The 56,079-nt window shown below is 63.9% G+C and carries 49 protein-coding genes and 2 pseudogenes (2 of these 51 cut by a window edge); 34 read left to right on the top strand and 17 right to left on the bottom strand.

The genetic code is table 11. The features are described 5' to 3' along the window. The 3 genes from ACIGKL_RS03320 to ACIGKL_RS03310 all read right to left on the bottom strand — a co-directional run. Positions 1 to 1,356: the 5' portion of a TIGR04141 family sporadically distributed protein gene (locus ACIGKL_RS03320; RefSeq protein WP_397485282.1), read on the bottom strand. It extends 195 nt beyond the left edge of the window; only the first 1,356 of its 1,551 coding nucleotides appear in the window; the start codon lies at positions 1,354 to 1,356; the stop codon falls past the left edge of the window. 451 nt (positions 1,357 to 1,807) lie between these two features. Further along, entirely contained in the window at positions 1,808 to 2,965 is a 1,158-nt protein-coding gene (locus tag ACIGKL_RS03315; protein ID WP_397485281.1) for a hypothetical protein, read from the bottom strand. A gap of 204 nt (positions 2,966 to 3,169) precedes the next feature. Continuing rightward, on the bottom strand, positions 3,170 to 4,084 hold the full coding sequence (locus ACIGKL_RS03310) for a nucleoid-associated protein (RefSeq protein WP_397485280.1): 915 nt from the start codon (positions 4,082 to 4,084) through the stop codon (positions 3,170 to 3,172). Positions 4,085 to 4,219: 135 nt separating this feature from the next. On the opposite strand from ACIGKL_RS03310, the pseudogene ACIGKL_RS03305 reads away from it, so the two are divergent. The 5 genes and pseudogenes from ACIGKL_RS03305 to ACIGKL_RS03285 all read left to right on the top strand — a co-directional run. Then, a pseudogene (locus tag ACIGKL_RS03305) lies at positions 4,220 to 4,591 on the top strand (VOC family protein); the annotation flags it as partial. Positions 4,592 to 5,022: 431 nt separating this feature from the next. After that, a complete protein-coding gene (ttcA, locus tag ACIGKL_RS03300) occupies positions 5,023 to 5,910 on the top strand; it encodes a tRNA 2-thiocytidine(32) synthetase TtcA (RefSeq protein ID WP_161611938.1) in 888 nt (295 codons plus the stop codon). A 167-nt stretch (positions 5,911 to 6,077) separates the two neighbouring features. Then, positions 6,078 to 6,779 (top strand): annotated as a pseudogene (gene ttcA, locus ACIGKL_RS03295) (tRNA 2-thiocytidine(32) synthetase TtcA); the annotation flags it as partial. Between the two features lie 576 nt (positions 6,780 to 7,355). Continuing rightward, complete coding sequence (locus tag ACIGKL_RS03290) at positions 7,356 to 8,432, top strand: 3-deoxy-7-phosphoheptulonate synthase (protein WP_397485279.1); 1,077 nt, start codon at positions 7,356 to 7,358, stop codon at positions 8,430 to 8,432. Between the two features lie 166 nt (positions 8,433 to 8,598). Continuing rightward, positions 8,599 to 9,270 carry a DNA-3-methyladenine glycosylase I gene (locus ACIGKL_RS03285; RefSeq protein ID WP_397485278.1) on the top strand — a complete coding sequence of 224 codons (672 nt, stop codon included), beginning with the start codon at positions 8,599 to 8,601 and terminating at the stop codon, positions 9,268 to 9,270. 71 nt (positions 9,271 to 9,341) lie between these two features. Here the strand turns inward: ACIGKL_RS03285 and ACIGKL_RS03280 are convergent, their stop codons facing one another. Then, positions 9,342 to 10,376: an AraC family transcriptional regulator gene (locus ACIGKL_RS03280; protein WP_397485277.1), complete on the bottom strand. Its 1,035-nt coding sequence runs from the start codon at positions 10,374 to 10,376 to the stop codon at positions 9,342 to 9,344. 125 nt (positions 10,377 to 10,501) lie between these two features. Between ACIGKL_RS03280 and ACIGKL_RS03275 the strand changes: the two genes are divergently transcribed. From ACIGKL_RS03275 to ACIGKL_RS03265, 3 genes are all read left to right on the top strand, one after another. Further along, complete coding sequence (locus ACIGKL_RS03275; protein ID WP_397485276.1) at positions 10,502 to 12,097, top strand: FAD-binding oxidoreductase; 1,596 nt, start codon at positions 10,502 to 10,504, stop codon at positions 12,095 to 12,097. 2 nt (positions 12,098 to 12,099) lie between these two features. Continuing rightward, the gene (locus tag ACIGKL_RS03270) at positions 12,100 to 13,680 is read left to right on the top strand and encodes a glycerol-3-phosphate dehydrogenase/oxidase (protein WP_397485275.1); all 1,581 of its coding nucleotides are present in this window, start codon (positions 12,100 to 12,102) and stop codon (positions 13,678 to 13,680) included. A 128-nt stretch (positions 13,681 to 13,808) separates the two neighbouring features. Next, a complete protein-coding gene (locus ACIGKL_RS03265) occupies positions 13,809 to 15,368 on the top strand; it encodes an FGGY-family carbohydrate kinase (protein WP_397485274.1) in 1,560 nt (519 codons plus the stop codon). A gap of 246 nt (positions 15,369 to 15,614) precedes the next feature. Here the strand turns inward: ACIGKL_RS03265 and ACIGKL_RS03260 are convergent, their stop codons facing one another. Next, positions 15,615 to 16,313: a pirin family protein gene (locus ACIGKL_RS03260; protein WP_397485273.1), complete on the bottom strand. Its 699-nt coding sequence runs from the start codon at positions 16,311 to 16,313 to the stop codon at positions 15,615 to 15,617. A 177-nt stretch (positions 16,314 to 16,490) separates the two neighbouring features. On the opposite strand from ACIGKL_RS03260, the gene yegS reads away from it, so the two are divergent. Together yegS and ACIGKL_RS03250 are read left to right on the top strand one after the other, a co-directional pair. Further along, a complete protein-coding gene (gene yegS, locus ACIGKL_RS03255; RefSeq protein ID WP_397485272.1) occupies positions 16,491 to 17,387 on the top strand; it encodes a lipid kinase YegS in 897 nt (298 codons plus the stop codon). 103 nt (positions 17,388 to 17,490) lie between these two features. Next, positions 17,491 to 18,423 (top strand): chemotaxis protein CheV, encoded by a 933-nt coding sequence (locus ACIGKL_RS03250; RefSeq protein WP_397485271.1) that lies wholly within the window; start codon positions 17,491 to 17,493, stop codon positions 18,421 to 18,423. Between the two features lie 146 nt (positions 18,424 to 18,569). Here ACIGKL_RS03250 and ACIGKL_RS03245 read toward each other — a convergent pair whose 3' ends face one another. After that, entirely contained in the window at positions 18,570 to 19,055 is a 486-nt protein-coding gene (locus ACIGKL_RS03245) for a DUF1499 domain-containing protein (RefSeq protein WP_397485270.1), read from the bottom strand. On the opposite strand from ACIGKL_RS03245, the gene ACIGKL_RS03240 reads away from it, so the two are divergent. Beyond that, positions 19,054 to 19,860, top strand: a complete 807-nt coding sequence (locus tag ACIGKL_RS03240) for an MOSC domain-containing protein (RefSeq protein ID WP_397485269.1) — start codon at positions 19,054 to 19,056, stop codon at positions 19,858 to 19,860. The two genes, ACIGKL_RS03245 and ACIGKL_RS03240, sit on opposite strands and share 2 nt — an antisense overlap. A gap of 136 nt (positions 19,861 to 19,996) precedes the next feature. Here ACIGKL_RS03240 and ACIGKL_RS03235 read toward each other — a convergent pair whose 3' ends face one another. Further along, entirely contained in the window at positions 19,997 to 21,925 is a 1,929-nt protein-coding gene (locus tag ACIGKL_RS03235; RefSeq protein ID WP_397485268.1) for a transglycosylase SLT domain-containing protein, read from the bottom strand. Positions 21,926 to 22,094: 169 nt separating this feature from the next. On the opposite strand from ACIGKL_RS03235, the gene ACIGKL_RS03230 reads away from it, so the two are divergent. Next, positions 22,095 to 24,020: an ATP-binding cassette domain-containing protein gene (locus tag ACIGKL_RS03230; protein WP_397485267.1), complete on the top strand. Its 1,926-nt coding sequence runs from the start codon at positions 22,095 to 22,097 to the stop codon at positions 24,018 to 24,020. Positions 24,021 to 24,038: 18 nt separating this feature from the next. Continuing rightward, positions 24,039 to 24,725, top strand: a complete 687-nt coding sequence (locus ACIGKL_RS03225) for a DUF6901 family protein (RefSeq protein ID WP_021444482.1) — start codon at positions 24,039 to 24,041, stop codon at positions 24,723 to 24,725. 116 nt (positions 24,726 to 24,841) lie between these two features. Here ACIGKL_RS03225 and ACIGKL_RS03220 read toward each other — a convergent pair whose 3' ends face one another. Both ACIGKL_RS03220 and ACIGKL_RS03215 read right to left on the bottom strand, forming a co-directional pair. Beyond that, entirely contained in the window at positions 24,842 to 25,291 is a 450-nt protein-coding gene (locus ACIGKL_RS03220; protein ID WP_397485266.1) for a universal stress protein, read from the bottom strand. Positions 25,292 to 25,476: 185 nt separating this feature from the next. After that, positions 25,477 to 26,295: a hypothetical protein gene (locus tag ACIGKL_RS03215; RefSeq protein WP_397485265.1), complete on the bottom strand. Its 819-nt coding sequence runs from the start codon at positions 26,293 to 26,295 to the stop codon at positions 25,477 to 25,479. 468 nt (positions 26,296 to 26,763) lie between these two features. Here ACIGKL_RS03215 and fadB point away from each other — a divergent pair, with 468 nt between their 5' ends. From fadB to ACIGKL_RS03185, 6 genes are all read left to right on the top strand, one after another. Next, positions 26,764 to 28,911, top strand: coding sequence for a fatty acid oxidation complex subunit alpha FadB (fadB, locus tag ACIGKL_RS03210; RefSeq protein ID WP_397485264.1), 2,148 nt, complete (start codon positions 26,764 to 26,766; stop codon positions 28,909 to 28,911). 173 nt (positions 28,912 to 29,084) lie between these two features. Next, positions 29,085 to 30,260 (top strand): acetyl-CoA C-acyltransferase FadA, encoded by a 1,176-nt coding sequence (gene fadA / locus ACIGKL_RS03205; protein ID WP_397485263.1) that lies wholly within the window; start codon positions 29,085 to 29,087, stop codon positions 30,258 to 30,260. A gap of 74 nt (positions 30,261 to 30,334) precedes the next feature. Next, positions 30,335 to 30,577, top strand: coding sequence for a DUF1653 domain-containing protein (locus ACIGKL_RS03200; RefSeq protein WP_397485262.1), 243 nt, complete (start codon positions 30,335 to 30,337; stop codon positions 30,575 to 30,577). A gap of 104 nt (positions 30,578 to 30,681) precedes the next feature. Next, positions 30,682 to 33,288, top strand: coding sequence for a type I DNA topoisomerase (topA, locus tag ACIGKL_RS03195; RefSeq protein WP_397485261.1), 2,607 nt, complete (start codon positions 30,682 to 30,684; stop codon positions 33,286 to 33,288). Positions 33,289 to 33,364: 76 nt separating this feature from the next. Further along, a complete protein-coding gene (locus ACIGKL_RS03190; protein ID WP_397486240.1) occupies positions 33,365 to 33,883 on the top strand; it encodes a DUF6586 family protein in 519 nt (172 codons plus the stop codon). A gap of 107 nt (positions 33,884 to 33,990) precedes the next feature. Further along, complete coding sequence (locus ACIGKL_RS03185; protein ID WP_021444491.1) at positions 33,991 to 34,227, top strand: hypothetical protein; 237 nt, start codon at positions 33,991 to 33,993, stop codon at positions 34,225 to 34,227. 180 nt (positions 34,228 to 34,407) lie between these two features. On the opposite strand, the gene sulA is transcribed toward ACIGKL_RS03185, so the two are convergent. Together sulA and lexA are read right to left on the bottom strand one after the other, a co-directional pair. Beyond that, a complete protein-coding gene (gene sulA / locus ACIGKL_RS03180; RefSeq protein WP_397485260.1) occupies positions 34,408 to 34,881 on the bottom strand; it encodes an SOS-induced cell division inhibitor SulA in 474 nt (157 codons plus the stop codon). Between the two features lie 10 nt (positions 34,882 to 34,891). Continuing rightward, positions 34,892 to 35,500: a transcriptional repressor LexA gene (lexA, locus tag ACIGKL_RS03175; protein ID WP_122107259.1), complete on the bottom strand. Its 609-nt coding sequence runs from the start codon at positions 35,498 to 35,500 to the stop codon at positions 34,892 to 34,894. A gap of 227 nt (positions 35,501 to 35,727) precedes the next feature. Here lexA and ACIGKL_RS03170 point away from each other — a divergent pair, with 227 nt between their 5' ends. The 4 genes from ACIGKL_RS03170 to ACIGKL_RS03155 are packed head-to-tail and all read left to right on the top strand — an operon-like array spanning position 35,728 to position 38,769. Continuing rightward, the gene (locus ACIGKL_RS03170) at positions 35,728 to 36,429 is read left to right on the top strand and encodes a TetR family transcriptional regulator (protein WP_397485259.1); all 702 of its coding nucleotides are present in this window, start codon (positions 35,728 to 35,730) and stop codon (positions 36,427 to 36,429) included. Between the two features lie 47 nt (positions 36,430 to 36,476). Then, positions 36,477 to 37,001: a L,D-transpeptidase family protein gene (locus tag ACIGKL_RS03165; RefSeq protein WP_397485258.1), complete on the top strand. Its 525-nt coding sequence runs from the start codon at positions 36,477 to 36,479 to the stop codon at positions 36,999 to 37,001. A gap of 21 nt (positions 37,002 to 37,022) precedes the next feature. Then, positions 37,023 to 38,021: a beta-N-acetylhexosaminidase gene (gene nagZ / locus ACIGKL_RS03160; RefSeq protein ID WP_397485257.1), complete on the top strand. Its 999-nt coding sequence runs from the start codon at positions 37,023 to 37,025 to the stop codon at positions 38,019 to 38,021. 10 nt (positions 38,022 to 38,031) lie between these two features. After that, the gene (locus tag ACIGKL_RS03155; RefSeq protein WP_397485256.1) at positions 38,032 to 38,769 is read left to right on the top strand and encodes an S-methyl-5'-thioinosine phosphorylase; all 738 of its coding nucleotides are present in this window, start codon (positions 38,032 to 38,034) and stop codon (positions 38,767 to 38,769) included. A 60-nt stretch (positions 38,770 to 38,829) separates the two neighbouring features. On the opposite strand, the gene ACIGKL_RS03150 is transcribed toward ACIGKL_RS03155, so the two are convergent. Together ACIGKL_RS03150 and mfd are read right to left on the bottom strand one after the other, a co-directional pair. Continuing rightward, positions 38,830 to 39,351 (bottom strand): CsiV family protein, encoded by a 522-nt coding sequence (locus tag ACIGKL_RS03150; RefSeq protein WP_021444012.1) that lies wholly within the window; start codon positions 39,349 to 39,351, stop codon positions 38,830 to 38,832. A 14-nt stretch (positions 39,352 to 39,365) separates the two neighbouring features. Beyond that, a complete protein-coding gene (gene mfd / locus ACIGKL_RS03145) occupies positions 39,366 to 42,827 on the bottom strand; it encodes a transcription-repair coupling factor (RefSeq protein ID WP_397485255.1) in 3,462 nt (1,153 codons plus the stop codon). A gap of 132 nt (positions 42,828 to 42,959) precedes the next feature. Between mfd and ACIGKL_RS03140 the strand changes: the two genes are divergently transcribed. Beyond that, positions 42,960 to 44,426: a glyceraldehyde-3-phosphate dehydrogenase gene (locus tag ACIGKL_RS03140; RefSeq protein ID WP_397485254.1), complete on the top strand. Its 1,467-nt coding sequence runs from the start codon at positions 42,960 to 42,962 to the stop codon at positions 44,424 to 44,426. Positions 44,427 to 44,467: 41 nt separating this feature from the next. Here the strand turns inward: ACIGKL_RS03140 and ACIGKL_RS03135 are convergent, their stop codons facing one another. Beyond that, positions 44,468 to 45,019, bottom strand: a complete 552-nt coding sequence (locus tag ACIGKL_RS03135) for a chalcone isomerase family protein (protein WP_397485253.1) — start codon at positions 45,017 to 45,019, stop codon at positions 44,468 to 44,470. Positions 45,020 to 45,296: 277 nt separating this feature from the next. Between ACIGKL_RS03135 and ACIGKL_RS03130 the strand changes: the two genes are divergently transcribed. From ACIGKL_RS03130 to sthA, 9 genes are all read left to right on the top strand, one after another. After that, on the top strand, positions 45,297 to 46,634 hold the full coding sequence (locus ACIGKL_RS03130; RefSeq protein WP_397485252.1) for a Na(+)-translocating NADH-quinone reductase subunit A: 1,338 nt from the start codon (positions 45,297 to 45,299) through the stop codon (positions 46,632 to 46,634). Positions 46,635 to 46,637: 3 nt separating this feature from the next. Continuing rightward, a complete protein-coding gene (locus ACIGKL_RS03125; protein ID WP_397485251.1) occupies positions 46,638 to 47,849 on the top strand; it encodes an NADH:ubiquinone reductase (Na(+)-transporting) subunit B in 1,212 nt (403 codons plus the stop codon). Continuing rightward, a complete protein-coding gene (locus ACIGKL_RS03120) occupies positions 47,842 to 48,630 on the top strand; it encodes a Na(+)-translocating NADH-quinone reductase subunit C (protein WP_397485250.1) in 789 nt (262 codons plus the stop codon). The genes ACIGKL_RS03125 and ACIGKL_RS03120 overlap by 8 nt, the downstream gene beginning before the upstream one ends. Continuing rightward, complete coding sequence (locus tag ACIGKL_RS03115) at positions 48,627 to 49,301, top strand: NADH:ubiquinone reductase (Na(+)-transporting) subunit D (protein ID WP_397486239.1); 675 nt, start codon at positions 48,627 to 48,629, stop codon at positions 49,299 to 49,301. Before ACIGKL_RS03120 ends, ACIGKL_RS03115 begins: the two co-directional genes overlap by 4 nt. Further along, positions 49,301 to 49,909 (top strand): NADH:ubiquinone reductase (Na(+)-transporting) subunit E, encoded by a 609-nt coding sequence (nqrE, locus tag ACIGKL_RS03110; RefSeq protein ID WP_021445499.1) that lies wholly within the window; start codon positions 49,301 to 49,303, stop codon positions 49,907 to 49,909. Before ACIGKL_RS03115 ends, nqrE begins: the two co-directional genes overlap by 1 nt. Before the next feature lie 15 nt (positions 49,910 to 49,924). Further along, positions 49,925 to 51,148, top strand: coding sequence for an NADH:ubiquinone reductase (Na(+)-transporting) subunit F (gene nqrF / locus ACIGKL_RS03105; RefSeq protein ID WP_397485249.1), 1,224 nt, complete (start codon positions 49,925 to 49,927; stop codon positions 51,146 to 51,148). 2 nt (positions 51,149 to 51,150) lie between these two features. After that, positions 51,151 to 52,176, top strand: coding sequence for an FAD:protein FMN transferase (locus tag ACIGKL_RS03100; RefSeq protein WP_397485248.1), 1,026 nt, complete (start codon positions 51,151 to 51,153; stop codon positions 52,174 to 52,176). Beyond that, a complete protein-coding gene (gene nqrM / locus ACIGKL_RS03095) occupies positions 52,173 to 52,400 on the top strand; it encodes a (Na+)-NQR maturation NqrM (RefSeq protein WP_397485247.1) in 228 nt (75 codons plus the stop codon). The genes ACIGKL_RS03100 and nqrM overlap by 4 nt, the downstream gene beginning before the upstream one ends. A gap of 97 nt (positions 52,401 to 52,497) precedes the next feature. Continuing rightward, positions 52,498 to 53,892, top strand: coding sequence for a Si-specific NAD(P)(+) transhydrogenase (sthA, locus tag ACIGKL_RS03090; RefSeq protein ID WP_397485246.1), 1,395 nt, complete (start codon positions 52,498 to 52,500; stop codon positions 53,890 to 53,892). Between the two features lie 287 nt (positions 53,893 to 54,179). Here sthA and ACIGKL_RS03085 read toward each other — a convergent pair whose 3' ends face one another. The 3 genes from ACIGKL_RS03085 to ACIGKL_RS03075 are packed head-to-tail and all read right to left on the bottom strand — an operon-like array spanning position 54,180 to position 55,790. Next, on the bottom strand, positions 54,180 to 54,899 hold the full coding sequence (locus ACIGKL_RS03085) for a glycerophosphodiester phosphodiesterase (protein ID WP_397485245.1): 720 nt from the start codon (positions 54,897 to 54,899) through the stop codon (positions 54,180 to 54,182). Beyond that, positions 54,896 to 55,204, bottom strand: a complete 309-nt coding sequence (locus tag ACIGKL_RS03080; RefSeq protein ID WP_397485244.1) for a phosphodiesterase — start codon at positions 55,202 to 55,204, stop codon at positions 54,896 to 54,898. The genes ACIGKL_RS03085 and ACIGKL_RS03080 overlap by 4 nt, the downstream gene beginning before the upstream one ends. 19 nt (positions 55,205 to 55,223) lie before the next feature. Continuing rightward, on the bottom strand, positions 55,224 to 55,790 hold the full coding sequence (locus ACIGKL_RS03075) for a PilZ domain-containing protein (protein WP_397485243.1): 567 nt from the start codon (positions 55,788 to 55,790) through the stop codon (positions 55,224 to 55,226). Positions 55,791 to 56,026: 236 nt separating this feature from the next. Between ACIGKL_RS03075 and ACIGKL_RS03070 the strand changes: the two genes are divergently transcribed. Next, positions 56,027 to 56,079: the beginning of a lipoprotein-releasing ABC transporter permease subunit gene (locus tag ACIGKL_RS03070; RefSeq protein ID WP_397485242.1), read on the top strand. The gene runs 1,195 nt beyond the window's last position; only the first 53 of its 1,248 coding nucleotides appear in the window; the start codon lies at positions 56,027 to 56,029; its stop codon lies off the right edge, out of view.

Below are 56,079 nucleotides of genomic sequence, written 5' to 3'. Positions count from 1 at the left end.
TTCGTTAACCTGAACGACTACCTCAGGTGCATTGATAAGTGCTTCGGCGGATACGTATGCCTGTGAGAACAAGTGGCTCAGCACACTGGATGAAGAATATTTTTTTACGTGGATGATGCGGTGATCTGGCGTAAGAAGGTCGCAGAACTCGAATGAACTCGAAGCACCACTCAAGCGAACAAGCTTTTGATCAAGAAGATAAAAATTTGTATTGTCGGCGATCCGTCTTAAGTACGGCCCTTCGTGATCGGTGCCGTACCGAGGAAACTCAAGATCGGATATCGTAGTCGCATCGAAATATCGGTTGACCTGATCGGTGTAGTCACGATCAATCTGATACCAATCCCCTTCACTAAGTAGGTAGATCTTTTCTTCGAACTCGATCTCTGCTTCAAGACAATCGTAGAGAGGCCATTTTGCGCATTGCTGCTCGTCAGCACCGTACAGATAAATATTCTCGGCGGTTAATGATTGTAGCGAAACTGTTCCGAGAATTTGCTTTGCCAGAAGGGCTTGCCGGAGATCCAAATCGAAGGAAATTACAGGGCCGTTCAGTGTTCGAGCACGATGCCTCACATACCCAAAACCACTGATATCGTCTGGCAGCAACATCGGAGCTGCCGCGCGGACTTGATCAAACTCTTGTGCATTGATCGTAACTACAAGCAAGTCATCAAGCTGTCCCACAAGCGCGGAATCTCGAACCGGAACGATGAAATCCATCCACGGATACTTTTCCTTGCAACGCTCATCCTCATAGGCAACCAATAATCGTGCTGCGATCTCTGGAAACTCTTCCAACTGGACATCGGAGTGCAAAGCCAGTGAGTCCGAACCACTAACATACTCGCCCTCATCTTGGTCGCTCTCTACTACACCGGTAAGCGACTTGAGTATCTCCGAATCAAACTTGAAATCGAATTCTGAAATAGATAAATGCTTGGCGGACTGCGCCTTAGAGCGCAGTGGGGTTCGATCAATGTTCGACTTCTCAACTGATTTGATGAGCAGTGGATCAGTCAGGCTAAGTGCGGTTCTCAGCCCAAAATAGCGCTCGATTCCTAGCCCGTCGATCAGATGCCGAGCATGGCCGAAAGTAAAGCAGAACACGCGATCCTGAATCGCCATGACGAGTAGAGCTTTGAGTGAGCGCCCTGTCAGATCAAGCTGTGCAACCTCTGGGACATCCTTAAACAGTTGAGTCCATTTAGGATGGGATGGGTTTGTTTGATGATAAAAAAGACAATCCACGTCCCGCAGTGAAAACTGAATAGGCTGCAGCCTGATCTCATCAGAAAGAGCATCGAAGATAGAACGTCCTTTTTTGAGCAAGAACACGTTGATAGTGATCTTCACACGCCCTCCATGACTAGCTGAAATGATGTCAAGCTGACACTCACTCGTGCGCGCGTCAAGGCGATACGACGTAAGGCCTGCCGCACACAGGTTTCCTCGTATAGCGTGAGTCAGACAGGAGCAGCCAAGAGGTAGATGACTGCCATCACTCGATAGTCCGCTCCTGGTCGGGAGTCGTCGGTTGCTAAAGGCCGGAGTCGGCCGAAGCTGTGTAAAAAAAGTTTTGAGCGCCAAGCGCTGATCATTTTATAATCAATTTCGGCGTTTTCTAACGAATTCTGAGCATCCCAACCCGGCCAAATTCCAAAAATTTTCGCGTAGCGACGCCAACCGCGAACTTCAGCGGGAGTTTTTACACAGCCTCGGCCAGGAGCGGCTGTTCAGAACTAAGTCTGCTTTGGCCGCAAACAGAATGTTCGGTTCAGCATGTAAATTGACCAAAAGTGTGACACTAAGATTCCAAAAAGCGTTTGAGCAAAATCAGGCTTATAAGTATGAGTATTAGCCAGCATGCGCGGGTTAGCGCATTAAGCCTGGACTCAGCGAACCTAGAGGAGGTTGAAAGCTTGTTTCGTGATTCTTCAATTTTTTCTTGAATCTCTTCTACGCCTACGACGATGTCGTCGTACTTTTTAGTGGAGCGCTCGAATTCGTCCGCAAGCAGTTTGATATGGGCGACTACGTTGTTGTTTAATGAAGTTATCATCCAAGTCGAAATGATTAGCCCCACGAGTATGACGAGATAGTCCCATGCGGTGGTAGCCGGTTTCAAGATGGCACCAGCCGCTACGATACCACCTGGAATAGCGAACGCCTTTGTTTGCTGGGCCATGATTGCGTCTTGGACCTTACCCAGAAAACTAACGCAATCACTTTCAATTTCAGTGAGAATTTTGTTCACCGAAAATTTGCTTACATAAACTTTATAGCGCTCATTGTATTTCTTGTATAAATTCGAAATGGACGCCATTATCACGCGGATGCTGCAGTCTTTCTCATCCTTCAAGAAATCCGTCAGCGTTTCTCGCATAACGTGACGTCTTTCTTCGCAATGAACGTCTTCGTCTGCCATCACTGCTGCATGCATTGTTTGAGCGTGCTTAATTCCGGCTGCATCGACATTGATGGTCATTAGCTCGTCACATGCTATCAGGTACGAGACTTCTAATTTTGTAAGAAGCGATTCTTTCGAGCTATAGAACACGTATTTGAGAGTCTGGCTTTCTTCGCCGTTGTTATGGCAAAGCGTTTTGAGCGTTTCTCTAAGCAAAAAATACAGGTCACTGAGTCGTGAAATTGAAGCATGCTGATCCTCATTCATCCCGATGATGTGCATGTGTTCAGGCTTTTTGCTGCGCGTCCTTAACGTATGCCACATTGACTCAGTATTGGCAAAGAAGGGCACGTAGCCTTCATCCCACGCCAAGGGCTCCAGCAGAAAAAGATCATGCCCAATCAGGTCCAGTTTTTCGGGGCTGTGGCAGCCATAAGCTCTGAGAAACTCATGGACGTCCTTCATATCCATCGACTGCGTGTCAAATATGAGCTGGTCATCATCCAGCGAGATTCGATCAAGCATCTTGGGATCCTGACGATGGATCGTCAGCATTTATACCCTTCAGCCTGTTTGATACGTCGCTTGGGAGCTTCACCTTCAAGTACACGAAGTCCTTATCAACGCTAAGATCAGCGTTGCTGTCGCCAACGGCCACGGCGTCTAGTTTCAGACGTCCCGCGAATTCTCCGGAGGGTAGCTTAAGATCCACATACCCCATGTTTTTAGCGGTGACACCAGAAGGCTGGAACTCTTCACTCACTTTAAAACGCTCAGAGTTTTCCGAGATAAACTTGATGAGCCCGTCAGATGGGGCGAATCTTCTTTCAGGCATTTATTAATCACGTGCTGAATTTCTGAAAGATGTATCCGCTCGCCTGCCTTACCTTCAATATAGCTAACTACACGTTTATGAATAGTGCGTCGCTCTGACGAGGAAAGTGTACTTGCCTCCTCTGTAAAATATGCGCCCAGCGCGTCTTTCAAGTTGTCAACGCAGACTTTTCCTGGTATTGAGTCGGAGCAGCCCAGTGCGACGTTGAAGAACTCGCTTTTGGAATTCCCTTTAATAAAGTAAAGGTAGGAATCACCTGTGTTTTGCGGGAAGCCTTTTTTGAATTCCGTCAAGTCCATACAGGCGGCCTGACGGAAATCTTGGAGGTTTAGGCTTTCCGTCCCTTTTGGGTTTAGGTTGTTGTCATCGTCAAAATCATATCCACCTCTTTTGCCTAGCATGACAATCAAGAGATGGTCTACCTGCCGGTAATCTTGGTAGTGTGAAAATACAACATAGCCCTCAGTGAGAGAGCGGCGGGCCGGGTCGTTCGCCTCATGGCACAGTCGTTCCATAACGCCGGTGACAAAGGCATTAAAGTCGCGATTGGTAGAGTATTTGGAAAAATTATCGGCAGCAGCGAGCATATTCGGGTCTACGTATCCGTAGATCCTCCCGCTCCTGGAAAACTTCTTGCCAATGAGATTTACAAAGTCAACGCATACCGGGGATTCGAGATCCCAGTCGTTGCCTCTGTTGCTATCGTAGAAAGTCAGGCCACCAAGCGTTTTTTTGAAAAATTTCGCGGCACATGCGTTCAACACAACCAGCGACTTTACCTCAGAGTTTTTAACCTCTGTATCAGTATTAGGTTGAGGAGTTTGTGTTTGATCATCCATGCCATGTTCGTCCGTAGTGACTATGAATGCCGAACGTTCTTGACGTCAGCTGCAAGTCATGAATGGTAGCACAATGATGGCTGCGAGCCCTGCATCACCGCAAACCAGTTGGGTTCGAATGGGTGGACGACCCCCGCTCCGGACGACTATCCAGCCGGCAAGCAGGGCGATGTGTTCGCGGTCGAGTTCAGGGTAGCGCGCATGTCCTGCCTTGGCCTGAACGACGACCCGGTGTTCCAGTACAAAGAGCCTTTTTCGTTCCAGGTCGCGACCGATGATCAGGCTGAGATGGACCACTTGTGGAGTGCGATCATCGACAATGGGGGCCAGGTCAGCTCGTATGGCTGGTGCAGGAACGAGTGGGGCGTTTCGTGGTAGATCACCCTGCATATCCTGACGGCTGTCATACCCAGCCCTCGATCGAGCGGCAGCAACGCGTGCGTTCGAGGCCGTGATGGCATGACGAAGATCGACATTGCCGCGATCGAGGCTTCGCTGAAGGCTTGATCTCCACCGCCTGAATCCAGCCCAAATGACTGATGCCTGCCTGTAGCCATATGCGTTTCTGGGGCTGCGGCGGCCTCTCCGCGTGACTTGTAGAGTTCCGTGCTGTCATGCTCCTCTGTTGCGACTCGGTCAAGCTGAATGGATCGTTGGTCAGGAGCTTCTATAAAACACAGGCATAATCTTGTTATGATATAGCCTGGATCAAGCTCGGTAGATGATACTGTCGTATAGATTTACTTAAGAATTTGTGTTGTATATTAAAAGCGTAGCCTCAATGTAGTGCTTTGCTTCGGATTGTTCCTGTGTCCGATTTTGGTAGTGTCTAACTATCTCAATCCTTCGCAAGTGGTGCGGGATGTTGCAAGGTGGGCGATATTTTTATAGTAAATTGGGTTTGTAAATATTTTAATTGGAAGCTAGTGTTTATGATGATGGGCGAACAAGCATCTCAGATTAATAAAGCTGCGGAACTTCGTCGTAAAAAGCTGCGCGGCAATGTGGGCAAGGCTGTTGTAGATTATGCAATGATCGAAGATGGCGACAAAATTATGGCCTGCGTAAGTGGTGGCAAAGATTCATTCGTTATGCTTGACGCTTTGCTGCACTTGCAGAGAGTTGCGCAAATAAAATTCAGTGTTGTGGCGGTTAATCTTGATCAGAAGCAACCTGGCTTTCCGGAGCATATCTTGCCTGAGTTTTTCGAGGCTAAAGGGATTGATTACTATATAATTGACAAGGATACTTATTCCGTTGTCAAGAGTAAGATCCCGGAGGGTAAGACTACTTGTTCTCTTTGCTCTAGACTCAGAAGGGGCACGCTTTATAGTTTTGCTGAGGAAATTGGGGCTACTAAATTGGCACTCGGTCATCATATGGATGACATGGTTGAAACTTTGTTTCTGAACATGTTCTTCCAGGCGCAAATGAAAGGGATGCCTCCTAAGCTTCTTAGCGATGACAAGAGAAATATAGTTATCCGGCCGCTCGCCTACTGTCGCGAGAAAGATATAGCAAAGGTCGCTGCCGATAGCGCATATCCAATCATTCCGTGCAATCTCTGCGGCTCGCAAGAGAATTTGCAGAGGAAAAAAATCAAGTCGATGATTGCGGAGTGGGATTCGGTAAATCCTGGCTGCGTAGAAAACATCTTTCACAGCTTACAAAACGTAAGTCCATCCCAGTTAGCTGATCGTAGTCTCTTCAATTTTATAGATCTATCCATTGATAGGTCGGATGCCCGACCGCCCTACGAATTCGAAGCAGCCGAGGTTTCATCATCCAGCGTTGAAGGCCGGATTGATGTCGTTCGGATTTTGTAAAGGTTCAAGGTGATTTTTCGGGGGGGGAGAGGGTGTTTAGAGGCCAAGAAGACGCAAAATTTACTTTTTCGCATTTTTCTGTAAAGCCAGCTTTCTATTTAATTCATTTAAAATCAACAGGTTGCGATTATTCTGATGCTGTCCAGTTATGTTTTCTTAAGCTATAAGGAAAAGACAGCTACACCATGCTCGATGTGCTGCTGTACCTGCAGAAGGTGGCGCCGATCAAGTTTGAGATAGTCGCGGTGAACATGGATCAGAAGCAGCCGGGCTTCCCCGAGCACGTGCTGCCGGCTTACCTCGAATCCATCGGCGTGCAGTACCACATCATCGAGAAGGACACCTACTCGGTGGTGAAAGAGAAGATCCCCGAGGGCAAGACCACCTGCTCGCTGTGCTCGCGCCTGCGCCGCGGCACCCTGTACACCTACGCCGACGAGATCGGCGCGACCAAGATGGCGCTGGGGCACCACCGCGACGACATCCTGGAAACCTTCTTCCTCAACATGTTCTACGGCGGCACGCTCAAGGCCATGCCGCCCAAGCTGCTGTCCGACGACGGCCGCAACGTGGTGATCCGCCCGCTGGCCTATTGCGCCGAGGCCGATATCGAGGCCTACAGCCAGCTCAAGCAGTTCCCGATCATCCCCTGCAACCTGTGCGGCTCGCAGGAGAACCTGCAGCGCCAGGTGGTCAAGGAAATGCTGCAGGAGTGGGAGCGCAAGAGTCCGGGCCGCGTGGAGATCATGTTCCGCGCGCTGCAGAACGTGCACCCCTCGCAACTGGCCGACCGCAATCTGTTCGACTTCCAGAGCCTGAAGATCGACGACAGCGCTACGCCGCGCTTCCTCGACGTGATGAGTCTGTAAGGCGCCGCCGTAGGGTGGATCACGCTTCACCGATCCACAGTGCAGCGGGTTGGTGGATGTAAAAAGCGACATCCACCCTACGCCCCTCCCACGGTTCGCATTGTTTGTGGGAGGAGCTTTAGCCGCGACGCTTGCCAGGCCGCAAAGGCCTGGAGTAAGGTTCGGCCATCGCTTCGGAGAACATCATGTCGTCCAGCCACAACCTCCTGTCCTCGCTCCACGCCGGTGCCGCTCGCGCCGCGCTGGCTCGTGCGCAGGCGGTGGTCGCTGGCGCGTATTACTTTGGGTATTGGTTTAGCCACAGGCGCGCCTGATACCCCACAGGCGGCCTGAGACAACAGGGTCGCCACCAGAGACGTTTTCCAGAAAACCCCCGGTCGGCAACCCGACCGGGGGTTTTGTTTTTTCCGGCCGAAAACGGCCACAGATCGAGGATGTACAGATGAACCGTTATTACCGCAACTACCGCTACGACTGGCGATTTAGCAGCGTCACCGCCGCCCTGACACCCCTGCAACGAACAATCAGCTAGCGCCGCCGCGGCATCGACCGCGCCGGCCAAGGAACCGCCAGATCATGAACGCATCCGTCTCCGCTCAACTCGCCTCCAGCGTCAGCTCCATCGCCCGCCGCAGCGCCCAGCCGCTGCCCAGCCCCGCCGTGCTGCGCCAGCGCCTGCCGCTGGCCAATGCCCTTGCCGAACGTATCGCCGTCGACCGCTCCGCCATCCGCGCCGTGCTCGATGGCCGCGATGCGCGCCTGCTGGTGGTGGTCGGCCCCTGTTCCCTGCATGACCGCACTAGCGCCCTCGAATACGCCGAGCGCCTGGCCGAGCTGGCGCCGCAGGTGGACGACCAACTGCTGCTGGTGATGCGTGCCTACGTGGAGAAACCGCGCACCACCGTGGGCTGGAAGGGCCTGCTGTACGACCCGCAGTTGGACGGCAGTGGCGACATGGCCGAGGGCCTGCGCCTGTCGCGCCAGCTGATGCTGGATATCCTCGCCCGCGGCCTGCCGCTGGCGACCGAGCTGCTGCAGCCGCTGGCGGCCGGTTACTTCGACGACCTGCTCGGCTGGGCGGCCATCGGCGCGCGCACCAGCGAATCGCAGGTGCATCGCGAGATGGTCAGCGGCCTGGATCTGCCGGTGGGCTTCAAGAACGGCACCGACGGCAGCTTGGGTATCGCCTGCGACGCCATGCGCTCGGCGGCGCACCCGCACCGGCATTTCGGCATCGACGAGCTCGGTCACCCGGCGCTGCTGCACACCGCCGGCAACCCGGATACCCACCTGGTGTTGCGCGGCGGCCACGGCGCGCCCAACTACGACGCCGCCAGCGTGGCGGCCGCACGCGAGGCGCTGCAGCGCCAGGGCATCGCGCCGCGGATCCTGGTCGACTGCAGCCACGCCAACAGCGGCAAGGACCCGCTGCGCCAGCCAGCGGTGCTGGACAGCGTGATCGAGCAGCGCCTGGCCGGCGACGCCAGCCTGCGCGGGGTGATGCTGGAGAGCCACCTGGAAGACGGCTGCCAGGCGCTGAGCGGCGAGCTGCGCTACGGCGTGTCGATCACCGACGGCTGCCTGGGCTGGAGCGGCACCGAAAACGCCTTGCGCCAGGCGGCCGAGCGGCTGCGGGGGAGCGCGCGGGTGTAGGAGTCGCGCCTCGCGGCGAATGCTGGTTACCCCGTCGGTCTGGCTGGATGACCGCAGCCGCTTCGCCCCGAGGCGGGGCTTCTATGGAATAGGTGTTCGACGGGCTTGCGAGGATGCTGCCTCTGCGTGCAGGCTTCGGCGTTCGATTTGTTGACGGTGTGATCCGATGCGTGATTACAAATGGCTGCACGAGTACTGCCTCAACCGTTTCGGCTCGGCCCGCGCGCTGGAAGCGCTGCTGCCGCAGCCGCGCAGCGACGCCGAGCTGCGCGCGCTCTCCGATGACCGCTACCTGTCCTCGATCAGCCTGCGCATCTTCCGCGCCGGCCTCAAGCACAGCCTGGTGGACGCCAAATGGCCGGCGTTCGAGGAGGTGTTCTTCGGCTTCGATCCGGAGAAGGTGGTGCTGATGGGCGGCGAACGCCTGGAGAACCTGATGCAGGACGCGCGGCTGATCCGTCATCTGGGCAAGCTGAAAAGCGTGCCGCGCAATGCCCAGTTCATTCTCGACGTGCGCCGCGAGAAAGGCAGTTTTGGAAGCTTGATCGCCGACTGGCCGGTGACCGATATCGTCGGCCTGTGGAAGTACCTGGCCAAGCACGGCAGTCAGCTCGGCGGCATGTCGGCGCCGCGCCTGCTGCGCATGGTCGGCAAGGATACCTTCATCCCCAGCGACGATATGGTCGCGGCGCTCAAGGCCCAGGGCATAGTCGACAAGGCGCCGACCAGCCAGAAGGAGTTGGCCGCGGTGCAGGCCGCCTTCAACCAGTGGCACGCCGAGAGCGGCCGGCCGCTATGCCAGCTGTCGGTGATGCTGGCGCATACGGTCAATCATTGATGAGCCTGTGGGAGGCGCTTTAGCGGCGACACTATCTGTCGCGGCTAAAGCCCCTCCCACGGGATTTGCGCTCAGGGCAGGCCGTCGTTTCTGCGCCTGGCCTCGCGAAATTCCCCCGGCGTCTGCCCGGTCCAGCCCTTGAAACTGCGGTGGAACGAGCGCGATTCGGTGAAGCCCAGGTAGCAGGCGATATCCTGGATCGCCAGGTCGCTGCGCAGCAGGTAGTGCTCGGCCAGCTCCTGGCGCAGCTCGTCGAGGATCTGCTGGTAGCTGGTGCCGGCCTGCTGCAGGTGGCGCTGCAGGGTGCGCACGGTCATGTCGAACTTCTCCGCCACCCGCTCCTTGCGCGGCAGGCCGTCCTTGAGCAGCAGGCGCAGGGCGTTCTTCACCCGCCGCGGCAGCGGCTCGTCGTCGTCCAGCCCGGCCATCAGCGCCAGCGCGTGTTCCTCCAGGGTGCGCAGCAGGTTGGCATCGGCCTGGCGCAGCGGCACGGCCAGGTAGTCCAGCGGCACCAGCAGGGCGTTGCAGGGCTGCTCGAACAGCACCGGGCAGCCGAACAACTGCTGGTATTCCTCGAGCTGGGTGGCGGCCGGCTGCGCGTGTTCGAACCACACCTCGCGCGGCGAATGCTCGGAGTCGGCGATCCAGCGCGCGTACAGCAGCCAGGAGGCGAGCACGTTCTCCACCATATGCCGGCGCACCTGCGGCGCCTGGTGGCGGCAGCTCCAGATCAGCCGCACATGGTCGTCGGCCATTTCCAGGCGGCTGGTGCCCATGTCGCCGACCAGTTTCTCGTAGGGCACGATGCGGCCCATGGCCTCGCCGAGGGTGGCGCAGTTCATGGCGATATAGCCGAGCACGCTCCAGGAACCGGGCTGCACGAAACGCGCCGAATGCAGGCCGAACAGCGGGTCGCCGGAGACTTCCAGCAGATGCGCCAGCAGGCGCTCGTGCACTTCGCTGGGGATGCGCTTGCCGTTGTCGGCCAGCTCCTGCGCCTCGATGCCGGCGGCCTGCAGGGCGCGGTCGATATCCAGGCCGAGTTGTTCGGCCTGGCGCAGGTATTTGAGCAGGGCGGGAACCGAGGTGTAGCCGAGGTTTTCCATGGATTCTTCTTGTTCTGGGGTGCCTGTCTTGATTGGCGATATGGTCTGTCCCGATTCGACAGTGACGGAAATCGGCGGCTGGCTAGTATAGGCAGCCATAACTACCGATCGGAATGGGGGATGCGATGCGACGCTGGAACGGATGGGGTGATGAAGCCACCGAGGTGGAGCTGCCGGCCCATGGCGAGGCCTTTCTCGCCGAGCTGATCGGCCCCGGCCAGCGCCTGGCCGACGCCAGCCTGCAGGAGGTGTTGGCGCGCGTGCCGGCCTCGCGCCTGGCCCCGCACCCGCTGATCAGCCAGGATGCCGAGGTGCGCGTGCGCCATGCCCGCGGGCAGAGCCTGGCGGACTGGCTGGCCATGCGCTCCGGCGAGTTCGGTCTGTTCCCCGACGGCGTCGCCTGCCCGGAAAGCGCCGCGCAGATCCGTGAGCTGCTGGTCTGGGCGCAGCAGCATGATGTGACCCTGATTCCCTACGGCGGCGGCACTTCGGTGGCCGGGCATATCAACCCGCAGGCGGGTGGGCGGCCGGTGCTGACCCTGTCGCTGGAGCGCATGACGCGCCTGCTGGAGATCGACGAGGACAGCCTGATCGCCACCTTCGGCCCCGGCGCCAACGGCCCGCAGGTGGAAAGCCAGCTGCGCGCGCGTGGCTACACCCTGGGCCACTTTCCGCAGTCCTGGGAGTTGTCGACCCTCGGCGGCTGGGTCGCCAGCCGCTCCAGCGGCCAGCAGTCGCTGCGCTACGGGCGTATCGAGCAGCTATTCGCCGGCGGCAAGCTGGAGACCTTCGCCGGCACATTGGAGATTCCCACCTTCCCGGCCTCGGCGGCGGGCCCCGACCTGCGCGAACTGGTGCTGGGCTCGGAGGGGCGCTTCGGGGTGATCTCCGAGGTGCGCGTGCGCATCAGTCGCCTGGCCGAGCAGGAGCGCTTCTACGCCGTGTTCCTGCCCAGCTGGCAGCAGGCGCTGAGCGCCATCCGCAGCCTGGCCCAGGGGCGCGTGCCGCTGTCCATGCTGCGCCTGTCCAACGTCATCGAAACCCGCACTCAGCTGGCCCTGGCCGGTCACCCGCAGCAGATCGCCTGGCTGGAGAAATACCTGGCCCTGCGCGGCGCGCGCGACGGCAAGTGCATGCTGACCTTCGGCCTCACCGGCAACCGCGTGCAGAACGCCGCCTCGCTGAAGCAGGCGCGGCGTCTGCTGAAAGGCTTCGGCGGGGTATTCACCGGCACCCTGCTGGGCAAGAAGTGGGAACACAACCGCTTCCGCTTCCCCTATCTGCGCCACGGCCTGTGGGAGCGCGGCTACCTGGTGGACACCCTGGAGACCGCCACCGACTGGTCGAACGTCGACAAGCTGCTGAACCAGGTGGAAGCCAGCCTGCGCGACGAACTGGCCGGCGAGGGCGAGCGGGTGCACGTCTTCACCCACCTGTCGCACGTCTACGGCGAGGGTTCGAGCATCTACACCAGCTACGTGTTCCGCCCCGGCAGCGACTACGCCGAGGCCATGGCGCGCTGGCAGCGCCTGAAGGCGGCGGCCAGCCGAACCATCGCCGCGAACCGCGGCACCATCAGCCACCAGCACGGCGTCGGCCGCGACCACGCGCCGTACCTGGCGGCAGAGAAGGGCGAGCTGGGCATGGCCACGCTGCGCAGCCTGGCCGCGCATTTCGACCCGGAGCAGCGCCTGGCTCCCGGCGTGCTGCTGCAGGATTGAACATGCAGCAGTGGAACGCCGCCTGGCGCACGCGCGCGCTGCCCGAGCTGGCCGCGCGCGACTGGGACTTGCTGGTGATCGGCGGCGGCATCTGCGGCGCCGGCATCCTCCGTGAGGCTGCGCGGCGCGGTTGGCGCTGTCTGTTGCTGGAACAACGCGACTTCGCCTGGGGCACCTCCAGCCGCTCGTCGAAGATGGTCCATGGCGGGCTGCGCTACGTCGCCAAGGGGCAGATCGGGCTGACCCGCGACTCGGTGCGCGAACGCCAGCGCCTGCTCGGCGAAGCGCCGGGACTGGTGGAGCCGCTGAGTTTCCTGATGCCGCACTACCGCGGCGGCTTTCCCGGGCCGAAGGTCTTCGGCGGCCTGCTCAGCCTGTACGACGCCCTGGCCGGCAAGCGCAACCACCTGTTCTACCCGCTGCAGCAGCTGCGCTACCTGGCGCCGGGCATCCGCGAAGACGGCCTGCTCGGCGGCACGCGCTTCTTCGATGCGCTGACCGATGATGCGCGCCTGGTCCAGCGCGTGCTGGGCGAGGCGCGCGCCGAGGGCGGCGAGGCGCTCAACGGCATGCGCGTGGTCGAGTTGCTGCATGAGGCGGGGCGGGTGGTCGGCGTACTGGCCGAAGATGTCGAGACGGGCGTCCAGTACCGCCTGCGCAGCCGCGTCGTGGCCCAGGCCACCGGCGCCTGGGCCGACCGTCTGCGCCAGCCTGGCAATGGTCGCATCCGTCCGCTGCGCGGCAGCCACCTGCTGCTGCCGGGCTGGCGCCTGCCGGTGGCGCATGCCTTCAGTTTTATGCACGTCGCAGATGGAAGACCGGTATTCGTCTTTCCCTGGGAAGGCGCGACGGTGATCGGCACCACCGACCTGGATCATGCCGGCGATCTGGATGCCGAGGCCGCCATCAGCATGGAGGAGGTCGATTACCTGCTGGCCGCCTGCGCCCAGCAATTTCCGACCGCCCAGGTGACGCGCGGCGATGTGCTGTCGACCTGGGCCGGCGTGCGCCCGGTGGTGGGCGACGGCAGCGCCGGGCTCAAGCCCTCGGACGAGAAGCGCGAACATGCGCTGTGGGTCGAGCCGGGCAGCGTGACCCTGGCCGGCGGCAAGCTGACCACCTTCCGCCTGCTGGCGCTGGAGGTATTGCGCGCCTGCGCGGCCTTCGTCGGCAAGCCGGTGGAGGATCGCGGCACGGCGGTGTTTCGTCCGTTGTCGATCCCGCCCATGCCCGGCCTGAGCCCGGCGCAGCAGCGCCGTCTGGCCGGTCGCCATGGCCGCCAGCTGGGCGAGGTGCTGCGTCTGCTCGACGAGGTCGGCGGCGACCGCGTCGGCGCCACCGACACCCTCTGGGCCGAGCTGGCCTGGGCCGCCGAAGGCGAGCTGGTGCTGCATCTGGACGACCTGCTGCTGCGCCGCACCCGCCTGGGCCTGCTGCTGGCGGGCGGCGGGCGCGCCGAACTGCCGCGTATCCGCGCGCTGTGCCAGCCGCGCCTGGGCTGGAGCGATGCGCGCTGGCAGCGGGAAGAAACCCATTACCTGTCGCTGTGGCGACGCTGTTACAGCCTGCCGTATGAACCGTAGGGTGTGCGCACCAGCAATCCGCCGATGGCCAGGCCTACCGGTTGTAGCCCGGATGCAATCCGGGGATGAACGAGGAAGCAGCCCCGGATTTCATCCGGGCTACGTACACCTATAAGAAGGACCACACCTTGAGCGAACCAAGCTACCTGCTGAGCATCGACAACGGCACCCAGAGCGTGCGCGCGCTGCTGTTCGATACCGGGGGCAACCTGCTGGCCAAGGGCAAGGTGGAGCTCGACCCCTACTTCTCCAGCCACCCCGGCTGGGCCGAGCAGGACCCGGAATACTACTGGGCCAGCCTCGGCGAGGCCTGCCGGCTGCTGTGGCAGCAGGTGGATATCGACCGCCGCCTGATCAAGGGCGTGGCCGTGACCACTCAGCGCGGCAGCATCATCCATGTCGACGAGCAGGGCGCAGCGCTGCGCCCGGCGATGCTCTGGCTCGACCAGCGTCGCGCCGAGGTACAGGGACGTATCAAGGGCCCCTGGGGCTGGCTGTTCAAGCTGGCGCGGGCCGAGGAGGCGGTGGATCACTTTCGCGCCCAGGCCGAGGTCAACTGGGTCGCCCAGCACCAGCCGGATGTCGCCGCGCGCACGCACAAGGTGCTGCTGCTGTCGGGCTTTCTCACCCAGCGCCTATGTGGTCGCTTCGTCGATTCCACCAGCAGCTGCGTGGCCTACTTGCCGTTCGACTACAAGCGCCTGCGCTGGGCCGCGCCGGGCGACTGGAAATGGCAGGCGCTGGCCGTGCGCCGCGAGCAACTGCCGGAGCTGGTCAAGCCGGGCGAGCGCCTGGGCAGTATCAGCGCCTCCGCCAGCCTGCATACCGGCATTCCCGAGGGCCTGCCGCTGATCGCCGCCGGCGCCGACAAGGCTTGTGAAGTCCTCGGCTCCGGCGCGCTGGAGGCGACTACAGCCTGTCTGTCCTACGGCACCACGGCGACCATCAACACCACGCGCCGCCGTTACCTGGAAACCATCCCGCTGATTCCGCCGTACCCGGCGGCGCTGCCGGATCACTTCAATACCGAGGTGATGATCTACCGCGGCTTCTGGATGGTCAGCTGGTTCAAGCGCGAGTTCGGCCTGCGCGAGATGCAACGCGCCGAGGCCCTCGGCGTGCCGCCCGAGGCGCTGTTCGACGAACTGGTCAACGCCGTGCCGCCCGGCTCCATGGGCCTGATGCTGCAGCCGTACTGGACGCCGGGCATTCGCGAGCCGGGCCTGGAAGCCAAGGGTTCGATCATCGGTTTCGGCGACGTGCACACCCGCGCGCACCTGTACCGGGCGATTCTGGAGGGCTTGGCCTACGCCCTGCGTCAGGGCAAGGAGCGCATCGAGAAACGCTCGGGCACCCGTATCGAGCGCCTGCGCGTATCCGGCGGCGGTTCGCAGAGCGATGCGGCGATGCAGCTGACCGCCGATATCTTCGGCCTGCCGGCCGAACGCCCGCACCTGTACGAGACCAGCGGCCTGGGCGCGGCGATCAATTGCGCGGTGGGCCTGGGCCTGCACCCGGATTACCCGAGCGCCATCGCCGCCATGACTCGCGTCGGCCAGGTGTTCCAGCCCAACCCGGCCGCGCAGCACACCTACGACCAGCTCTACGGGCAGGTCTACCAGCGCATGTACCGCCAGCTCAAACCGCTGTACCAGCGCATCCGCAAGATCACCGGTTATCCGGCTTGATCGGATCCTCGAGCACTGTGTGGGAGGGGCTTTAGCCGCGACCGGGGCGGCGCACGGTCGCGGCTAAAGCCCCTCCCACAGAAAAAACCGCCCTCCGGAGTGGAAGGGCGGCTGGGCATGCGTCAGGCGGCGACATCTACCCGTATCGGCCTCCCCGGATTTCATCCGGGCTACTTGCTCGGTCGCGGCTAAAGCCCCTCCCACAGAAACAAGTCGCCCTCCACAGCGGAGGGCGGTTGGTTTGTGTCAGGCGACATCCACCAGCACGATCTCGCTGTCTTCCTGGGCCTCGACGCGGATCAGCGTCTCGTCGGCGATGGCCACGCCGTCACGTGCCTGGGCCGCCACGCCGTTGACCCTGAAGGCACCGCTGGCGCCCACCAGATAGGCCTTGCGACCCGGCTGCAGGCTGTACTCGGCGTTTTCTCCGGCCTTGATCGTGGCCGCCACCAGGCGCGCGTCGGTGCGGATGCGCAGGGCGTCGGCGTCTTCCTCGTAGCCGCTGGCCAGAGTGACGAAGGCTCCCGAGCGGTCGCCCTTGGGGAACGGCTTGGCGCCCCAGGATGGCGGCAGCCCGGCCTGGTTCGGCTGGATCCAGATCTGGAAGATCTTGGTGGTCTCGTCCTCCAGGTTGTATTCGCTGTGGGCGATGCCGGTGCCGGCGCTCATCACCTGCACGTCGCCGGCCTCGGTACGGCCCTGGTTGCCCAGGTTGTCCTGATGGGTGATCGCACCCTGGCGCACGTAGGTGATGATCTCCATGTCGCGGTGCGGGTGCGGCGGGAAGCCCGACTGCGGGGCGATCTCGTCGTCGTTCCACACCCGCAGGCGGCCCCAGTTCATCCGTGCGGGGTCGTGGTACTCGGCGAAGGAGAAGTGGTGACGGGCATTCAGCCAGTCGTGCTGGGCGGCGCCGAGCTGCGCAAAGGGGCGTACTTCGATCATGGCAAATCCTCCGGTAGTGCCCGGGCCTAGTCCCGTGCAACGTCGATGGCGGCATGATCTATTTGAACTGATCGATTTAAAAGTGCAAAAAATGCGGCATAAGCATCTATTTATTGGATGTGTTTGCGGGGCGGGCAGCCGGTAGGCTGTTGCCGATCCCTTTCAAGGAGGACTGCGATGCGCGAGCGCAAGGCCTGGTTGATCCTGCATGGCAAGCAGGCGTTGAACGAGGAGGTGAGGGCGGCGGTGGCCGATCTGCGCGAGCAGGGCTGGGACCTGGCGGTGCGCCTGACCTGGGAGGGCGGCGACGGCGAGCGTCTGGTCGCCGAGGGACTGGCGGCCGGCTACCCGACCCTGATCGCCGGCGGTGGCGACGGCACCCTGCGCGATGTCGCCGAGGCCCTGCACCGGGCCGGTGGCGCTGCCAGCCTGGCGCTGCTGCCGCTGGGCACCGCCAACGATTTCGCCCGCGCCGCCGGCGTGCCGCTGGCGCCGGCCGAGGCCCTGGCGCTGCTGGAGCGGGAGCCGCGTCCGGTGGACCTGGGCCTGGCCGGCGAGCGCGCCTTCCTCAATATGGCGACCGGCGGTTTCGGCTCCAACGTCACCGCCAATACCTCGGAGGAGCTGAAGAAGGTGCTCGGCGGCGCCGCCTATTTCCTCACCGGGCTCAGCCGCTTTTCCGAGGTGCGTTCGGCCTTCGGTCGTTTCCAGGCGCCGGGTTTCGCCTGGGAGGGCGACTTTCTCGCCCTGGGCATCGGCAACGGTCGGCAGGCCGGCGGCGGCCACCTGCTGTGCCCCGATGCCCTGGCCGACGACGGCCTGCTCGACGTGTGCATAGTACCGGCGGCGCAGGATGTGGTCGGCACCCTCGGCACGCTGCTGTCCGGCGGCATCAACGGCCTGCAGAGCGTGGCCATCGGCGCCCGCGTGCCCTGGCTGGAGGTGGAGGCGGCCGAAGGGCTCGACCTCAATCTCGACGGCGAGCCGCTGGAGAGCCGCGGCCTGCGTTTCAGTGCGGTGGCCGCGGCGTTGCGCCTGCACCTGCCGGCCGATTCGCCCTTGCTTGGCGGCTAGGGGCGGCTCAGGCATGATGGCGCCACGCCAGCAGCGCTTCAGCGGCAGCGCGCGCGGCCGATAACCTGACGCTAGACTCGCCTTAACCCCTCAGGAGCGCGCAATGGCCGGCATCCTCGATTCAGTAGATCAACGCACCCAGCTGGTCGGTGAGAACCGCCTGGAAATCCTCATGTTCCGCCTGGCCGGGCGCCAGCTGTTCGCGATCAACGTGTTCAAGGTGCAGGAGGTGCTGCAGCTGCCCAAGCTGACCCTGATGCCGCAGCGCCACCCCTTCGTCTGCGGCGTGGTCAACCTGCGCGGCCAGACCCTGCCGGTGATCGACCTGTCCCAGGCCATCGGTATGCGTCCGCTGGTGCCGGACGAGCGCAGCACCATCATCGTCACCGAGTACAACCGTTCGGTGCAGGCCTTCCTGGTCGGCAGCGTCGACCGCATCCTCAACCTCAACTGGGAGTCGATCCAGCCGCCGCCCGGTGGCGCCGGGCGCCAGCACTACCTGACCGCCATCACCAAGGTCGAGGAGCAGATCGTCGAGGTCATCGACGTGGAGAAGGTGCTGGCCGAGATCGTGCCGATGAGCACCAGGGTCTCCGCCGAGAAGCTCGCCGACCCGCTGCTGGAGAAGGCCCGCGGTCGCGAGGTGCTGCTGGTGGACGACTCCAGCGTGGCCCTGAGCCAGCTGCGCGATACCCTGTCGCAGCTGGGCATCCGCATGCATATGGCCAGCGACGGCCTCAAGGCGCTGAACCTGCTGAAGAAGTGGGCCGACAGCGGCGAGGTGATGACCGACAAGCTGCTGATGATCTTCACCGACGCGGAAATGCCGGAAATGGACGGCTACCGCCTGACCAGCGAGATCCGCAACGACCCGCGCCTGCGCGACCTTCACGTGGTGCTGCACACCTCGCTGTCGGGCAGCTTCAACGATGCCATGGTGAAGAAGGTCGGCTGCGACAACTTCCTCTCCAAGTTCCAGCCGGACAAGCTGGTGGATGTGATCCGCCAGCGCCTGGCGCTGGACGAGCCGAGCTGAAACCTACGAACCTGTGCACGGTCTCGCGAGCTAGAGCCATACAAGGCAAAAACAGGCGAGGACGCGGAGTTTACGAGTTGTAAATGAGCAGTCCGAGCCTGTTTTTAACGCAGTAGGGCCGACGCGCAGCAGATCGTGAATAGGTTCTAGGGCTGTTGCGCCAGGCGCTGGCGCAAATGCTCCACCCGCTCGCGGTTGACCCCCAGATCCGAATGCCCCAGGCGCGAGGCGGAGCGCACCTGCACCGCCTTCGGCTCGATGAGAAACTCGACGTCGTCGACGAAGCGCAGCACCCGGCTGGTGAATTCCGCGCGCAGATAGTCGTCCTCCTGCACCACCAGGCGTACCCGCGGCTCGTCCGCCAACAGCTGCAGCAGGCGCCTTCGGGTTTCCTCCGGGCTGCCGCGCAGCGTCAGCGGCGCTATGGCATGTTGCTCGTCGCTGGCCTGGCTGTTGACGCAGTTGGGCGAGGCCGGGCAGGGCGCCAGGCGACCGTCGCGCACCCCCAGCTCGCTCGACGGGCTGCCGCTGCAGCCGCCCAGCACCGCCGCCAGGAGGATCGCGGCGGCGGACTTGTGAGCGCCGCCGGCAACTCGTATAAGGGCGTTTTGCGAAACAGGAAGCTGGCGCATGTTGAGTCTCTCGCAGTTGTACCGCTATCCGCTCAAATCCGGCCGCGGCGAAGTGCTGCAGCGCAGCGCCGTGGACGGCCTGGGCCTGCATGGCGACCGTCGCTGGATGGTAGTCGAAGCTGAGAGCGGGCGCTTTATCACCCAGCGCCTGCTGCCGCAGATGAGCCAGCTCGGCGCCCTGTACGACGCCCGCGGCGGCCTCACCCTGAGCGCGCCGGGCTGCGCCGACCTGGCCGTGGCGCTGCCCGACCCCGAGCAGGACCTGCGTGGGGTGACGGTCTGGAAGGACAGCCTGCGCGTGCCGGATGCCGGCGATGCGGCCGCCGATTGGCTCAGCGCGCTGCTGGGCCGGGCTTGCCGATTGGTGCAGGTGCCGGAGGCGCGCACGCGCCAGGTCGACACCGCCTACGCCCAGGCGGGCGACCGGGTCGCTTTCGCCGACGGTTTTCCGCTGCTGCTGATCGGCCAGGCGTCGCTGGACGACCTGGCGGCGCGGGTCGGCCGGCCGCTGTCGATGCTGCGTTTTCGCCCCAACCTGGTGGTTACCGGCAGCGCAGCCTACGCCGAGGACGAGTGGAAGCGCATCCGTATCGGCGCGGTGGAATTCGAGGTGGCCAAGGGCTGCTCGCGTTGCATCCTCACCACGGTGGATCCGCAGACCGGCGAGCGCAGCGCCGACCGCGAGCCGCTGGCCACGCTGAAGACCTACCGCGAGCGCGACGGCCAGGTGTACTTCGGGCAGAACCTGCTGCCGCGCGGCGTCGGCGAATTGCAGGTCGGGATGCCGGTCGAGGTGCTGGAGTAAGCCACAAGCCACAAGCCACAAGCCACAAGCCACAAGCCACAAGCCACAAGCCACAAGCCAAGCTACAAGCTACAAGCTACAAGCTAGAGCGGAGTTCTCCGCGTGGTCTTCTTGCAGCTTCTAGCTTGCAGCTGCTTCATTGATCGTCGAAATAGCGCTCGTGCCAGGCTACCAGCGGGTGCGGCGCGTCGAGCTTCTGACCGTAGATCACCGAGTAGGACAGCACGTTCTGCACGTACTGGCGGGTTTCGTCGAACGGGATGTTCTCCACCCAGACGTCGTAGCTCAGGTGGTCGGCGCCGCGTAGCCACTGGCGCACGCGGCCGGGGCCGGCGTTGTAGGCGGCCGAGGCGAGCACGCGGTTGCCGTTGAACTGGCCGTATACCTGGCTCAGGTAGGCGGCGCCGAGCTGGATATTGACGTCGGGGTTGAGTGCCTGCTGCGGCGAGGCCAGGGGGATGCCGAACTTGCGCGCGGTTTCCTTGGCGGTGGCCGGCATCAGTTGCATCAGGCCCATGGCGCCGACGTGGGAGCGGGCGTCGGCCATGAACGCGCTTTCCTGGCGGGTGACGGCGAACACCCAGCTCGAATGCAGCTCGCGGCGCTTGGCCTCGCGCACCAGTTGGTCGCGGTGGGCCATGGGGAAGCGCACCTCCAGGTCGTCCCAGTACTGCGCCTGGCTGATGGTGCGGATGGCCGGGAAATACCACTGCATCTCGTAGGCTAGGCGGGCCTGCGCCACCAGTTCGTCGCGGCTGAACAGGCGGCTGACGTGGTACCACTCGCGGCGGCCGTCGACGATCTGGCCGCGATCGTGGAATTCCAGGGCGCGGCGGATGCCGGCGGTGTTGCGCACCTTCTGCACCGTCTTCGGATCGAGCGCCAGCGGCTTGTTGTTCAGCTGGTAGGGCGCCTTGACCTGATCGGCGGCCATGAAACCGTAGAAGTCGCGCTCCTTGGCCAGGGCCTGGTAGAGCACGGCCGGCTGCTGGCTGTTCGGTTGTGCCAGCTGCAGGCTGCGCGCGTTCCAGTAGCGCCAGCGGTTGCTGCTGGCCAGCTCGGCCGGCATGCGCTGGGTCAGCTGATGAGCCTCGTCCCAGCGGCCGTGACGCAGCAGCAGGCGGGCGCGCCACTCGCTGACGGTGTTGTCGCGCAGCTCCGGGTCGTACTTGGCCATCACCTGCAGGCCGCGCATGTCGAAGCGCTTGGCCAGGGTCAGGCCGATCTGCCGGGCGATGGCCACCTGTTCGTCCTGGGAGAACTGCATGCGCTGGGCGTAGCTGTCGAGCAGGTTCAGGGCGTCCTCGGGGCTTTGCCGGGCCAGGCGGCGCAGGCCGAGGCCGACCACGTCGGCCATGGCGGCGTCGGCCGGGGCGAAACGCGCGGTCTGCTTGAGCAGCTGCGGCTTCTGCGCCACCTCGACCAGCAGCTTGGCGCGCGCGCCGAGGGTCGGCATGCTCTTGCTCAGGTGGTTGGCCAGGCCGTAGTTGCCGGCTTCCACCGCCAGCTTGGTGCGTTGCCAGCGGTGTTGTTCGGTGAGCTGGCCGGCTGCCGCCCAGCGCGCGAACAGCGGGTCGCAGGCATTGGGCTGCGACTTGCCCACCAGCCACAACTTCTCCGCGGTGGCATTGCCTTCGGCGCTCAGGCCGTGGCTCAGCTGGTATTGGCCATAGAGGCAATCCAGCTCGGTGAAGTTGAGCGCCGGGTCGTAGTGGGCGAGGAAGGGCTGCCAGTCGCCGCGTTCGGCCAGCCAGCGCAGCCAGCGCAGTTTCATCCAGCTGGCCTGGGGCAGGTCGCCATGCTCGGCGAGGAATTTCTCGATCTCGGCGTTGCTCGCCGACTTGAGCCGGTGAGTCAGCTCGTCGTAGGCCAGGTAGGGCGTCAGCGGGTAGTCGCGCAGCGCGGCCTGGTAGCGGCGGTAGGGACCGCTGTCGCCCTTGGCCAGGGCGCGCTTGGCCTCGTCGTAGTACTGGCGCTGTTGCGCCAGGTTGGCGGCTTCGGCGCTGGCCAGGCCGGCAGTGGTGAGGATCAGGCAGGAAACTACAGAAAGAAGACGACCGCGCATGGCATTTCCAGGGCAAGCAGGTGAGGGGGCAACGGGTTCCGTTCGTTGCATGGCTCTAGCTTAGCCGTTCGCCGGGGCGCGGTGAATGCCGGCGCGCTCGGCGGACATATGTGGCAACAGAGCGCCGGCCAACTCGGGTAGAATGCGCCGCCTGTTTCTGGAGAAGCCCATGACCCTGCTCAAGTTCGCCGATGTATCCCTCGCCTATGGCGCCATGCCCCTGCTCGACGGGGTGTCCTGGCAGATCGCACGGGGCGAGCGGGTGTGCATCATCGGTCGCAACGGTACCGGCAAGTCGAGCATGCTCAAGCTGGTCAAGGGCGAGCAGATGGCCGACGACGGCGAAATCTGGCGGGCGCCGGGGCTGAAGATCGGCGAGCTGCCGCAGGAGCTGCCGCGCGCCGACGAGCGCACGGTGTTCGACGTGGTGGCCGAGGGCCTGGCCGGGGTCGGCGAGCTGCTGGCGCGCTATCACCATCTGGCGCAGAACATCCACGGCGATGACGATCTCGAGCAACTGATGCACGTGCAGCAGGAGCTGGAAGCCAAAGACGGCTGGCGCCTGCAGCAACTGGTCGACAGCACCCTGAGCCGCCTGCAACTGCCGGCCGACAAGACCCTGGCCGAACTCTCCGGTGGCTGGCGCCGGCGCGTGCTGCTGGCCCAGGCGCTGGTTTCCGAGCCGGATCTGCTGCTGCTCGACGAGCCGACCAACCACCTGGACATCGGCGCCATCGCCTGGTTGGAAGAGGCGCTGAAGGATTTTGGCGGCGCGGTGCTGTTCATCACCCACGACCGTTCCTTCCTGCAGAACCTGGCCACGCGCATCCTCGAACTGGACCGCGGCGGCCTGATCGACTGGAACGGCGACTACGCCAGCTTCCTGGTGCACAAGGAGCAGCAACTGGCGGCCGAAGAGACCGCCAACGCGCTGTTCGACAAGCGCCTGGCCCAGGAAGAGGTGTGGATTCGCCAGGGCATCAAGGCCCGTCGCACCCGCAACGAGGGTCGCGTGCGCGCGCTCAAGGCGATGCGTGCCGAGCGCGCAGAACGCCGCGAGCGTCAGGGCAAGGCGAGCATCGCCCTGGAAACCGCCGACAAGTCCGGCAAGCAGGTGATGGTGGCGGAAAACGTCGGTTTCGCCCATGCCGGCGGGCCCTTCCTGGTCAAGGATTTCTCCATGGTGCTGCAGCGCGGCGACCGCATCGGCCTGCTTGGCGCCAATGGCACCGGCAAGACCACCCTGCTCAAGCTGCTGCTCGGCGACCTGCAACCCAGCAGCGGCAGCATCGAGGTCGGCACCAAACTGGAAGTGGCGTATTTCGACCAATTGCGTCACCAGCTCGAGCCGGAAAAAACCGTGATCGACAACGTCGCCGAAGGCCGCGATTTCATCAGTATCGATGGCCAGAATCGCCACGTGTTGAGCTACCTGGGCGACTTCCTGTTCAGCCCGCAGCGCGCACGCACGCCAGTCAAGGCGCTGTCCGGCGGCGAACGGGCACGACTGTTGCTGGCCAAGCTGTTCAGCAAGCCGGCCAACCTGCTGGTGCTGGACGAACCGACCAACGACCTGGACGTGGAAACCCTGGAACTGCTCGAAGAAGTGCTGCTGGGCTTCCCCGGCACCGTGCTGATGGTCAGCCACGATCGGGCCTTCCTCGATAACGTGGTCACCAGCACCCTGGTGTTCGAGGGCGAAGGCAAGGTGCGCGAATACGTCGGCGGCTATCAGGACTGGCTGCGCCAGGGCGGTTCGCCGCGTCTGCTCGGCGTCGGCGAGAGCAAGTCGGGCAAGGCCGAGCTGGCCACTGCCATAGTCGAGGCGCCGGCCCCGGCGGCGGTCGCGTCGGTGCAGGAGAGCGCTGAGCCGACGAAGAAGAAGCTCAGCTACAAGCTGCAGCGCGAGCTGGAAGCGATTCCCGGGCAGATCGATGCCCTGGAGCAGGAAATGGCCGGGCTGCAGGAGCGGATCGCCGATCCGGGCTTCTACCAGCAGCCGGTGCAGGTCACCACGGAAGTATTGGCGCGCCTCGACGACTTGCAGAAGGACTTGGACAAGTTGCTCGAGCGCTGGGCAGAGCTGGAAGGCTGAACGAAGGAACGCACAGGCATGGCCATCGAGTACCGCATCACCCTCGACGACAATCATCAGTTCAGCTATCGGATCGAGCTGAACCGCGAATACGACCCTGCCCAGGCGCAGCAGGCCCCGGCCTGGACCCGCTTGGGGCACCAACAGTGCAGCAACTGCCCGCTCAGTCGCGAGCAGTTCAGCCATTGCCCGGCGGCGGTCGACCTGCACCGGGTGATCGAGGATTTCCGCGGCCTGCCGGCGTTCAAGAAGGCCAGCGTATGGGTGCGCACGCCGGAGCGCGAGTACACCAAGCAGGTCGGCCTGGAAGAGGGCTTGCGCGCGCTGCTCGGGGTGATCATGGCCACCAGCGCCTGCCCGGTGCTGGCGCGGCTCAAGCCCATGGCGCAGAACCACCTGCCGTTCGCCAGCAACCAGGAGTTCATCCTGCGCGCGGTGTCGCTGTACCTGGCGCGGCAGTACTTCAACATGCGCGAGGGGCGCCTGGCGGACTGGGAGCTCAAGGGCCTGGTGCGCCTGTTCCAGCAGCTCAAGCTGGTCAATCAGGCGTTCTGGCAGCGCATCCACGACACCTGCGACGGCGATTCCAACCTCAAGGCCTTCCTCACCTTCTTCTCCATGTCGTCGAGCATGACGGTGTCGCTGGAGACTCAGCTGCAGAAGATCCGCCCACTGGTGATGAGCGCGGGCGAGTCGTTCGAATAAGGCACCTGCGGTCTGGGTGGGGGCGCATGCACCCTATCGGGTGCAGCGCTTCGTAGGGTGCGCCGTGCGCACCGCCGCAACCGAGGCAATCCCGGTGCGCATGGCGCACCCTACGCTTAAGCGCCTTTTTCGCCTTTCTTCAGGCGCACCGCGAGCACGTCGCAGGGCGCGCCGTGCAGCACGTCGTTGGCGGTGGAGCCGAGCAGTAGCGCCAAACCGTGGCGGCCGTGGCTGCCGACCACGATCAGGTCGCAGCCCTGTTCCTCGGCCAGACGATGAATTTCCTGGCGCGGCTGGCCGTAGGCCAGATGGCGCTGATCCGCGGTCAGTTCCGGGTACTTGCCGGTAAAGCTGTTCAGGCGTTCGCGCGCCTGCTCGAATTGCTGCTGCTGCAGCATCGACAGGTCCATCGGCACGTCGCCGCCGAAGGCCATGGCCATCGGCTCGACTATATGCACCAGGGACATCTTGGCGCCGCTGGCCTTGGCCAGCTTCTGTGCGCGAACCACCACGGGGTCGCATTCCTCGGTCAGGTCGACGGCGACCAGAATATGCTGGTAGGGCATGGTGAACTCCTCCTTAAGGGTACGAATGGCTCTGCAGCAAGTATGGCCCCATTGCGCCCGATAAGCGGCCGCTTATTGTTACGACCTTGCCTGGCGGGCAGGGTGCCGGCTGAGGGCGGACAAAGAAAAGCCCGGTGCGAGCACCGGGCCTGAATCGGGCCAGGCAGGCCGGAAAAACTGTGGCATCAGTGCTGGTTGGCGGCGTACTGGGCGGCTACGCCTTCCAGGCCTTCGATGATGCTGTCGGAATACTTGCTGACCAGAAAGGGCACGCTGTTCTCGTTGTAGTTCAGCAGGGATTTCTCGATATAGCGCCATTTGGTGCCGATACTGCCGAGAGCTGCGCTGATCTCCGGGGTGTTTTGCTGGGCGCGATTGAGCCCGTCAAGCTTGCTGGCGAACTCGCCGACCAACTCGTCGATGGCGCGCTCCTCGCCGCCGCCGAAGAAACTGCCGCCGATCGAGGCGCTGCGCGAGGCGTAGTCCAGGGCGATGCCCTGCATCAGCAGGCTCTGCTCGCGGCTCTGCTGAGTCAGGGGCGGTACGCTGTAGCCGCTTTCCTGCTGGATTTTCTGGTACAGCTCCTGGGCAATGGCCATCAGCCGCTGGTTGCTGTCGGCCAGGTCGGCGACCGGCTGCAGGTCGGTGTAGCCCTGGCTGCGCATGGCCTCCATCAGCGCCTGCAGGCCGTCGCGGTAGCCCTGCCATTCGCCCTGCCACTGGCTGCGCAGGGCCTTGGCGCCCTCGCCGGGCATCTCGCCGAGGGTATCCAGATGGGCCTGGGCCTCCTGTAGCGACTCGCCGATCATCCGTGCGTAGCGCTGGTCGCCTTCCATGCCGTTGTACATATAGAAGTCGCCGAGGCTCTTCTGCGTCGCCAGGCGCAGCTGGTGCAGGCGCAGCAGATCGTCGGTCGGTGCGGCCAGCAGGGATGGCGAGACGAAGGCGAAGAGAAAGACGAGCAGGGCGCTCAGGGAAAATGCCAGCGGACGGCGGCTCGACATTGGGGGACTCCGTGCGGCCCGTCGTGGGGCTCGATTTGTTGTTGTAATGCAGCCGGATGGCGCTGTGCCAGCCGAAAGTGAGACGACTGTACCTGCCGCGCAAGGATTTGGCTAGGCGCAGGCGGCTGGCCGCCGGGACACCTTGAAGTGCGGCAATGGTGCGTTATCTATGGCGTTTATCGGTGCTGGCGCAGGCCGCGGCAGGCCTGGGTTTGCGCTGGGGATGCACGCGCCGCGCAAGAAGGCCAATTGACAAGCGCCGGCTTTTCCCCGAAGGTGTGCACACCCAAATCAAACGGGCGTATGAATTGAGCGTTTGCCTGGTCAGGCGCGCCATGACAGCCCGAATATCGCGTCGGCGGGTGTGTCGTACCGATTGGGGCTATGCTCGTGCGGCGTTGCCGCGGGCTGGCCTGCCGGTTGGCTCCGATGTGTACTGTTCAGCTTCCATACCGTGGAGATCAGTTGATGATTTACGAAGGTAAAGCCATCACGGTTAAGGCTCTTGAGAGCGGCATCGTCGAATTGAATTTCGACCTCAAGGGTGAGTCCGTCAACAAATTCAACCGTCTTACCCTCAACGAGCTGCGCGCCTCCGTCGACGCGATCAAGGCCGACGGTTCGATCAAGGGCGTGATTGTCACCAGTGGCAAGGACGTGTTCATCGTCGGTGCCGATATCACCGAATTCGTCGACAACTTCAAACTGCCCGACGCAGAGCTGGTGGCTGGCAACCTGGAAGCCAACAAGATCTTCAGCGATTTCGAAGACCTCGCCGTTCCCACCGTGGTCGCCATCAACGGCATCGCCCTGGGCGGCGGTTTCGAGATGTGCCTGGCCGGCGACTACCGTGTGATGAGCGAGACCGCCAAGATCGGTCTGCCGGAAGTCAAGCTGGGCATCTACCCGGGCTTCGGCGGCACCGTGCGCCTGCCGCGCGTGATCGGTACCGACAACGCCGTGGAGTGGATCGCCTCCGGTAAGGAAAACAAGGCTGCCGACGCCCTCAAGGTAGGCGCCGTCGATGCCGTCGTCGCGCCCGCCAAGCTTCGCGACGCCGCGCTGGACCTGGTCAAGCGCGCCATCTCCGGCGAGCTGGACTACAAGGCCAAGCGTCAGCCCAAGCTGGAAAAGCTCAAGCTCAACGCCATCGAGCAGATGATGTGCTTCGAGACCGCCAAGGGCTTCGTCGCAGGCCAGGCCGGCCCGAACTACCCGGCCCCGGTCGAGGCGATCAAGACCATCCAGAAGGCCGCTAACTTCGGCCGCGACAAGGCGCTGGAAGTCGAGGCCGCCGGCTTCGTCAAGCTGGCCAAGACCTCTGTCGCCGAGAGCCTGATCGGCCTGTTCCTGAATGACCAGGAACTGAAGAAGAAGGCCAAGCACCACGACGAGATCGCCCGCGACGTGAAACTGGCCGCCGTACTCGGCGCCGGCATCATGGGCGGCGGCATCGCCTACCAGTCGGCCTCCAAGGGCACCCCGATCCTGATGAAGGATATCCGCGAAGAGGGTATCCAGATGGGCTTGACCGAGGCCTCCAAACTGCTCGGCAAGCGCGTCGAGAAGGGTCGCATGACCCCGGCGAAGATGGCCGAGGCGCTCAACGCCATCCGTCCGACCATGTCCTACGGCGATTTCGGCAACGTCGACATCGTCGTCGAAGCCGTGGTCGAGAACCCCAAGGTCAAGCAGATCGTGCTGGCCGAGGTGGAAGACGCGGTGCGTGAAGACGCCATCCTGGCCTCCAACACCTCGACCATCTCCATCAGCCTGCTGGCCCAGGCGCTCAAGCGCCCGGAAAACTTCGTCGGCATGCACTTCTTCAACCCGGTGCACATGATGCCGCTGGTGGAAGTCATCCGTGGCGAGAAGTCCAGCGAAGTGGCCGTGGCCACCACCGTGGCCTACGCCAAGAAAATGGGCAAGAACCCGATCGTGGTCAACGACTGCCCGGGCTTTCTGGTTAACCGCGTGCTGTTCCCGTACTTCGGCGGCTTCTCCAAGCTGCTGGGCTTCGGCGTCGACTTCGTGCGCATCGACAAGGTGATGGAGAAGTTCGGCTGGCCCATGGGCCCGGCCTACCTCTCCGACGTGGTCGGCATCGACACCGGCCATCATGGCCGTGACGTGATGGCCGAAGGCTTCCCGGACCGCATGGCCGTGGAAGGCAAGACCGCCGTCGACGTGATGTACGAAGCCAACCGCCTGGGCCAGAAGAACGGCAAGGGCTTCTACGCCTACGAGACCGACAAGCGCGGCAAGCCGAAGAAGGTCTCCGACCCGGCGGCTTACGAGTTGCTCAAGTCCATCGTGGTCGAAGAGCGTGAAGTCACCGACGAGGACATCATCAACTTCATGATGATCCCGCTGTGCATGGAAACCGTTCGTTGCCTGGAAGACGGCATCGTCGACACCGCAGCCGAGGCCGACATGGGCCTGATCTACGGTATCGGCTTCCCTCCCTTCCGTGGCGGTGCGCTGCGTTACATCGATTCCATCGGTGTCGCCGAGTTCGTCGCCCTGGCCGACAAGTACGCCGACCTGGGCGCGCTGTACCACCCGACCGCCAAGCTTCGCGAAATGGCCGCCAAGGGCCAGAAGTTCTTCGGTTAACAGGCTGTTTGAAAAACGTGGACGAGGCAGCCAGTGCAAGGCAGAAACAGGCGAAAAAGCGGAGTTTACGTGTTGTAGATGAGCATTTTGAGCCTGTTTCTAACGCAGCAATGGCAACGCAGTCAGTTTTTCACCAGCCTGTAGCGCGCAACGACTAGAGTGAGAGTGAATATATGAGCCTGAATCCTAGAGATGCAGTGATCGTCGACTTCGGTCGTACCCCGATGGGTCGTTCCAAGGGCGGCATGCACCGCAACACCCGCGCCGAGACCATGTCGGCGCACCTGATCAGCGGCGTGCTGGCACGCAACACCAAGCTGGACCCGGCAGAAGTCGAGGACGTGATCTGGGGCTGCGTCAACCAGACCCTGGAGCAGGGCTGGAACATCGCGCGCATGGCGTCGCTGATGACCCAGATCCCGCACACCAGCGCCGGCCAGACCGTCAGCCGTCTGTGCGGTTCGTCCATGAGCGCGCTGCACACCGCCGTGCAGGCGATCCAGACCGGCAACGGCGACGTGTTCGTCGTCGGCGGTGTGGAGCACATGGGCCACGTCGGCATGATGCACGGCGTCGACCCGAACCCGCACCTGTCGCTGTATGCCGCCAAGGCGTCCGGCATGATGGGTCTGACTGCAGAAATGCTCGGCAAGATGCATGGCATCAGCCGCGAGCAGCAGGACGCCTTCGGTGAGCGTTCGCACCGTCTGGCGCACAAGGCCACCGTCGAAGGCAAGTTCAAGGATGAAATCATCCCGATGCAGGGCTACGACGAGAACGGCTTCCTCAAGGTGTACGACTTCGACGAAACCATTCGTCCGGAAACCACCCTGGAGAGCCTGGCTGCGCTGAAGCCGGCGTTCAACCCGAAAGGCGGCACCGTGACCGCGGGTACTTCCTCGCAGATCACCGACGGCGCTTCCTGCATGATCGTCATGAGCGCCCAGCGTGCTCAGGATCTGGGCATCCAGCCGATGGCCGTGGTGCGCGCCATGGCCGTGGCCGGCGTCGATCCGGCGATCATGGGTTATGGCCCGGTGCCGTCCACCCAGAAGGCGCTCAAGCGCGCTGGCCTGAGCATGGCCGACATCGATTTCGTCGAACTCAATGAAGCCTTCGCCGCCCAGGCCCTGCCGGTGCTGAAGGACCTCAAGCTGCTCGACAAGATGGAAGAGAAGGTCAACCTGCACGGCGGCGCCATCGCCCTGGGTCACCCCTTCGGTTGTTCCGGTGCCCGTATCTCCGGTACCCTGCTCAACGTCATGAAGCAGAACGGCGGCACCTTCGGTGTCTCCACCATGTGCGTGGGCCTTGGCCAAGGCATCACCACCGTCTTCGAGCGCGTTTAAGCGTCAGCGGACACGAAACCGGGGCCCAGTGCCCCGGTTTTGCTTTTTACGGCTTTTTATTTCGGGAACCTCTCATGCAGTTGCAGCCAGGACTCTATCGCCACTACAAGGGCCCACAGTACCGCGTATTCGGTGTGGCGCGCCATTCCGAGAGCGAGGAAGAAGTGGTGGTCTACCAGGCCCTGTACGGCGAATTCGGCCTGTGGGTGCGGCCGTTGAGCATGTTCTGCGAAGAGGTCGAGGTGGACGGCAAGCGCGTTCCGCGCTTTGCTTTGATTCGGGCCGAAGTCAGCCCGATTGGCGCTGCGCCAGTCTGAGTGCGCAGCCCCTGCGCTTGACCTTCGCTCGGTCGCCACTATATATAGCGGGGCCTCAAGGCTCCCAGCCTTCTATATTTCGCAATTCAGGAATCTTCTGATCCATGGGCAAATCGCTGGTCATCGTGGAATCCCCGGCCAAGGCCAAGACCATCAACAAGTACCTGGGCAGCCAGTACGTGGTGAAGTCGAGCATCGGCCACATCCGTGACCTGCCTACCAGCGGCTCGGCAAGCGCCACCAAGGAGCCTGCCAAGCGCGGCAAGGCTGCCAGTGAGGCGCCTGCGCTGTCGCCCAAGGAAAAAGCCAAGCGCCAGCTGTTCGCGCGCATGGGCGTCGACCCCGAGCACGGTTGGAAGGCCAAGTACGAGATCCTGCCCGGCAAGGAAAAGGTGATCGAGGAACTGCGCCGCCTGGCCAAGGATGCTGACACCATCTATCTCGCAACCGACTTGGACCGCGAAGGGGAGGCCATCGCCTGGCACCTGCGCGAATCCATCGGCGGCGACGACGCTCGCTACAAGCGCGTGGTGTTCAACGAAATCACCAAGAAGGCGATTCAGGAAGCCTTCTCCAAGCCCGGCGAGCTGGACATCAACCGCGTCAACGCCCAGCAGGCGCGGCGTTTCCTCGACCGCGTGGTCGGCTACATGGTCTCGCCGCTGCTGTGGAGCAAGATCGCCCGCGGCCTGTCCGCCGGTCGCGTGCAGTCGGTGGCGGTGAAGCTGGTGGTAGCGCGCGAGAAAGAGATTCGCGCCTTCGTCCCGGAAGAATACTGGGAAGTGCACGCCGACCTCGGCACGGCGAAGAACGCCCAGGTGCGTTTCGAGGTGGTGCGCGAGAACGGCAATGCCTTCAAACCGGTCAACGAAGCGCAGGCCATGGCCGCGCTGGACAAGCTCAAGGCCTCCAGCTACAGCGTGGTCAAGCGCGAAGACCGGCCGACCAGCAGCAAGCCGTCGGCGCCCTTTATCACCTCCACCCTGCAGCAGGCGGCGAGCAACCGCCTGGGCTTCGGCGTGAAGAAGACCATGATGATGGCCCAGCGTCTCTACGAGGCCGGCTACATCACCTATATGCGTACCGACTCGACCAACCTGTCGGCCGACGCCGTGGAGATGGTGCGCGGCTTTATTGGCAGCGAGTACGGCGACAAGTACCTGCCGGGCAAGCCCAACCTCTATTCGAGCAAGGAAGGCGCTCAGGAGGCGCACGAAGCGATTCGTCCGTCCGACGTCAACCTGCGCCCGACCCAGCTGTCCGGTATGGAACGCGACGCCGAGCGCCTGTACGACCTGATCTGGCGCCAGTTCGTCGCCTGCCAGATGCCGCCGGCCGAATACCTGTCCACCAGCGTCACCGTGGCCGCCGGCGCCTTCGAGCTGCGTGCCAAGGGCCGCATCCTCAAGTTCGACGGTTACACCCGCGTGCTGCCGCAGCAGAGCAAGCCGGGCGAGGACGACGTCCTGCCGGAAATGAAGGAAGGCGAGGGCCTCAAGCTGATCCAGCTCGACCCCAGCCAGCACTTCACCAAGCCGCCGGCGCGCTATTCCGAAGCCAGCCTGGTCAAGGAGCTGGAAAAGCGCGGCATCGGCCGCCCGTCCACCTACGCGGCGATCATCTCCACCATCCAGGAGCGTGGCTACGTCACGGTGCATAACCGCCGCTTCTATGCCGAGAAGATGGGCGACATCGTCACCGAGCGCCTCGACGAGAGCTTCGCCAACCTGATGGACTACGGCTTCACCGCCGCCATGGAAGAGCATCTCGACGACGTGGCCCAGGGCGAGCGCGAGTGGAAGCATCTGCTCGACGAGTTCTACGGCGACTTCAAGAAGAAGCTCGAGGTGGCCGAGGCGGGCGAGGGCGGCATGCGCGCCAACCAGCCGACCACCACCGACATCCCCTGCCGCGAATGCGGCCGGCCGATGATGATTCGTACCGCCTCCACCGGCGTGTTCCTCGGCTGCTCCGGCTACAGCCTGCCGCCGAAGGAGCGTTGCAAGGCCACCATCAACCTGGTGCCGGGCGACGAGATCGCCGCGGACGACGAGGGCGAATCCGAATCCCTGGTGCTGCTCGGCAAGCACCGCTGCCCGATCTGCAGCACGGCGATGGACGCCTACCTGCTGGACGAGACGCGCAAGCTGCATATCTGCGGCAACAACCCCGATTGCGCCGGTTACGAGATCGAGCAGGGCCAGTACCGCATCAAGGGCTACGAAGGGCCGAGCCTGGAGTGCGACAAGTGCGGCAGCCAGATGCAGCTCAAGACCGGCCGTTTCGGCAAGTTCTTCGGCTGCACCAACGCCAGCTGCAAGAACACCCGCAAGCTGTTGAAGAACGGCGAGGCGGCGCCGCCGAAGATGGACCCGGTGAAGATGCCCGAGCTCAAGTGCGAGAAGGTGGACGACACCTACGTGCTGCGCGACGGCGCCTCCGGCCTGTTCCTCGCCGCCAGCGGCTTCCCCAAGAATCGCGAGACCCGCGCGCCGCTGGTGCTGGAGCTGATTCCGCACAAGAGCGAGATCGATCCCAAGTACCACTTCCTGCTGGCCGCTCCGGCCAAGGACCCGGATGGCCGTCCGGCGGTGATCCGCTACAGCCGCAAGACCAAGGAGCAGTACGTGCAGTCCGAGGTGGACGGCAAGCCCACCGGCTGGCGCGCCTTCTTCGACGGCGGCAAGTGGAAGGTCGAAGACAAGCGCTGAGCCTGTCCTGACGAGGTGCGCGCCGGTCGAGGCCGGCGCGCGTATCATGGCCCGATCCGCAGTGGAGATCGCCCCGATGGCCAAAGAGCTCTATACCCGCACCAACCAGAAGATCTTCTTCGCCGGCCTGGCCCTGGACGCCTGGCGTAAGGCGCAGGCGGAGAGTGCGTTCAACGCCCAGGCGCTGGTGCAGGCCGAGCGCGAGGCGGCCCTGTTCCACCTCTACGGCGGGTTGCTCGGACTGTGCCACGAGATTGCCGGCTATTACCGCATGGCTGATAGTGCCCAGCCGCGCGCCGAGCTCCTGCTCACTCGCGCGGTGCTCGACAGCGCGCCGAGCCCGGAACTGGCCGAGCTGGTGGAGTTGGCGCAACAGCCGGAAACCTGGCTGGCACAGCTGTTGGCGGCCTATGCCGAGCTGTTCCGGCCGCCGCAGGGCGAGAAGAAGGCCAAGGTCGATCCCGGCCTGCCGTTGATCACCGCACTCAGCGTCGAGGACGAGGCGGCCGAGCTGGCGCCGGAAACCCTCGAGGCCTGGCGTCAGCAGCTCAAGGAGCTGGTGCTGCGCTTTCGCGAATCGCTCAGCGAGTGCTGAGTCGCGCCGGCTCCGTCTGGGGCTTATCTGTCGTCATCTGGATCGGCGGGCTGGGGTCATGCCCGGTCGGCTGGTACAATGCCGGCCTTTCGTGGAGAACCTGAACCATGCCTACATCCTTTCTGGAAATCGTCGAACTGCCCGATGGGCGTATCGCCCTGCGTCGTGCGGAAGACGAGGAGGCCCTGGTGACCCTGGATTTCTCCGCCGATGCCAAGGCCTTCCTGCAGGGCCAGCACGTCGAGGTGGCCAAGGCCATGCTCAATGTCGGGGTGCAGATGGCCGGACGCCTGGCCGAAGGCGACTACAGCGCCGAGGACGAAGGGCCGCGGGTGCTGCACTGAATTTTCCGCGGCGCGGCAAGCAAAACGGGGCTCCAAGGGAGCCCCGTTTTCGTTGGTTGCAATCTGCACCAAGCCGTAGCCCGGATGTAATCCGGGGTCCAATGGCGGTATCTGGCCCCGGATTGCATCCGGGCTACGAGGTGGCTTGGCGCCGAGGCTGCGGAAACGGTGCCCTGCGATCTAGCCCAGGCTGATATTCAGGCTCTGCGCTGCGCCGATCTCGGCGGCTTGAGCCAGGCGGCGGCGCGTGCCGCGTTCGAGCGGGTGCAGCCAGCTCACCACGGTATGGCTGCGGCCCAGCCTGAGCGCCTCCTCGGCCAGCTCCACGGCGCTCTGGCCGCGGCGTGGTTGCAACAGCAGGATGCGTTCGCGGTTCAACCCGGCTTCGCGCAGCCAGGACTGGGTCAGGCTGGCCGGCGGCGCCACCAGGGTCAGCCAGCGGGCATCGAGATTCTCGCTCAGCTCGCGCAGGATCGGCGCCAGCAGGTGCAAGCAGTGACCGGCGGCGCCGCGCAGGACCAATTCGCTGAAGGCCCGCTCTTCTTCGGCGGGAGAGGGGATTTCAGCGTCCAACAGCGCGTCGGCGGACGCGCCGGCCAGAAAGACGTCGAACAGGGGAAGTTGCGGGCGCTCGAATGACTGCTGCACTTGCATGGAGCCTCCTCTAGCGGCGGATCACGCCGACGCTCAAACCTTCGATGACCAGATCCTGGTGTTCCAGATCCACTTCGATCGGCGCGAACTCAGGGTTCTCGGCGATCAGCCAGACCTTGTTGCCTTCGCGCTTGAAGCGCTTGACCGTGACTTCGTCGTCCAGCCGCGCCACCACGATCTGGCCGTTGCGCGCCTCGCGGGTGGTGTGCACCGCCAGCAGGTCGCCGTCGAAGATGCCGATGTCCTTCATGCTCATGCCGCGCACGCGCAGCAGGTAGTCGGCCTTGGGTTGGAAGAAGGCCGGGTTGATCTGGCAGGATTCCTCGACATGCTGCTGGGCGAGAATCGGCGCACCGGCGGCGACCCGGCCGATGACCGGCAGGCCTTCGTCCTCGTTGCTCGGCTCGAAGCCGGGGATGCGGATGCCGCGCGAGGCACCCGGGGTCATTTCGATGGCGCCCTTGCGAGCCAGGGCCTTGAGGTGTTCCTCGGCGGCGTTGGGCGATTTGAAACCGAGTTCCTGGGCGATTTCCGCGCGGGTGGGCGGGTAGCCGTTGTCTTCCAGGCAGCGTTTGATGAAGGCGAGAATCTCGGCTTGGCGTGGCGTCAGTTTCAGCATGGCGGCGCTCTGTCTTTTTATACAGTGACTGGGATTATATACAGTAAGGCCGGCTTGGCAACGCACAATTTCGCCTACCCGCCGGCCGCCCTGTAACCTGCGACGAGCAACCTGCGTCTGTGCTTGTTGTAAGCTGTGACCGGCTGGCCAAAAGACGGCTCGTGCGGCTTGACAATGCAGTGGGCTGAAACGTATGTTTCAAACAAGTGTTTGTCAGGTGATAGCTCATGGCCCAGTCGGAAACCGTTGAACGCATTCTCGATGCTGCGGAACAGCTGTTCGCGGAAAAAGGCTTCGCCGAAACCTCGTTGCGTCTGATCACCAGCAAGGCCGGGGTCAACCTGGCGGCGGTGAACTATCACTTCGGCTCCAAGAAGGCGCTGATCCAGGCGGTCTTCTCGCGTTTCCTCGGGCCCTTCTGCGCCAGCCTGGAGAAGGAGCTGGATCGTCGCCAGGCCAAGGCCGATACCCCGGCCAGCCTCGAAGAGCTGCTCGAACTGCTGGTCGAGCAGGCCCTGGCGGTCAAGCCGCGCAGCGGCAACGACCTGTCGATCTTCATGCGTCTGCTCGGCCTGGCCTTCAGCCAGAGCCAAGGCCACCTGCGCAAGTACCTGGAAGAGGTGTACGGCAAGGTGTTCCGCCGTTACATGCTGCTGGTGCACGAGGCGGCGCCGCGTATCCCGCCGCTGGAGCTGTTCTGGCGCGTGCATTTCATGCTCGGCGCCGCTGCCTTCAGCATGTCCGGGATCAAGGCGCTGCGGGCCATGGCCGAGACCGATTTCGGCGTCAACACCTCGATCGAGCAGGTGATGCGCATGATGGTGCCGTTCCTCGCCGCCGGCATGCGTTCCGAGACCGGGGTCAACGACCCGGCGCTGGCTGCCGCGCAGCTCAAGCCGCGCAGCAAGAGCGCGCCGGTAAAGGTTTGACGTCTGCGGGTGGGCGCGGCCTTGGCCTTCGGCTAAGCTAGCCGCCCATGTTCGATCTCGACCTGCTGTATATCTCTATCGCCGATCAGGCCCTGTACGCTTTCCGTGCGGGACAGCTGGTGCTGCGCCTGCCGGTTTCCACCGCGCTGAACGGGGCGGGGGAGCGCAACGGCTCCGGCTGCACGCCGCGCGGCCTGCACCAGGTGCGGGCGAAGATCGGCGCCGGCCTGCCGCTGGGCGCGGTGTTGCGCGGCCGGCGCTGGACCGGCGAGGTCTGGTCGCCGACGCTGCACGAGCAGTTTCCCGGGCGCGACTGGATTCTCACTCGCATCCTCTGGCTCAGCGGCCTGGAGCCGGGACGCAATCGTTCTGGCCAGGTGGACAGTTTTCGCCGCTATATTTACCTGCATGGCACGCCCGACAGCGAACCCATGGGCGTGCCGCTCTCGCATGGCTGCGTGCGCCTGCGCAACGCCGACATGCTGGCCCTGTTCGATCGGGTGGCACCGCACTGCCCGGTCAGGATCGACGAGGCGCCCTGCCCGCAGTGGGCCGGGGCGGATCTTCGCTAAGGATTTTATGTGACGACACCCATGCAAGGCTCTCTGATGCTGGACATCGCCGGCACCTGGCTGACCGCCGAGGATCGCCAGCTGCTGCGCCAGCCCGAGGTGGGCGGGCTGATCATCTTTGCCCGCAATATCGAATCGCCGCGCCAGGTGCGCGAGCTGTGCCAGAGCATCCGCGCCCTGCGTCCGGATCTGCTGCTGGCGGTGGATCAGGAAGGCGGTCGGGTGCAGCGCCTGCGCCAGGGTTTTCTGCGTCTGCCGGCGATGCGCGCCATCGCCGACAACGACAACGCCGAGATTCTGGCCGAGCACTGCGGCTGGTTGATGGCCACCGAGGTGTTGGCGGTGGGCCTGGACCTGAGTTTCGCCCCAGTGCTGGACCTCGATCACCAACGTAGCGCGGTGGTCGGCAGTCGCGCCTTCGAGGGCGATCCGCAGCGCGCCGCGCGCCTGGCCGGCGCCTTTATCCGCGGCATGCGCGAGGCCGGTATGGCCGCCACCGGCAAGCATTTTCCCGGGCACGGCTGGGCCGAGGCCGATTCCCATGTGGCGATTCCGCTGGACGAGCGCAGCCTCGATGAAATTCGTGCCTGCGACCTGCAGCCGTTCAAACTGTTGGCCGGCGAGCTGGATGCGGTGATGCCGGCGCACGTCATCTACCCGCAGGTCGACGCGCAGCCGGCCGGCTTCTCGCGGCGCTGGCTGCAGGACATCCTGCGCGGCGAGCTGGGCTTCGACGGGGTGATCTTCAGCGACGACCTGTCCATGGCCGGTGCCCATGTGGTCGGCGATGCCGGCCAGCGCATCGAGGCGGCGCTCGGCGCCGGTTGCGATATGGGCCTGGTGTGCAACGACCGCGCCGCCGCCGAGATGGCGCTGACGACCCTGCAACGCCGGCAGGTGACGCCGCCGGCGCGCCTGGCGCGGATGCGCGGGCGTGTACACGCCAGTACCGAATACCGCCAGGCGCCACGCTGGCTGACTGCTGTGGCGGCCCTGCGAGCCGCCCAGTTGCTTGACTGAGGATCTGCCTATGACTGTCTACGCGATTATCGGCGGCACCGGCCTGACCCAGCTCGAAGGCCTGACCATCCGCGAAGCATTGCCGCTGGATACGCCCTACGGCGCGCCGTCGGCCGATGTGCTGCGCGGCGACTACGCCGGGCGCGAGGTGCTGTTTCTCGCTCGGCATGGCCAGCCGCACCGTATTCCGCCGCATCAGGTCAACTACCGCGCCAACCTGTGGGCGCTGAAGCAGGCCGGGGCCAAGGCGATCCTCGCGGTCAATGCGGTCGGCGGCATCCATGCGGCCATGGCCACCGGGCATTTCTGCGTGCCACACCAGCTCATCGATTACACCGCGGGGCGCGCCCACACCTTCTATGAGGGCGAGCTTGAGCACGTCACCCACGTCGATTTCACTCAGCCTTACGATGTTCAGCTGCGTGAGCGGCTGGTGGCGGCGCTGCGCGCCGAGCGCGCCGCGTTCAGCGATCACGGGGTCTATGGCTGCACCCAGGGCCCGCGCCTGGAGACGGCCGCGGAAATCGCCCGCATGGAGCGCGACGGTTGCGACCTGGTGGGTATGACCGGCATGCCCGAGGCGGTGCTGGCGCGCGAGCTGGCGCTGCCTTACGCCTGCCTGGCGCTGGTGGTCAACCCGGCGGCGGGCAAGTCCAGCGCGCTGATCACCATGGCCGAGATCGAGCGGGTGCTGGAGCAGGGCATGGGCACGGTCAAGTCGGTGCTGGCGCGGGTGTTGGCGGGCTGAGCCCGATTCCCCGGATAACGAAAAGGGCCGCTTAGCGGCCCTTTTTGCATGAGGTTCCCCTCAGAGCGGGCTGATGCGGATCAGTGCCCCAAGGCTGCCGTGATCCAGGTAGGTCAGGCTGTTGTCCTTCAGGCGCTGGGCGATCTTCAGGTGCTCGCTGGCATCGAGCAGGCCGTCGGCGCTGAACTGGTTGATCCACAGTTCCAGCTCCAGGTCGGCGAAGCGTTCCTGGGTGAAGCTCAGCGTGCCTTCGACCGGGTGGTGGCCGAACTGCGCCTCGCCGCTGCTCACCGCGACGCGGCTCGGGCTGCTGCCGATGCTCTGGCTCCAGGCCTTGTGCAGCAGCAACTGGTAGCCGTTGCCGGGGTTGAGCTTGGCCGCCTCGTTGTCCAGCGCCGTGGGGCGTTCGTTGCCGGCGATCGGCAGGGCGCTGCCGGCCCAGTCGTCGGGGGCGATCTTGGGCGCGACGACGGGGTCGCCGGCCTGGCGGAACACCAGCAGTTCGACCTGATAGAGGCGTTCGGCGAAGGCGCTCGGGGCCAGCAGGCAGAGCAACAGGGGGATCAGGTGCAAGAGGCGCATGGGCGGTTTGTCCTTCAGGTGGATGAGGCTTGCGGGGCCAAGCGTTCGAGCAGGGCCTCCAGGGTGTTGAAGCGCTCTTCGGCGCGCTCCATCGGCACCTGGATCTTGAACTGCGTGGCGCCTTCGAATTTGTAGCGTTTGGGCTGCGCCTGGATCAGCTTGATCAGGGTCAGCGGGTCGACGCAGGTCTCGGCGGCGAACTCGATGCGCCCGCCCTGCGGCCCGGCGTCGATCTTGACGATGCCCAGCTGGTCGGCCTGCAGCTTGAGCAGGGTCAGGCGCATCAGGTGCTTGGTCGGCTCCGGCAGCAGGCCGAAGCGGTCGATCATCTCCACCTGCAGCTCCTTCAGGCCGTCTTCGTCGGTGGCGTTGGCGATGCGCTTGTAGAGGATCAGGCGGCTGTGCACGTCGGGCAGGTAGTCCTCGGGGATCAGCGCCGGTACGCGCAGGTTGATCTCCGGGCCGCCGCCCAGCGGCTGGTCGAGGTTGGGCTGCTCGCCTTTCTGGATGGCCTTGACCGCGCGTTCGAGCATTTCCATATAGAGGGTGAAGCCGACCGCCTGGATCTGCCCGCTCTGGCCGTCGCCGAGCAGCTCGCCGGCGCCGCGGATCTCCAGGTCGTGGGTGGCCAGGACGAAGCCGGCACCGAGGTCCTGGGCATTGCTGATGGCCTCCAGGCGCTTCTGCGCGTCGTCGGTCATCTGCTTGCGTGGCGGGGTGAGCAGGTAGGCATAGGCTTGGTGGTGGCTGCGGCCGACGCGGCCACGCAACTGGTGCAGCTGGGCCAGGCCGAACTTGTCGGCGCGGTCGATGATGATGGTGTTGGCGCTGGGCACGTCGATACCGGTCTCGATGATGGTCGAGGCCACCAGCACGTTGAAGCGCTTGTGGTAGAAGTCGCTCATCACCTGTTCCAGCTCGCGCTCGCGCATCTGCCCGTGGCCGATACCGATGCGCGCTTCCGGCACCAGCTCGGCGAGGTCGGTGGCGCACTTGTCGATGCTCTTCACGTCGTTGTGCAGGTAGTACACCTGGCCGCCGCGCAGCAGTTCGCGCAGCAGGGCTTCCTTGATGGTCGGCTGGTTGCTTTCCATGACGAAGGTGCGCACCGACAGACGCCGCGCCGGCGGGGTAGCGATGATCGACAGGTCGCGCATGCCGGCCACCGCCATGTTCAGGGTGCGCGGAATCGGCGTGGCGGTGAGGGTGAGGATATCCACCTCGCTGCGCAGGGCCTTGAGCTGTTCCTTCTGGCGCACGCCGAAGCGGTGTTCCTCGTCGATGATCACCAGGCCCAGGTTGTGGAACTTGACGTCGTCCTGCAGCAGCTTGTGGGTGCCGATAACGATATCCACCTTGCCTTCGGCCAGTTGTTGCACCGCGCCTTCGACTTCCTTGGCGCTCTTGAAGCGGCTCATCACCTCGACCTTTACCGGCCAGTCGGCGAAACGATCGCGGAAGCTGTTGTAGTGCTGCTGGGCGAGCAGGGTGGTGGGCACCAGCACGGCGACCTGCTTGCCGCTGTGCACGGCGATAAAGGCGGCGCGCATGGCCACCTCGGTCTTGCCGAAGCCGACGTCACCGCAGACCAGGCGATCCATCGGCTTGCCAGCCAGCATGTCGGCGCGCACGGCATCAATGGCGGCCTGCTGGTCCGGGGTTTCCTCGAAGGGGAAACCGGCGCTGAAGCTGGCGTAGTCCAGTGCCGGGTCCTGGAAGGCGAAGCCTTCGCGGGCGGCGCGGCGGGCGTAGATGTCGAGCAGTTCGGCGGCGACGTCGCGCACCTGCTCGGCGGCCTTGCGCTTGGCCTTCTGCCACACCTCCGAACCGAGGCGGTGCAGCGGTGCCAGGGCGTCGTCGCTGCCGGTGTAGCGGGCGATCAGGTGCAGGCTGGCCACCGGCACGTAGAGCTTGGCTTCCTCGGCGTACATCAGGGCAAGGAACTCGGCGGCCTGGCCGTCGAACTCCATGGTCACCAGGCCCAGGTAGCGGCCGACGCCGTGGTCGATATGCACCACCGGCGCGCCTTCGCGCAGCTCGGTGAGGTTCTTGATCACGTTGTCGCCGCCGTCGCGACCCTTCTCGCGGCGGCGGCGCTGCATCACCCGCTGGCCGAACAGCGGGCTCTCGGCGATCAACGCCAGGTCGTCGAGCAGCAGGCCCTCGTCCAGCGGGGCGATGCAGATGCCCAAACGCTCGTGGCTGGCGACGAAGGCCGGCCAGCCCTCGACTTCCTTCGGCTTGAGCTTGAGCCGGGCGAGCAGTTCCAGCAGCACCTCGCGGCGCCCGGCCGATTCGGCGCAGAACAGCACGCGCCCCTGATATTCCTCGATGAAACGGCGCAGCGCCGCCAGCGGTTCGCCGGCCTTGGCCTGGATCGCCAGGTCGGGCAGGGCGCGCGCGTCGAAGCGAGTCTGGCCGACGCCGGGCTCGATATCCTCGGGGTTGGCGACGATGCGCGGCCAGCTCTTCAGGCGGGCGAAGCAGTCCTCCACCGGCAGGAAGATGTCGGCCGGCGGCAGCAGCGGGCGCTCCGGATCGACGCGGCGATCCTCATAGCGGTTGCGCGCGTCGGTCCAGAAGTGCTCGGCGGCCTTCTCGATGCCGGGCAGGGAGAACACCTGGGTGTCGCCCGGCAGGTAGTCGAACAAGGTGTCGGTCTCTTCGAAGAACAGCGGCAGGTAGTACTCGATGCCGGCCGGGGTGATGCCGGACGACAGGTCCTGGTAGATCGGGCAGCGGCGGAAATCCACGTCGAAGCGCTCGCGAAAGCGGCCGCGAAAGTCGCTGACGGCCTTCTTCTCCAGCGGAAACTCGCGCGCCGGCAGCAGGCGGATCGACTCGACCTTGTCCACCGAGCGCTGGGTCTCGGGGTCGAAGGTGCGCAGGGTCTCGATCTCGTCGTCGAACAGGTCGATGCGGTAGGGCGTGTCGCTGCCCATGGGGAACAGGTCGATCAGCGCGCCGCGCACGGCGAACTCGCCGTGCTCGTAGACGGTGTCGACGCAGCGGTAGCCGGCCGCCTCCAGGCGCGTGCGCATCTGCTCCACGTCGAGCTTCTGGCCGACGTCCAGCACCAGGCTGCTGCCGAGCAGAAAGCGCTTCGGCGCCAGACGGTGTAGGGCGGTGGTGATCGGCACTACCAGAATGCCGCGGGTCAGCTGCGGCAGGCGATAGAGCGCGGCGATGCGCTGCGAGATGATGTCCTGGTGCGGCGAGAAGACGTCGTAGGGCAGGGTTTCCCAGTCGGGGAAATGCAGCACCGGAAGATCGGGGGCGAAGAAGGCCAGTTCTTCCTGCAGGCGCTCGGCGCTCTGGCTGCCTTCGGTGAGCACCAGGGTGAAGCGCCCGGCGGCACTGGCGGCCTCGGCGATGGCCAGCGGCAGGGCGGCGCCGGGCAGATTGCCCCATTGCTGTTTGCCGGCGCTGGCGGGCAGGGACGGAAGACGCAGTACGGACGCGGTCGTTGCGGACACGGGCGGCTCACGGTCGTGACAAAAAGGCCGGGAATTGTAGCGGGGCTTGGCGGTCAATGTCAGTCGCGACAGGCGCGCATTGCTCATGCCCGCGCGCGCCGTCATAATGTAGCCCCTTTTTTCAGCCCCTACATGTGGAAGGTACTGCCCGTGACTCAGAAGCCCGACCAGTGTCTCGGTGAATGGATCGATCGTGAAGCCCTCGCGGAAGCGATGATTCCGCTGATTGGTCAGCTCTACCGCAACAACAATGTGGTGACCTCGATCTATGGCCGCGGTCTGATCAACCGCTCGGTGATCGATATCCTCAAGGCCCACCGTTTCGCCCGCCACCGCCTGGCCGACGAAGCCGAGCTGTCGGTGCACGACACCTTCCCCATGCTCAAGGCCATGAGCGAGCTCAAGCTGGGCGCCGCCTCGGTGGACCTGGGCAAGCTGGTCGCCAAGTACAAGGCCGAGGGCGCCGGGCGCGGCGTCGAGCAGTTCGTCAAGGACGAGCTGGCCGACGTGGTCGGCAAGCAGAACGGCGCCGGTCGCGAAGGCACCGACGTGGTGCTGTACGGCTTCGGCCGCATCGGCCGCCTGCTGGCACGTATCCTGATCGAGAAGACCGGTGGCGGCGACGGCCTGCGCCTGCGCGCCATCGTCGTGCGCAAGGGCGCCGACAACGACCTGGTCAAGCGCGCCAGCCTGCTGCGCCGCGACTCGGTACACGGCAAGTTCGATGGCACCATCACCATCGACGAGGAGCACAACACCCTCACCGCCAACGGCAACCTGATCCAGGTGATTTACGCCAAGTCGCCGGCCGAGGTGGATTACACCCAGTACGGCATCAACAACGCCCTGCTGGTCGACAACACCGGCGTATGGCGCGACGCCGACGGCCTCGGCCAGCACCTCAAGTGCCCGGGCGTTGACCGCGTGGTGCTGACCGCGCCGGGCAAGGGCGCGCTGAAGAACATCGTGCACGGCATCAATCATGCCGAGATCAGCCCGGACGACAAGATCATCTCCGCGGCCTCCTGCACCACCAACGCCATCGTGCCGGTGCTCAAGGCGGTCAACGACAAGTTCGGCATCGTCAACGGCCACGTCGAAACGGTTCACTCGTACACCAACGACCAGAACCTGATCGACAACTTCCACAAGGGCAGCCGCCGTGGCCGTAGCGCCGCGCTGAACATGGTGATCACCGAGACCGGTGCCGCCACCGCCGCCGCCAAGGCGCTGCCGGTGCTCAAGGGCAAGCTGACCGGTAACGCCATTCGCGTGCCGACGCCGAACGTGTCGATGGCCATCCTCAACCTGAACCTGGAGAAGGCCACCACGCGCGAGGAAATCAACGAGTACCTGCGCCAGATGGCCATGCACTCGGACCTGCAGAAGCAGATCGACTTCGTCAGCTCGCAGGAAGTGGTGTCCACCGACTTCGTCGGCTCGCGCCATGCCGGTGTGGTCGATGCCGAAGCCACTATCTGCAACGACAACCGCGTCGTGCTCTATGTCTGGTACGACAACGAGTTCGGCTACAGCTGCCAGGTGGTGCGCGTGATGGAAGACATGGCTGGGGTCAATCCGCCGGCCTTCCCGCGCTAAGCGCCGGGTTAACGGAAAACGGGAGCTTCGGCTCCCGTTTTTTATTGGCCGGCCAACAGCTGGTCGCGCAGTTTGTCGGACAGGCCGTCGGGCGCCAGCCAGATGCCCAGGTAGGCGTCGGCTAGCTCGGGGTTGGCGCTGCGAAAGGCGGTTTCGCCATTGCGCAGCAGGCGCAGGCCGCGCTCGCGGTCGTAGTCGAGGGCGTAGCGGTCGCCGGGGCGAATGTCCTCGAAGGTCGCGTGCAGGGCGTCCAGTTCGTCGCGCAGGGCAGTCAGGCGTTGGGCGTCGAGCTGGCGTTCGAGGGTCAGCCAGGCGGCCTTGATCACATCGCTGCGCGCGATGTTGCGAAAGTAGTAGAGCTCCAGGCGTTTGGCGTGCGGGCCGTTCAGCGCCTCGCGCGGGCTGATGCCGTTGGGGGTGTAGAGCGCGGCGGCGTAGACGTCGGCCCACAGGTAGGTGAGCACCGCCTGGTTCTTGCGTTCGAGCTGCGCCACCTGCGGGGCGAAGGCCGCTTCGCGCAGGCGCAGGTCGCTGTTGGCCAGCAGCAGCGGGCTGGCGAGGCTCAGGAGGAGGGCGAGCAGAGCGCGCGGCATGGCGGCGATCCCCAGGCTGAAAAGGCTCTATTTAATCGCGCCTAAGGCTGATCCGGGTCAAGTCGCGATCTGTTGCGCGCTGTTACCGAAAAGTCAAAAAAAGCAAGCGCTTGGGTGGCCAGTCCCGGGGGGCGTCTTTATAATCAAGCGGATTTTTTACCCAGGTTCGGCATCATCATCCACGCCAATAATGCATCGGCGTGGTTGGGTCTATTAGACCTTCGGCTGCTGCCCCTGTCCTATAAAAAGCTTTCTAAATCAGTGGTTAGGCAAACCTATGATCAAACTAAAGCATGGGCTCGATTTGCCCATAACGGGTGCGCCGGCACAGCGTATAGAGGCCGCCAGGCCCGTACGCAGTGTCGCCGTCATCGGCTTCGACTATCACGGGATGAAGCCGACGATGGAAGTGCAGGTCGGTGACCGGGTCAAACTCGGTCAGTTGCTCTTCACCGACAAGAAGACCCCGGGCGTGCGTTACACCGCGCCGGCTGCCGGCGTGGTCAGCGCCATTCATCGCGGCGAGAAGCGCGTGCTGCAGTCGCTGGTGATCGATATCGACGGCGACGAGCAGGAAAGCTTCGCCCAGTACCCGGCCGCTCAACTCGATGCGCTGAGCGACGCCCAGGTACGCGAGAACCTGCAGCAGTCCGGTCTGTGGACCGCGCTGCGTACGCGGCCGTTCAGCAAGGTGCCGGCCATCGACGCCGTGCCCAGTTCGATCTTCGTCACCGCCGTCGACACCCATCCGCTGGCCGCCGATCCGGCCGTGGTGATCGCCGAACATGCCGCCGATTTCGAAAATGGCCTGAAGGTTCTCGGCAATATGGCCAAGGTCTTCCTGTGCAAGGCCGATGGCGCCAACCTACCTGGCGAGAAGCTGGCCAAGGTGCAGAGCGAGGCCTTCGCCGGCCCGCATCCGGCCGGCCTGCCGGGCACTCATATCCATTTCCTCGATCCGGTCGGCGCCAGCAAGAGCGTGTGGCAGATCGGCTATCAGGACGTGATCGCCGTGGGCAAGCTGTTCACCAGCGGTCAGCTGTTCGTCGAGCGCGTGGTCGCCCTCGGCGGCCCGGTCGCCGAGCAGCCGCGTCTGCTGCGTACCCGCCTGGGCGCCAACCTGGAAGAACTGACCGCCGGTGAACTCAAGCCCGGCTTCAATCGGGTGATTTCCGGCTCGGTGTTCGGCGGGCGTACCGCCCAGGGCGCCTTCGCCTTCCTCGGTCGTTACCACAACCAGGTGTCCTGCCTGGGCGAGGGCAACGATCGCGAGATGATGCATTACCTGCGTGCCGGGGTGAACAAGCACTCGGTGATGAATATCTTCGTCTCCAAGCTGGCCGGCTCCAAGCTGTTCAACTTCACCACCACCACCAACGGCAGCCCGCGCGCCATGGTGCCGGTTGGCAACTACGAAGCGGTGATGCCACTGGACATCCTGCCGACCCAACTGCTGCGCTACCTGATCGTCGGCGACACCGAGATGGCCCAGAAGCTGGGTTGCCTGGAACTCGACGAAGAAGACCTGGCGCTGTGCACTTACGTCTGTGCCGGCAAGTACGAATACGGCCCGATCCTGCGGGATAACCTCAGCCGCATCGAGAAGGAGGGTTAAGCCATGGGCATTCGTGCATTCCTCGACAAGATCGAGCACAACTTCGAGAAGGGCGGCAAGTACGAGAAGTGGTACGCCCTCTACGAAGCCATCGACACCTTCTTCTACCGCCCCGGCAGCGTGACCAAGACCACCGCCCACGTGCGTGACGGCATCGACCTCAAGCGCATGATGATCACCGTGTGGCTGTGCACCTTCCCGGCCATGTTCTTCGGCATGTGGAACACCGGTTACCAGGCCAACCTGATCTTCGCCCAGAGCCCCGAGTTGCTGGCGAGCCAGGAAGGCTGGCGCTTCGCCCTGATCGGCTCGCTGGCCGGTTTCGACCCCGGCAGCCTGTGGGACAACTTCATCCAGGGCGCTGCCTGGTTTCTGCCGGTCTATGCGGTGACCTTCATCGTCGGCGGCTTCTGGGAAGTGCTGTTCGCCTCGATCCGCAAGCATGAGGTCAACGAAGGCTTCTTCGTCACCTCGGTGCTGTTCGCCCTGATCCTGCCGCCGAGCATTCCGCTGTGGCAGGTGGCCCTGGGCATCAGCTTCGGTGTGGTGATCGGCAAGGAAGTGTTCGGCGGTACCGGCAAGAACTTCCTCAACCCGGCGCTGACCGGCCGTGCCTTCCTGTTCTTCGCCTACCCGGCGCAGATGTCCGGCGATGCGGTGTGGACCGCGGTGGACGGCTTCGCCGGCGCCACCTCGCTGAGCCTGGCGGCTTCCGGTGGCGTGGAGAACGTGATCAACCACGGCATCACCTGGATGGACGCCTTCGTCGGCACCATTCACGGCTCGCTCGGCGAGACCAGCACCCTGGCCATCGCCATTGGCGGCCTGGTCCTGCTGATCACCAAGATCGCCGCCTGGCGCATCGTCGCCGGCGTGATGCTGGGCATGATCGGCCTGTCCCTGCTGCTCAACGCCATCGGCTCGAGCACCAACCCGATGTTCGCCATGCCCTGGTACTGGCACCTGGTGGTGGGCGGCTTCGCCTTCGGCATGTTCTTCATGGCCACCGACCCGGTGTCGGCGTCCATGACCAACACCGGCAAGTGGATTTTCGGCGCCCTGATCGGCGTGATGGTGGTGTTGATCCGCGTGGTCAACCCGGCCTTCCCCGAGGGCATGATGCTGGCGATCCTGTTCGCCAACCTGTTTGCACCGCTGATCGACCACTTCGTCGTTCAAGCCAATATCAAGCGGAGGCTGGCACGCAATGTCTAGTCAAAAAGAATCCACCGTCCGCACCCTGACGGTGGCCCTGCTGGTGTGCCTGGTGTGCTCGGTGTTCGTCGCCGGCGCCGCCATTGCCCTGAAGCCGACCCAGGTGGAAAACCGTCTGCTCGACAAGCAGCGCAGCATCCTGGCCATCGCCGGTCTGGGCGAAGCGGGCATGTCCGCGGCCAAGGTCAAGGAGCTGTTCAACAGCACCATCACCGCCAAGCTGGTGGACCTGGAGAGCGGCAAGTTCTCCGATGCGCATAATCCGATCACGTTCGATCCGCTCAAGGCGTCCAAGGATCCGAGCCTGTCCAGCGTGCTGAAAGGCAGCGACGACATCGCCGGGATCAAGCGCCAGGAGCGCTTCAGCACCGTGTACATGGTGGAGAAGGACGGTCAGGTGGAAACCCTGATCCTGCCGGTGCGCGGCTACGGCCTGTGGTCGACCCTGCACGGCTTTATCGCGGTCAAGGGCGACCTCAATACCGTGGTCGGCATGGGCTTCTACCAGCACGGCGAGACCCCCGGTCTCGGCGGCGAAGTGGACAACCCGAAGTGGAAGGGCCAGTGGCCGGGCAAGACCCTGTTCGACGACAACGGCGAGCTGGCCGTGCAGATCGTCAAGGGCGGCGTCGACCCGCAAAGCCCGCAAGCCGTGCACCAGGTCGACGGCCTGGCCGGCGCCACCCTGACCAGCGTCGGGGTGGACAACCTGCTGAAGTTCTGGCTCGGCCAGAACGGCTTCGGTCCGTTTATCGCTAACCTGCGTGCAGGGGAGGCCTGATCATGTCGCAGCCGACTATTAAAGAAGTCCTGCTCAATCCGATCTTCAACAACAACCCCATCGGCCTGCAGATCCTCGGGATCTGCTCGGCCCTGGCGGTGACCTCGAACCTGCAGACCGCGCTGGTGATGTCCGCCGCGCTGACCCTGGTGACCGGTTTCTCCAACCTGTTCATCTCGCTGATCCGCAGCCAGATCCCCAGCTCGATCCGCATGATCGTGCAGATGGTGATCATCGCGTCCTTGGTGATCGTGGTGGATCAGGTGCTCAAGGCCTACGCCTTCAGCCTGTCCAAGCAGCTCTCGGTGTTCGTCGGTCTGATCATCACCAACTGCATCGTGATGGGCCGTGCCGAGGCGTTCGCCATGCAGAACCCACCGGTGCTGTCGTTCTTCGACGGGATCGGCAACGGTCTGGGCTACAGCGCCATGCTGATCGCCCTGGGCGTGATCCGCGAGCTGTTCGGCGCGGGCAAGCTGATGGGCTACGAGATCTTCTCGGTGGTCAACGACGGCGGCTGGTACCAGCCTAACGGCATGCTGTTGCTGCCGCCTTCGGCCTTCTTCCTGATCGGCCTGTTCATCTGGGGCATCCGCTCCTGGAAGAAGGATCAGGTCGAGAAGAACGCCTACAAGATGGCGCCTCAGGTATCCAGCAAGGAGGCCTACTAATGGAGCATTACATCAGCCTGTTCGTCCGTGCGGTGTTCGTCGAGAACATGGCGCTGGCGTTCTTCCTCGGCATGTGCACCTTTATCGCCATCTCCAAGAAGGTGGAAACCGCCATCGGCCTCGGCATCGCCGTGGTCGTGGTGCTCGGTATCACCATGCCGGTGAACAACCTGATCTACACCAACATCCTCAAGGATGGTGCCCTGGCCTGGGCCGGCCTGCCTGAGGTGGACCTGTCCTTCCTCGGCCTGCTGACCTTTATCGGCGTGATCGCGGCCATCGTGCAGATCCTGGAAATGACCCTGGATAAGTACGTGCCCTCGCTGTACAACGCCCTCGGTGTGTTCCTGCCGCTGATCACCGTGAACTGCGCCATCATGGGTGGCTCGCTGTTCATGGTCGAGCGTGACTACAACCTGGCCGAGAGCACCGTCTACGGTGTCGGTGCGGGCGTGTCCTGGGCGCTGGCCATCGCCGCGCTGGCGGGGATCCGCGAGAAGCTCAAGTACAGCGATGTACCGGCTGGCCTGCAGGGTCTGGGCATCACCTTCATCACCATCGGTCTGATGTCGCTGGGCTTCATGTCCTTCTCCGGCGTGCAGCTGTAAGGAAAGGATGAACAGATGAATTACGAAATCTTCCTCGCCATCGGCATGTTCACCGCCATCGTTCTGGCGCTGGTGCTGATCATCCTCGCCGCACGCGCCAAGCTGGTCTCCAGCGGTGACGTGAGCATCGAGATCAACGGCGAAAAAACCATCGTGGTACCGGCAGGCGGCAAGCTGCTGCAGACCCTGGCCGACAACAACATCTTCCTTTCCTCCGCCTGCGGCGGCGGCGGCACCTGCGCGCAGTGCAAGTGCGTCGTCGAAAGCGGCGGCGGCGAGATGCTCTCCACCGAAGAATCGCACTTCACCAAGCGCGAGGCCCGTGAGGGCTGGCGCCTGTCCTGCCAGACCCCGGTCAAGCAGGACATGAAGATCGAGGTACCGGAAGAAGTCTTCGGCGTGAAGAAGTGGGAGTGCACCGTCGAGTCCAACCCGAACGTGGCCACCTTCATCAAGGAGCTGACGCTCAAGCTGCCGGAAGGCGAGAACGTCGACTTCCGCGCCGGCGGTTACGTGCAGCTGGAGTGCCCGCCGCACACCGTCCACTACAAGGACTTCGACATCCAGGAGGAGTACCGCGGCGACTGGGACAAGTTCAACCAGTGGAAGTACGTGTCCAAGGTCGACGAGACCGTGATTCGCGCCTACTCCATGGCCAACTACCCGGAAGAGCGCGGCCTGGTGAAGTTCAACATCCGTATCGCCTCGCCGCCCCCGGGCAAGGACGACCTGCCGCCGGGCAAGATGTCCTCCTACGTGTTCAGCCTCAAGCCGGGCGACAAGATCACCGTGTACGGGCCCTTCGGCGAGTTCTTCGCCAAGGACACCGACGCCGAGATGGTCTTTATCGGTGGCGGCGCCGGCATGGCGCCGATGCGCTCGCACATCTTCGACCAGCTCAAGCGCCTCAAATCCAAGCGCAAGATCAGCTTCTGGTACGGCGCGCGCTCCATGCGCGAGTCGTTCTACAACGAAGAGTACGACCAGCTGCAGGCCGAGAACCCGAACTTCCAGTGGCACCTGGCGCTGTCCGATCCGCTGCCCGAAGACAACTGGACCGGCTTGAAAGGCTTCATCCACAACGTGCTGTACGAGAACTACCTGAAGGACCACCCGGCTCCGGAGGATTGCGAGTTCTACATGTGCGGCCCACCCATGATGAACGCCGCGGTGATCAAGATGCTGACCGACCTGGGCGTCGAGCCGGAGAACATCCTCCTCGACGACTTCGGCGGCTAAGCATGAGGTCTGCGGTACTCCAGCCCGTTATCGCTGTCGCCCTGGCGGCAGCCCTAACGGGCTGCTTGCATTCTGAGCGGATCGAAGAGTTCGGCGGCCCGACCATGGGCAGCACCTATTCGGTCAAGTACGTGCGCGGCGAAGGCGTGGCGGCGCAGGGGGAGCTCAAGGCGGCGACCGAGGCGATCCTCGCCGAAATCGACCAGCAACTGTCCACCTACCGCGCCGACTCGCTGATCGAGCAGTTCAACCGCGCGCCGGCCGGCACCTGCCAGGCCATGCCGCCGGGGGTGCTGGAGCTGGTGCGCGCCGGCAACCGTCTGCATGAGGAGAGCCAGGGCTCGTTCGACCTGACGCTGGAGCCGCTGCTCGATCTCTGGGGCTTCGGCCCCAAGGGGCAGGGCGAGGCGGTGCCGAGCGCCGCGCAGCTGGCCGAAGTGCGCCAGCGGGTCGGTCAAAGGCACCTGCGTATCGACGGCGAGCGGCTGTGCAAGGCGGTCGACGTCCAGGTCGACTTCAACAGCATCGCCGCCGGCTATGCGGTCGATCTGATCGTCGCCCGCCTGGCCGAGCTGGGCGTCACCAGCTACCTGGTGGAAGCCACCGGCGAGCTCAAGGCGGCCGGCCTCAAGCCCGACGGCAGCCACTGGCGCGTCGGCCTGGAGGCGCCGCGCGACGACCAGCGGGTGGCCCAGCGCGTTCTGCAGCTCGACGGTTACGGTATCTCCACCTCGGGTGACTACCGCAACTACTTCGAAGAGAACGGCCAGCGCTACTCGCATACGCTCGATCCGCTGACCGGCATGCCGGTCAACCACCGGCTGGCGGCGGTCACCGTGGCCGATCCATCGACCTTGCGCGCCGATGGCTTGTCTACCCTATTGATGGTGCTCGGTCCCGAGGCCGGTCTGGCCTTCGCCGAGCGCAACGGCATCGCGGCGTTTTTCGTGACGCGTGAGGGCGAAGGCTTCGTCACACGCAGCAGCGCCGCATTCGAGCAGCTATTCGCTGCGGGAGAGCAACAATGACTTTCTTGGTAGTGTTCCTGGCCATGCTGCTGGTCGTCGGCATGATGGCCGTAGGCGTGATCATGGGGCGTAAGCCGATCGCCGGCTCCTGCGGCGGCATCGCCAACCTGGGCATCGAGAAGGAATGCTCGATCTGCGGCGGTAGCCGCGAGAAGTGCGAAGAGGTCAACCGCGACAAGGACGCCGCCGATAGCGACCTGGCCTACGACGCGAGCAAGCGCTGAGTGCGGTCCGTTTGATTGATTGCCGGTGCCGCCCGTGCGGCACCGGCCCTGCCGCGGCTGCGCCACAAGCGCCCCGGTCTGATGCGAAGGAGTAAACATGGCGGTCTACAACTACGACGTGGTGGTGCTGGGCTCCGGCCCGGCGGGCGAGGGCGCGGCGATGAACGCGGCCAAGGCCGGGCGCAAGGTGGCCGTGGTGGACAACCGTCCGCTGGTCGGCGGCAACTGCACCCACCTCGGCACCATCCCGTCCAAGGCGCTGCGCCACTCGGTGCGGCAGATCATGCAGTTCAACACCAACCCGATGTTCCGCCAGATCGGCGAGCCGCGCTGGTTCTCCTTCCCCGACGTGCTCAAGAGCGCGGAGAAGGTGATCGCCAAGCAGGTCACCTCGCGCACCGGCTACTACGCGCGCAACCGCATCGACACCTACTTCGGCACCGCCAGCTTCGCCGACGAACAGACGGTCGAAGTGGTCTGCCTCAATGGCGTGGTGGAAAAGCTGGTGGCCAAGCAGATCGTCGTGGCCACCGGCTCGCGCCCCTACCGCCCGGCCGACGTCGACTTCCGTCATCCGCGCATCTACGACAGCGACACCATCCTCAGCCTGACCCACACGCCGCGCCGGCTGATCATCTACGGCGCCGGGGTGATCGGCTGCGAATACGCGTCGATCTTCAGCGGGCTGGGCGTGCTGGTGGACCTGATCGACAACCGCGAGCAGCTGCTCAGCTTCCTCGACGACGAGATCTCCGACGCACTCTCCTATCACCTGCGCAACAACAACGTGCTGATTCGTCACAACGAAGAGTACGAGCGCATCGAAGGGGTGGAGAACGGGGTGATCCTGCACCTCAAGTCCGGCAAGAAGATCAAGGCCGACGCGCTGCTCTGGTGTAACGGTCGTACCGGCAACACCGACCAGCTGGGTCTGGAGAACATCGGCATCAAGGTCAATAGCCGCGGGCAGATCCAGGTCGACGAGCACTACCGCACCGAGGTCAGCAACATCTACGCCGCCGGCGACGTGATCGGCTGGCCGAGCCTGGCCAGCGCCGCCTCCGACCAGGGCCGTTCGGCGGCCGGCAGCATCGTCGACAACGGCAGCTGGCGTTTCGTCGACGACGTGCCGACCGGCATCTACACCATTCCGGAGATCAGCTCGATCGGCAAGAACGAGCGCGAACTGACCCAGGCCAAGGTGCCCTACGAAGTGGGCAAGGCCTTCTTCAAGGGCATGGCGCGGGCGCAGATCGCGGTGGAGCCGGTGGGCATGCTGAAGATCCTGTTCCACCGCGAGACGCTGGAAGTGCTGGGCGTGCACTGCTTCGGCTACCAGGCCTCGGAGATCGTGCATATCGGCCAGGCGATCATGAACCAGAAGGGCGAGGCGAACAGCATCAAGTACTTCGTCAACACCACCTTCAACTACCCGACCATGGCCGAGGCCTATCGGGTGGCGGCGTTCGACGGCCTCAACCGGCTTTTTTGAGCGGCTCCGGCCGGTGGCCTGAGCCGGTCGGGGAGACGGGCTGGGAGGATGCTTCCGAGTGGCGCTGGCCGAATCGGGAGAGCTTCTAGCGCACCAGGCGGCTGCAAACGACAAAACCGGCTCTTGGGGCCGGTTTTGTCGTTGTTGGGCGTTGTGTTCGTAGCCCGGATGCAATCCGGGAATGCTCTCTCCAGCTCCCGGATTGCATCCGGGCTACGCGGCGGGCTGCTCTGGCTGCTCCCCTCTCCCGCTGGCGGGAGAGGGGCTGGGGGAGAGGGCGCTAAGGCTCAGCCGCGCAGCGTCTGCACCGCCAGGCCGGGGAAGTCGGTGATGATGCTGTCGGCGCCGAAGTCGGCCAGGCGGCGCATCAGCGCGGCGTCGTTGACCGTCCATACCGACACATGCAGCCCCTGTTTCTGCGCCTTGAGCAGGCGCTCCGGGGTACACAGCGTCCAGTTCAGCGCGAGCAGGTGACAGCCGTAATGGGCGGCCACCTTGAGCGGGTCGAGCCAGGCGTATTCGGCCACCAGGCCCAGCTGCAGCTGCGGGGTCAGCTCGCGGGCAGCCTTGAGCACCTCGCGCGAGCTGGAGGTGATGGTCACCTGCTCGCGCAGGCCGAAGCGCTCGGCCAGTTCGGCGATGGCCAGCACGGTGCGCGCGGCGCGCACCTTGGAGGCGCTTTTCACCTCCAGTTGCCAATGCTGGAACTTGCACTGTTCGAACAGCTCTTCCAGGCGTGGAATTGGGCAGGGACGTACCCAGCCCGGGCCGCCCTTGCGCGCGTCGTAGGTCGCCAGCTCGGCCGCATCGTGTTCGACCACCTTGCCGCGCAGGCCCGTGGTGCGCTTGAGGGTCGGGTCATGGATCACCATCAGCTCGCCGTCGCGCGACAGGTGCAGGTCCAGCTCGCAGCGCTCGACGCCGTGTTCCAGGCAACGCTGGAAGCTGGCCAGGGTGTTTTCCGGGGCTTCGCCCTTGGCGCCGCGATGGCCGTAGATAAGGGTCACTGTTGCTCCTTGGCGGGGTCCAGATGGCGCGGCCGGTGGTGGCGCACGCTGTTGATCACGTGGTCGTATTCGAAGTAGACGCTGAACTCGCGGTAGTCCCAACGGGTGATCGGCGGCTGGCCGACCGGCCGGTGTTCCTCGTCGGCCAGGCCGAAGCGCTCCAGCACCGAGCGCTTGGACTCGCCTTTTTGCGGCAGGTTGCGCGCATCGAGGTCGGCGCCCTGGTTGCCCAACGGAATGGTCAGGGTGTCGGCGAGCAGGGCGGTGGGGGCGAGCAGGGCGAGTAGCAGAGCGAGACGATACATGAGGGTTCCTTGGCGACGGTCATTCGCGGGCCTGGCGACGCTCCAGGGCCTGCTTCTGCAGGATATGCCGGGCCAGCAACTGGCGCTGTGCGTCGGTCAACGCTTCGAACTCGGTGCCGATCTCGAACTGGCCATCCTCCCGCTGGCTGCAGTGCACCACCTGGGCGCGCAGCAGCAGGCCGAGGGCCTGCGGCATCAGCACCAGCTTGATCGCCAGATGGCTGCCGGGCGCCAGCGCCTGGGCATGGTTGAAGCTGATGCCGCCCTCGGACAGCGATACCTGGCGCGGCGCGCCGATATCGCGCAACAGGCTCTGCGCCACGGCCTGGCCGAGCAGGTCGATGCGCTTGTTGATCACCTTGAGGTAGCCCGCCAGGGTGCGGTCGCGCTCGCTGATATGGCGCAGCAGGTGCTGCGACTCGAAGTCCATCAGGTGCAGGTCGCTGAGCAGGTTGAACAGCGGCGAGGCATCGTGAAGCGCGTCGCTGGCCTGGGCTTCGGCGCCCGACAGCAGGCTGAATTCCAGTGCTATCGTGTCGTCGATACGATAGTATTCGCGGCGATCATCTTCATCGTGTGTCGACATGGCGAACCCATGGCAGCAGTGGTGGTCGAAGAACCAGTTGAAAGTCTCGCGAGCTAGAGGCATGCAAGGCGAAAACCGGCGAGGAAGCGCAGTTTACGTGTAGTAAATGAGCATTCCGAGCCGGTTTTCAACGCAGCAGGCCCGACGCGCAGCAGACTTTGAATTGGTTCTGAGTGTAAGGCTGCTCACCGGGCCCCGCCACAAGGACGTTCCTCTTTCTCCGAATCCTCCCCGACATGTTCAGACCTCTGTTCGTATTCATCGGTACGCGCTACACGCGGGCCAAGCG

The sequence above is a fragment of the Pseudomonas sp. NPDC077186 genome (assembly GCF_044543505.1).
Classification (GTDB): domain Bacteria; phylum Pseudomonadota; class Gammaproteobacteria; order Pseudomonadales; family Pseudomonadaceae; genus Aquipseudomonas.
Note: the sequence above shows the minus strand (reverse complement) of the source record. Positions and strands in the feature narration are given on the sequence as shown.

Bases quoted from the DNA above. Each gene is read 5' to 3' on its own strand.
- ACIGKL_RS03135 (WP_397485253.1), bottom strand. From the start codon at position 45,019: ATGCCGCGCGCTCTGCTCGCCCTCCTCCTGAGCCTCGCCAGCCCGCTG.
- ACIGKL_RS03285 (WP_397485278.1), top strand. From the start codon at position 8,599: ATGCGTGATTACAAATGGCTGCACGAGTACTGCCTCAACCGTTTCGGC.
- sulA (WP_397485260.1), bottom strand. From the start codon at position 34,881: ATGCAAGTGCAGCAGTCATTCGAGCGCCCGCAACTTCCCCTGTTCGAC.
- nqrE (WP_021445499.1), top strand. From the start codon at position 49,301: ATGGAGCATTACATCAGCCTGTTCGTCCGTGCGGTGTTCGTCGAGAAC.
- ACIGKL_RS03220 (WP_397485266.1), bottom strand. From the start codon at position 25,291: ATGCCCTACCAGCATATTCTGGTCGCCGTCGACCTGACCGAGGAATGC.
- ACIGKL_RS03270 (WP_397485275.1), top strand. From the start codon at position 12,100: ATGCAGCAGTGGAACGCCGCCTGGCGCACGCGCGCGCTGCCCGAGCTG.
- ACIGKL_RS03275 (WP_397485276.1), top strand. From the start codon at position 10,502: ATGCGACGCTGGAACGGATGGGGTGATGAAGCCACCGAGGTGGAGCTG.
- ACIGKL_RS03170 (WP_397485259.1), top strand. From the start codon at position 35,728: ATGGCCCAGTCGGAAACCGTTGAACGCATTCTCGATGCTGCGGAACAG.
- fadA (WP_397485263.1), top strand. From the start codon at position 29,085: ATGAGCCTGAATCCTAGAGATGCAGTGATCGTCGACTTCGGTCGTACC.
- ACIGKL_RS03240 (WP_397485269.1), top strand. From the start codon at position 19,054: ATGTTGAGTCTCTCGCAGTTGTACCGCTATCCGCTCAAATCCGGCCGC.
- ACIGKL_RS03165 (WP_397485258.1), top strand. From the start codon at position 36,477: ATGTTCGATCTCGACCTGCTGTATATCTCTATCGCCGATCAGGCCCTG.
- ACIGKL_RS03140 (WP_397485254.1), top strand. From the start codon at position 42,960: ATGTGGAAGGTACTGCCCGTGACTCAGAAGCCCGACCAGTGTCTCGGT.
- ttcA (WP_161611938.1), top strand. From the start codon at position 5,023: ATGGGCGAACAAGCATCTCAGATTAATAAAGCTGCGGAACTTCGTCGT.
- ACIGKL_RS03125 (WP_397485251.1), top strand. From the start codon at position 46,638: ATGGGCATTCGTGCATTCCTCGACAAGATCGAGCACAACTTCGAGAAG.
- ACIGKL_RS03280 (WP_397485277.1), bottom strand. From the start codon at position 10,376: ATGGAAAACCTCGGCTACACCTCGGTTCCCGCCCTGCTCAAATACCTG.
- ACIGKL_RS03290 (WP_397485279.1), top strand. From the start codon at position 7,356: ATGAACGCATCCGTCTCCGCTCAACTCGCCTCCAGCGTCAGCTCCATC.
- ACIGKL_RS03235 (WP_397485268.1), bottom strand. From the start codon at position 21,925: ATGCGCGGTCGTCTTCTTTCTGTAGTTTCCTGCCTGATCCTCACCACT.
- ACIGKL_RS03080 (WP_397485244.1), bottom strand. From the start codon at position 55,204: ATGTATCGTCTCGCTCTGCTACTCGCCCTGCTCGCCCCCACCGCCCTG.
- ACIGKL_RS03315 (WP_397485281.1), bottom strand. From the start codon at position 2,965: ATGCTGACGATCCATCGTCAGGATCCCAAGATGCTTGATCGAATCTCG.
- nagZ (WP_397485257.1), top strand. From the start codon at position 37,023: ATGCAAGGCTCTCTGATGCTGGACATCGCCGGCACCTGGCTGACCGCC.
- ACIGKL_RS03200 (WP_397485262.1), top strand. From the start codon at position 30,335: ATGCAGTTGCAGCCAGGACTCTATCGCCACTACAAGGGCCCACAGTAC.
- ACIGKL_RS03250 (WP_397485271.1), top strand. From the start codon at position 17,491: ATGGCCGGCATCCTCGATTCAGTAGATCAACGCACCCAGCTGGTCGGT.
- yegS (WP_397485272.1), top strand. From the start codon at position 16,491: ATGCGCGAGCGCAAGGCCTGGTTGATCCTGCATGGCAAGCAGGCGTTG.
- sthA (WP_397485246.1), top strand. From the start codon at position 52,498: ATGGCGGTCTACAACTACGACGTGGTGGTGCTGGGCTCCGGCCCGGCG.
- ACIGKL_RS03185 (WP_021444491.1), top strand. From the start codon at position 33,991: ATGCCTACATCCTTTCTGGAAATCGTCGAACTGCCCGATGGGCGTATC.
- ACIGKL_RS03075 (WP_397485243.1), bottom strand. From the start codon at position 55,790: ATGTCGACACACGATGAAGATGATCGCCGCGAATACTATCGTATCGAC.
- ACIGKL_RS03150 (WP_021444012.1), bottom strand. From the start codon at position 39,351: ATGCGCCTCTTGCACCTGATCCCCCTGTTGCTCTGCCTGCTGGCCCCG.
- ACIGKL_RS03230 (WP_397485267.1), top strand. From the start codon at position 22,095: ATGACCCTGCTCAAGTTCGCCGATGTATCCCTCGCCTATGGCGCCATG.
- ACIGKL_RS03225 (WP_021444482.1), top strand. From the start codon at position 24,039: ATGGCCATCGAGTACCGCATCACCCTCGACGACAATCATCAGTTCAGC.
- ACIGKL_RS03245 (WP_397485270.1), bottom strand. From the start codon at position 19,055: ATGCGCCAGCTTCCTGTTTCGCAAAACGCCCTTATACGAGTTGCCGGC.
- ACIGKL_RS03215 (WP_397485265.1), bottom strand. From the start codon at position 26,295: ATGTCGAGCCGCCGTCCGCTGGCATTTTCCCTGAGCGCCCTGCTCGTC.
- ACIGKL_RS03190 (WP_397486240.1), top strand. From the start codon at position 33,365: ATGGCCAAAGAGCTCTATACCCGCACCAACCAGAAGATCTTCTTCGCC.
- fadB (WP_397485264.1), top strand. From the start codon at position 26,764: ATGATTTACGAAGGTAAAGCCATCACGGTTAAGGCTCTTGAGAGCGGC.
- ACIGKL_RS03130 (WP_397485252.1), top strand. From the start codon at position 45,297: ATGATCAAACTAAAGCATGGGCTCGATTTGCCCATAACGGGTGCGCCG.
- topA (WP_397485261.1), top strand. From the start codon at position 30,682: ATGGGCAAATCGCTGGTCATCGTGGAATCCCCGGCCAAGGCCAAGACC.
- lexA (WP_122107259.1), bottom strand. From the start codon at position 35,500: ATGCTGAAACTGACGCCACGCCAAGCCGAGATTCTCGCCTTCATCAAA.
- ACIGKL_RS03260 (WP_397485273.1), bottom strand. From the start codon at position 16,313: ATGATCGAAGTACGCCCCTTTGCGCAGCTCGGCGCCGCCCAGCACGAC.
- ACIGKL_RS03155 (WP_397485256.1), top strand. From the start codon at position 38,032: ATGACTGTCTACGCGATTATCGGCGGCACCGGCCTGACCCAGCTCGAA.
- ACIGKL_RS03310 (WP_397485280.1), bottom strand. From the start codon at position 4,084: ATGGATGATCAAACACAAACTCCTCAACCTAATACTGATACAGAGGTT.
- ACIGKL_RS03120 (WP_397485250.1), top strand. From the start codon at position 47,842: ATGTCTAGTCAAAAAGAATCCACCGTCCGCACCCTGACGGTGGCCCTG.
- nqrF (WP_397485249.1), top strand. From the start codon at position 49,925: ATGAATTACGAAATCTTCCTCGCCATCGGCATGTTCACCGCCATCGTT.
- nqrM (WP_397485247.1), top strand. From the start codon at position 52,173: ATGACTTTCTTGGTAGTGTTCCTGGCCATGCTGCTGGTCGTCGGCATG.
- ACIGKL_RS03100 (WP_397485248.1), top strand. From the start codon at position 51,151: ATGAGGTCTGCGGTACTCCAGCCCGTTATCGCTGTCGCCCTGGCGGCA.